Source organism: Enterococcus dispar ATCC 51266, from assembly GCF_000406945.1.
In the GTDB taxonomy this organism is placed as follows: domain Bacteria; phylum Bacillota; class Bacilli; order Lactobacillales; family Enterococcaceae; genus Enterococcus_C; species Enterococcus_C dispar.
On the sequence record NZ_KE136354.1, the window covers coordinates 2,230,764 to 2,288,434 of the forward strand.

The window sequence follows — 57,671 nt, forward strand, 5'->3', positions numbered from 1 at the left end:
GTTCAGCTCGCCAGCAATAAGATGGAATCTCAATAAATTGTTTTGTAATTTCTTGAGATTTTATCTTATTGTCGCAGCGCGCTAGTTTGTAAAGCTAGACATTAAAGAAAAGCTTTGCAAACTGTTTCAGCTCTAGCAATAAGTGAAAATTTTATATCCTTTACCTATAAAAAATCACCCTGACAAAACCAAGTCCTGTCAGGGTGAGGTTAATTATTCTTTATTTTCTTCGTCTACATCTAATTCAACAATTGTTTCTATCTCAGTTGTTTCAGTTGTATCATTTGCTTCGGTAGTTGCTGGCGTTACCTCAGTTTCTTCTACTTCTGCTTCTGCTTCGACAGCTGCCATTGTGACAACTTTCGCGTCGTCTTCTAGTTTCATCAACCGCACACCTAATGTTGCGCGCCCAGTTTGTGAGACAGAGGCTACATTGAAACGAATGATTACGCCTTTATTTGTAACCAACATAATATCTTCATTGCCATTAACTGTCGTTAAACCAGCTAATGGGCCGTTTTTAGCCGTGATATTCGCAGTCTTAATCCCTTTACCCCCACGACCTTTAACAGGGTATTCCAAGCCTGCTGTGCGTTTTCCGTAGCCGTTTTCGGTGATAACCAATACTTCTTTGTCTGGCGTAATTACAGAAACTCCAACTACATAGTCGTTTTCTCGTAAGCGTATGCCCCGGACACCTGAAGCAGTACGTCCCATATCCCGAACAGCTTCTTCTTTAAAGGTAACCGAATAACCATCGTGAGTCCCAATAATCATGGTATCATCCCCGCTTGTTTCCAAGACATCAACTAATTCATCGTTTTCTTTTAGATTAATGGCAATTAAACCGTTACTGCGAATATTGCTAAAAGCATCCACAGAAGTCCGTTTAACGACCCCTAAAAGCGTAGTGAAGAACAAATATTTATTATCGCTTTCGCCGCTGACAGCAATAATCGTTTGGATTTTTTCAGCAGAATCAATACCTAATAAGTTAATCACTGGAATCCCTTTTGCAGTACGGCCATACTCTGGAATTTCGTAACCTTTGGCTTTGTAAACTTTTCCGACATTGGTGAAAAATAGTAACGTATCATGAGTGGAACAAGAAACTAATGTTTTAACAAAGTCCTCATCATGGACGCCCATTCCTTGAACACCTCGGCCACCTCGGCGTTGCGCACGGAATTCGCTGTTAGCAAGGCGCTTGATGTAGCCATTATTGGTTAAGGTAATGACCACTTCTTCTTCTTCGATTAAATCTTCATCTTCCAAACTCAATACTTCACCAACTAAAAGTTCCGTCCGGCGCTTATCACCAAAGCGTTGGGTTAATTCCCCTAATTCCGTTTTGATAATTTCATTTACGCGTTCAGAACTTGCTAAAATCGCGGTTAAATCTGCAATGAGCGCCAATAGCTCTTGGTATTCTTTTTCGATTTTGTCGCGTTCCAAACCAGTTAGACGGCGTAAACGCATATCTAAAATTGCTTGGGCCTGGCGGTCTGACAATTCAAATTTCGTCATCAAAGTATTTTTGGCTTCATCGTCAGTATTAGAGCCGCGAATAATTGCGATAATTTCATCGATATGATCTAAGGCAATCCGCAAACCTTCTAAGATGTGAGCCCGAGCTTCCGCTTTGGCTTTATCAAAAGCGGTACGGCGGGTTACGACTTCTTGTTGGTGTTCAACATAATTTTCCAAAATTCGTTTTAAACTTAAAATTTTTGGAACGCCTTTTTCAATAGCCAACATGTTGAAACCAAAGGAAGATTGCAAGGCTGTTAACTTGTAAAGGTTATTCAAAATCACAGAAGCTGAGACATCGCGTCTGACATCAATTACAATTCGCATTCCTTCACGACTGGATTCATCCCGTAAATCAGTAATGCCTTCAATTCGTTTATCCCGATGTAATTCTGAAATACGTTCAATTAATTTGGCTTTATTCACCATGTAAGGCAATTCTGTTACCAAAATTCGTTCTTTGCCATTTGGCATTTCAGTTACTTCCACACGACCACGGACAGTAATTGAACCGCGTCCAGTTTCATAAGCGCGACGAATCCCGGATTTCCCCATTACCAAACCACCAGTTGGAAAGTCTGGTCCAGGAATAACTTCCATTAATTCATTAGTAGTCACTTCAGGATTTTCCATCAATAAATTAATCGCTGCTGTCACTTCACTTAAATTGTGGGGCGGAATATTTGTCGCCATCCCAACCGCAATCCCAGTCGTACCATTGACTAAAAGGTTAGGAAATCGAGCCGGTAAGACTTCTGGTTCCCGTTCAGTATCGTCATAGTTACTAATAAAATCAACAGTATCTTTATTGATATCCCGCAACATTTCTAAGGCTAATTTACTCATTCGGGCCTCTGTATACCGCATTGCCGCAGCGCCATCACCATCGACAGAGCCAAAGTTACCATGGCCGTCTACTAACATATAACGGTAACTAAAAGGTTGGGCCATCCGCACCATTGATTCATAGATAGCCGAGTCGCCATGGGGGTGATATTTCCCCATTACATCCCCAACGATTCTGGCTGATTTTTTATGAGGTTTGTCTGGTGTTACACCTAATTCATTCATCCCGTATAAAATCCGGCGGTGCACCGGTTTTAAGCCATCACGAACGTCTGGTAATGCCCGTGCGACGATAACACTCATCGCATAGTCGATAAAGGAATTTTTCATTTCACTACTCAAATTGACGTCATGAATATGGGCTTTATTATCTTCCAAGTGTTTCACTCCTAACTAAGATGTTTAAACAACGACAAAAACTTTGCTTTTAAAACCAAAGCAAATAATTTTATTTATTCTTTAAACTCATTCTGGCAAACACGACCCAAGTTTTAGGAAAAAGTGAAAAATTGGCGGCGAAAAGAAATTTAGCCAGAAAAATTTTCCGCATTTTCCTAAAGTTGACAGTCATGTACAATTTTTATTTAAATATCCAAGTTTTGGACATAGTGAGCATTTTCTTCAATAAATGCTCGGCGGGGTTCCACGCGATCACCCATTAACATTTCAAAAACTTGATCGGCTTCAATTGCATCGTCAATAGAAACCCGCAACATCAAACGATTATCCGGATCCATTGTCGTTTCCCATAATTGATGATCATCCATTTCCCCTAAACCTTTGTAGCGTTGAATCGTTGGTTTTGGTGTTTTTGGTAATTCATCCATAATTTGTTGCAAACGTTCATCCGCATCTTTACCTGGTTGCACGTAAGTAATATTTTTCCCTTGTTTGACTCCGTACAATGGTGGTTGTGCGATATAAACATATCCTGCTTCCACGATCGGACGCATATAACGGTAAAACAACGTTAATAGCAAAGTCCGGATGTGGGCGCCATCGACATCGGCATCGGTCATGATAACCAATTTATGATAGCGGGCTTTTGAGACATCAAAATCGCCGCCAAAACCAGTTCCCATCGCTGTAAAGAGGGAACGAATTTCTTCATTGGCTAAAATTTTATCCATCGATGCTTTTTCCACGTTCAAAATTTTACCCCGAATTGGCAAAATCGCTTGGAATTCCCGATTACGTCCTTGTTTTGCAGAACCGCCGGCAGAATCCCCTTCGACGATGAATAATTCGCAACGTTCAGGATCATTAGAAGAGCAGTCTGCTAGTTTACCTGGCAAATTACTGATTTCCAAAGCCCCTTTACGGCGAGTCATTTCCCGTGCCCGTTTGGCAGCTTGCCGCGCTCTTGAAGCTAACATCCCTTTGTCGACAATTTGCCGGCCAACATTGGGATTTTCCATCAAGAATTTCATAAAGTGTTCCGAGAATAAACGATCGACAATCGTTCGAACCTCTGAATTACCCAGTTTGGTTTTGGTTTGACCTTCAAACTGTGGATCCGGGTGTTTAATTGAAATTACCGCAGTTAAACCTTCCCGCACATCTTCACCGGAAAGATTGTCGTCGTTGTCTTTCATGATTTTTTGCTTGCGGGCATAGTCGTTAATCACCCGCGTCAATGCCGTTTTAAAGCCGGATTCATGGGTCCCGCCTTCATAGGTATGAATATTGTTGGCAAAACTTAAAATATTCATGTGATAACCATCGGTATATTGCAAGGAAACTTCCACCGCAATATCTTGTTGCTGATCTTCTAGATAAATGGGATCAGGGAACAAGACCGTTTTATTTTTGTCCAGATGTTCCACATAGCTCTTAATCCCACCTTCATAGTGGTATTCTTTTAAAACTGGTTTTTCTTCACGACGATCTTCAATTGAAATACGCAAACCGCGATTTAAAAAGGCCAATTCCCGCACGCGGGTTGCCAATTTATCAAAGTTAAAAGTTGTCGTTTCAGTAAAGATTTCTGAATCCGGCCAAAAGCGAACTTCTGTCCCGTGTTTATCTGTTTCATCAATAATGCTTAAATCATCCACAACAGCGCCACGTCGGTATTCTTGGAAGTAGACTTTGCCTTCTTTGTAAACTTTGACCATTAATTTAACAGAAAGAGCGTTCACAACGGAGGCACCGACACCGTGAAGACCCCCAGAAACTTTGTAGCCGCCACCGCCAAATTTACCGCCGGCATGCAAAATTGTAAAAACAGTTTCTAAAGCCGGACGTCCTGTTTTGGCTTGAATATCAACCGGAATACCCCGACCATCATCGGTAACGGTAATCGAGTTGTCTTCTTCAATAATGACTTGAATTTTAGTAGCAAAACCAGCTAAAGCTTCATCGATAGAATTATCAACAATTTCCCACACAAGGTGGTGTAAGCCTTCTGAACTGGTAGAGCCGATATACATTCCGGGACGTTTACGTACCGCTTCTAAGCCTTCTAAGACCTGAATCTGACTGGCGTCATATTCCTTGGCACGCTCAACTAAGCTTTTTTCTTCTTCTGTCATCTATGCGGATCCTCATTTCTTCAATAATCTATTTGGTAGTACTTAAATGACCTTTTTCAACGTAAAAAATAGTCGGTGAGACTGTCATTTTATTTTTGACATGATCCAGCGTCGTAGTGGTTAAAAACGTCTGTACCTTGCCTTCAATTGTTTCCAAAAGATGCAGCTGACGCGAATCATCTAACTCACTCATCACATCATCGAGTAAAAGTATCGGATATTCTCCCGTTTCTTCTTGCATCAAATCTATTTCAGCTAATTTGACACTTAATGCCGTCGTCCGTTGCTGCCCTTGTGAACCGTATGTCTGCACGTCAATCTCATTAATGGCAAAACTTAAATCGTCACGATGGGGACCTGCAAGGGTCGTTTGCCGCTGCAATTCCCGTGCCTGATTTTTTTCTAAGACGCTCAGAAAACGGGCTTTTACCACATCTAGACTATCTGCCAGGTCAAAATCAATCGTAGACACATAGCGTAAGGTCAAATTTTCTTTTTCGTGACTGATTTTTTGATGCAGCAAGTTGGCCCAATATTCCAAGCGTTTGACAAATTTTCCACGGGCTAACAATACTTTGCTGCCAAACTCTACTAGCTGATCATTTAATACACTTAAATAAAGCATATCAACTTTTTTTTGCTGCTTTAGGTATTGATTGCGTTGCTTTAAAACGTTTTGGTACTGGACGAGGTCGTATAAATAAATTGGATCGATCTGGCCGATTTCCATATCAAGGAATTTGCGCCGCAAAGACGGGCTTCCTTTAACTAAAGCCAAATCTTCCGGGGCAAACAAAATTACATTTAGTTGCCCAACATAACTGCTAAGTCTTTTTTGTTCAATGTGATTGATACGGGTCTTTCGGCCTTTTTTGGTTAACAAAAGCTCTAAAGGCACTTTGCTGTGCACTTTTTGGACTTCTCCTTTAACACTGGCAAAATCAGCCCCCCATTCAATCAGCTCTTGCTCATTATTGGTGCGATGGCTTCTCGTCATGGCTAAAACGTAAATGCTCTCTAAAATATTCGTCTTTCCCTGCGCATTTTCCCCGAGAAAAATGGTTAAATTTTGGGGAAATTGAAGGGCCAATTCCTCGTAATTGCGAAAATGCTGCAAAAAGAGATTATTCAGGCGCATTATCTTTTTCCTGTGCTTGCGCCATAAAAAAAGTCCCCTCATCGGGAATTTCTACCATCATCCCTGGATAAAGCTTACGGCCGCGGCGATTTTCAATCTCTCCATCCACTAAAACGATATTTTCAGCCAGGTACCATTTCGCCTGTCCGCCACTGGAAATCACATTGACTTCTTTTAGCACTTGGCCTAAGGTCATGTAGTCTCCTGTGATTGCAATTTTTGCTTTCATTTTCATCCCTCGTTTCTCCAGTCACAGTTAGGTTTATTATACCGTTTTTTAAGCAAGAAAACAAATTTTCCCTAGTTTTTTTCACTTCTAAGAAGTTTTAATCTTTTTAGATAATTTTTATCCGAAAAGTTAAAAAAGCCGTAAAAACGATTTTATGCCCTTTTAAGAAGATTTTATCATTTCTGAAAGTAATACAGTTGTTTTTCATTTTCTTGTAAATAAAAATGAAATATTTTTCCAAAAAAGCCATGTAAATACGATAAAAAATGGTAAAAGGAGGCAATATCACCTTTTTATTACTTAAAAAGAAAACTAGCGCCATAAAAGTTGCAGGAATCCACATACTTCTCAATAGTTCTACAAAAAAGATAGAATCCTTTCCCTACAAAAAACCGCAGCAACTCTATCACGAGCTGCTGCGGTTTCTCTTAATCCAATTTTTGACCATTCGTGGCAATAACATTCCGATACCAATCAAAAGATTTTTTCTCATAACGATTCAAGGTGCCATTTCCCTCGTCGTCTTTATCGACGTAAATAAAACCGTAACGCTTACTCATCTCACCAGTGGAGGCACTGACTAAATCAATACAGCCCCAAGGTGTATAGCCCATTAAATCCACGCCGTCTGCGACTGCTTCTCCCATGGCGATGATGTGTTGACGCAAGTAATCAATTCGGTAATCATCTGCCACATAGAAGTTTTCATCCACTTCATCATATGCCCCCAAGCCGTTTTCCACGATAAATAGTGGCTTTTGATAACGGTTATACAATTCATTTAAGGCAATTCGCAACCCTTTTGGATCAATTTGCCAACCCCAGTCGCTGGCAGCTAAGAAAGGATTTTTCACTCCGCCTAAAATATTGCCCTGCACTTTTTCAGCGGTTGTCGTTTCATTAATCGCCGTTGACATGTAATAGCTAAAACCGATGTAATCAACCGTGTTTTCCGCTATTAAAGCTAAATCATCGTCTTTTACTGCCAAAGGTTTTACCTGATATTTTTCCAACATCCGAGTAGTATAAGCAGGATATTGCCCACGGACTTGGACATCGGCACAAAAATAATTGAACTCTTGATTTTGAATCATGGTCGCCACTTGATTCACAGGATTGGCATCATAACTATAACTGGTTCCATAAATAATCATACAGCCAATTTGTAAATCTGCTTTTAAAGCATGGCCAATTTTAACCGCTTTGGCACTGGCGACAAATTGATGATGCCACGCTTGGAAAATATTTTGCCAATTTCCGCCACCATTACTTTTTACCATGCCCATGCTCAAGGCTGGTAATTCAAAAGGAGAATTAATTTCGTTAAAGGTCATCCAATACTTTACTTTTTTGTAGTAACGGTTTAAAACAACGTCTGCAAAGTGTTCATAAAAGTCAATCAACTGCCGATTTTGCCAGCCACCATAATTTTTGGCCAGATTTAAAGGCATTTCGTAGTGAGAAATCGTGACCACGGGTTCAATATCATATTTTAAACATTCGTCAATTAATTCATCATAAAAGTGTAAGCCTGCTTCATTGGGCGTACTTTCGTCCCCTTGCGGAAAAATGCGGGCCCAAGCGATGGAAAAACGGTAACATTTAAAGCCCATTTTGGCAAAAAGAGCAATATCTTCTTTAAAACGATGATAATGATCAATTCCGGTGTGATTGGGATAAATATATTTACTTTCGTCAATGCTCCAATCAAAATTTTCGCCGGCTAAAATCTGCCAACGTTGTTTGCCACCAGGCATGGCATCGGCCACGGATAATCCTTTTCCGTCTGCTAAATATGCTCCTTCTAATTGATTGGCAGCTGTTGCGCCACCCCATAAAAAGCCTTCTTTAAATACTGATTTTGTCATGATGTTCCTCCTATTATTGCTATTTTTATTTTACAATTGTTAAAAAGTCTTCACCGTGAATGACTTCTTTTTGATCCATATCTAAAATATCCATAAAATCAGTGGTATTGGTTACAACAATTGGTGTAATAGTCGAAAATCCCGCCGCTTCAATCGCTTCTATATCAAATTCCACTAATAAATCACCTTTTTTGACATGATCGCCTTGGCTTACTTTTACGGTATAACCTTGACCGTCTAATTCCACTGTATCCATGCCGATATGCATCAAAATTTCTGCACCTGTTGTAGTCGTAATTCCCACGGCATGACCGGTCGGAAATAGGGTAGTAACAACACCATCGGCTGGTGCATATAATTTTCCTTCTGAAGGTTTAATTGCGACTCCTTTTCCAAGAGCACCAGAAGAGAAAACTTGATCTTTTACTTGGGTCAACGGTAAAACTTCCCCTGATAAGGGGCTTGTAACCATAATTGTTTGCCCATTAGCTAATGCTTCAGCTTTGGGGGATGCTGGTGTAGAATCATCGTTTTCTGCCAATGCAGTATCTTCTGTCTGTTCATCAAACCGTAAAACAAACGTTAAAATAAAAGCGAGCACAAAGGCGATTGCCGTGCCAATCGCCGCCATTACTAAACCGGTGACAGCTTTTGTATCTTGCGGGATAAAACCTGGTAAACTCAACAAACTAATTAAGCCAAATACATAGTTGCGAACTTCAAAAAAGCCAATAAACGCACCGCCGACAGCACCACTAATACAAGCAGCAATAAATGGTTTTTTCAACGGTAAGTTCACACCATACACGGTAGGTTCGGTAATCCCAAAAAAGGAGGTAATCGTTGAAGAGAGTGCCAAACCTTTTAATTTTACATTTTTTGTCATAAAGAAAATGGCCAATGCCGCGCCACCTTGGGCTAGGACTGCAGGGAGTAACATTGGTGTCATCGTATCAAAACCAGCTTGGGTTAAATTGACCATCATAATTGGCACAAAGCCCCAATGCATCCCAAACATGACAAATACTTGCCACAAGCCACCCATAATTGCACCCGCTAAAACGGGACTCAAACCATAAATCGCATCATAGCCACCACCTAATACGTTCCCCAAAATCGTACCTAAAGGACCGATCGCGATAAATGTTAAAGGTGCCATGACCAAAAATACCGCCAGTGGCACTACAATGGTTTGTAAAAAGTTAGGGATAACTTTTTTAAAGAATTTTTCCACGTAGCTTTGTAAAAAGACCGCTAAAATAATCGGGAGCACAGAAGACGTATACGCGCTGGCCCCAATAATTACCGGTAAGCCTAGAAAATGTAACGTTTCTCCGGCTAATGCTGTGATAGAAGGATGAACGAGCGCCATCGCTAAAGCAGCCGCTAAAAATTCATTGGTGCGAAATTTTCTGGCTGCAGTAAAGGCTAACATGACAGGTAGATACGTGAACAAGCCATCAGCAATCGCCCATAACACTACATAAACACCAGAAGTATCTGTTACCCAATTTAGCGTTAAAGCTAAAGTTAAAAAGCCTTTTAATACCCCAGCTCCGGCCATTGCGCCTAAAAAGGGAGTAAAAATAGAGGAGATAATATCAATCAAACGATCAAAAATATTTCCCGTTTTTTCTTCGACAGCTTGGGTATTATCAAAATTGGCAATGCCATTTAACTCCCGATAAACATCCCCCACATGACTGCCAATCACCACTTGATATTGGCCACCTTTTTGTACGACTTGAATTACATCATCATCTTGGCTTAGTGCCTTGGTGTCGGCCACATCTTCATCTTTTAATTTAAAACGCAAACGCGTGGCACAATGCACCACACTATTCACATTTTCTTTCCCACCTACAGCTGCTAAAACCCGGCTAGCGATTTCTTTGTTGCTGCTCATAATTATCTCTCCTTGTCAGTTTAATTTGTCTAAATATGAAAAGCCAAATGGACGAGGTTAACTCTCAAACAATAAGATGGAATTTTAATTCATTATTCTTCAAATTTCAGCTTATTGCCGTAGAGCGTTCGTTCATAATGCTAGATACTAAGAAAAGTATATTGGTCTTATTCCTGGTGAAAATCTTATATCCCCCTTTATCTAAATAAAAAAAACCAGAATGAAAAAACACGATCCCAAAAAATAAAGCAATGGGTATCTTTGTCTTTTCAATCTGGGTTTTGCCTGCCGAACAGTAACAATCCGTTATTGATTGAATGTTTAGGTTTCCTCTGACACAACGCGCTGAATATGAATCGTCAAATAAATCATTTCGGATTCTCCCAGCGGTTTTTGATAGGTTTTCATTAAATAATCATTGATGCGCTGCACCGTTTGAAAAGCCTTAGGATATTTGGACTGGATTAAAGCAAAGAGAAATTCATCGGGCTCTTCTTTTAATTCATCTTGCAAATAACGTTGGGCAAAATACTGCAAATGAGTGACAATCCGCTGATAACTTAGAGAATCTTGCTGAAAAACCACGCCATAAAAACGACTAATAATTTGCAAAATATCTCGGACAATTTCTGTCGCCTGCATCGTCTGTTGCATCGAACCATCAGCATTTAACTGCTCGCTGTTGACAATATGAAAAGCAATAAATCCCGCTTCTGATTCGGGCAAGTCAATTTGTAATTTGTCTTTTATTAAAGCAATAGCATCTTTTGCAACCGCAAACTCCTTAGCATAGAATTTACGTGTTTCAAATAGAAGAGGATTGGGAATCTCGATGCCTTCTTTACTACGCTCTAACGCATAATGAATATGATCGGTTAGTGTCAGATAAATATTAGTAGATAGCTCTTGTTGCAATTTGGCTTCGGCTAGATCAACAATTTGTTTGACCACTTCAACTTCTTTAGGAGGTACATCGGTAAACAGTTGTTGAAATTGCCCAGCAGTCAGGGAATCTTTTAAAATAAATTCTTTTTCTATAACCGCACTATCAATTTCAGCGCCAACTTTTTTACCAAAAGCCAAGCCCCGCCCCATGTAGATAACTTCTTCACCAGCAGCGTTTTTTGACATAACAATATTGTTATTGAGGATTTTTTCAATGACCACAATTCCCACTCCCTGCTCAATATTTGCTTTCAGACAAATAAAAAAAACCTAGAATTTCCCCCTTGGTGCACATGTGGTAAATTCTGGTTTTGCCTGCCGAACAGTAACAATCCTTAGTCATAATCTAGCACAGTAAAAAACAATTTGCAAGCCTTTTCAAAGAAGAAAAGCAGAATAAACATGATTAGCTCTCAAGCGATAAGACGAAATCTTGATAAATTGTCCTTCAAATTTCTCAAGATTTTGGATTATTGACGTAGAGAGCTTGTTTATTATGCTAGACACCTAGAAAAGCAGAATGAACTCGTCCAACTCGCTAGTATAAGATAGAATTTTAATAAATTGCTTTTCAATTTTCTTGAAATTTTAGCTTAATGTCGCAGCGCGTTAGTTCGTGAAGCTGGAGCAGAAGAAAAGCTAAATGTAGTGGGTAGCTCTTTGAAAAAATCTCAGAAACTCGTCTTTCTTAACGTCGCCAAAAGTTTCTTCAACATAAAAAACTGCCAAATAAATTTTCCGCTACCGTAAAAATCTAATGTACCTTTTTACAGTAGTTTTCCATTTATTTGACAGTTGCAAATTAAATTAAAATGCCTAGTTGGTGCGCACTGGTGTGATCAATTGAATAAAGTTTGCTTGATCAGCGGTTGGTTCCAAGGTGAAAGGACGAATCGCTGAAATAAAGCGAACCGTAATACTCATATCACCAAAAGCCCGCAATGCTGCTTTCATATAATCTGGGTTAAAGGAAATTTCCAAAGGATCGCCGCTAACTTTTTCATAACTTAATGCTTCTTCTACTTTTCCGACTTCTGGGGAATTTCCGTAAAGCATGACAGCATCTTCTTTAATGGATAAACGGACAATATTGTTGCGTCCTTCATGTGAAAGTAAAGAGGCCCGCTCAATGGCCGCTAAGAAACTTGGCACCGTAAACTCAATTTCAGTATTGAATTGATGAGGAATTAGACGGTTCGTGTCTGGGTAATTTCCTTCTAACAAACGTGAGTAAAACAACATATTTTCTGTTTGGAACAACACTTGGTTTTCCATGATGCTAACCGCAATTTCTTCTTCATCATCAGCTAAAGAACGTGATAATTCAATTAAACTTTTGCCAGGAACAACGATATTAAAGTCCTCTGCTTCTTGTTCTAGCGGAATAATCCGTTGACTCAAACGATGTGAATCGGTTGCGACAGCCAATAACTGTTGATTTTCTAACACAAAATGCACCCCAGTCAAAATTGGGCGGCTTTCATGAGCAGAAACAGCAAAAACAGTTTCACTAATTAATTGATTGAGTGTTTGCGCTGATAATTTTAATTGGTCACGACTTTCTACAACTGGTAAATGCGGATAGTTATCAGCATCTAAACCATTGACCATGAAGTTGGCTTTGCCAGAAGTGATGGCAACTTGTTCGTTTTCCACAACTTCCATTGTGAAAGTATCTTCTGGTAGGCGACGAATAATTTCGCTGAAAAATCGAGCTTGTAAAACAATCGAACCTGCTGATTCGACAATCATTTGGGCTTTTTCATTGTCCACGGCTAAAAATGTTTCGATGGAAATATCGGCGTTACTCCCTGTTAAGGTTAAACCGCGTTCGGTTAAAACAATTTTTACCCCCGTTAAAATTGGGATAGTGGTTTTAGAAGAAATCGCCCGTTGGACAGTTTGTAATTCTTGCATAAAGGCAGAACGATTCATAGTGACTTTCATAAATGGCACTCCAATCTTTTTTGATGTGTAGCAATTTTTTATAATGTGGGCACTAAATTTAGGTAGCAGTTGCTGATTCGAAAAGTAAACGGAATTTTCGAGAGTAAAAATAATGGCAATTTAAAAGTTAGCTAAACTGGTAACTTTATCAAAATAGTCTTTTTTATTTTCAAGCGGCTTTGTACCTTAATCTTTAAAAATGACTCATGCTGATTATAGCATTTTTTATGAATTGAAAAGAAGGCGGATGCCTTTATATTTAAGAGTAAAAAGATAGTAGTAGTAGTAGGTCCTGTTGAATCAGTGGATAAGTATTCAAACCTAAGACACTACAAGAGTTTTCCACTGTGTATAACTTGTGGATAAAATTTGGAAAACTTGCGAATTTATCCACATCTCTATTTTAATAATAAATTTTTAATTTCCGAAATCTCAGTTTGAGTAGTCGGATCATTTTCTAATAATTGCTGAATTTTTTCATGAGCATGGATGACTGTTGTATGATCTTTACCGCCAAATTCGGCACCTATTTTTGGTAACGAATTATCCGTTAGTTCGCGGGATAAATACATCGCAATCTGCCGTGGTACAACGATACTTTTTACCCGTTTTTTCCCTTTTAAGTCTTTAAGGGAAATGTGATAATATTTTGCGACTTCTTCTTGAATCTGCAAAATTGAAATTTGCGCTACACCGCCATTACTCTTTAAAGATTTTAAGGCTTCAGCAGCTAAGCTAGTGCTGATTTCAGCGTTATTCATCGTTGCGTAAGCTTGTACGCGTAAAAGTGCGCCTTCTAGTTCGCGAATGTTGGAATCAATTTGGCCGGCAATATAACTTAAAGTATCATCTGGGATTTCCAAACGTTCTGCTTCAGCTTTTTTTCGTAAAATAGCAATCCGTGTTTCTAAATCCGGTGGTGTAATGTCAACCGACAATCCCCAAGCAAAGCGGGAAACCAGGCGTTCTGGTAAAGTTGGAATTTCACTTGGCAGACGATCGCTAGTTAAGACGATTTGTTTATTGTTTTTGTAAAGTTCTTCAAAAGTATAGAAAAACTCGTTTTGTGTTTCGACTTTATTTTCCAAAAATTGGATATCATCAACTAATAATAAATCGACGCTGCGGTATTCATGACGGAATTCTTCACTAGTGCGATTTTTAATCGAAGTAATAAAGTCGTTGGTAAAGTTTTCACTACTGACATATTTGATTTTGGCATTCGGGCGATATTTTAATAATTCATGACCAATGGCGTGCATCAAGTGAGTTTTCCCTAAACCGACACCACCATAAAAGAAAAGTGGGTTGTAAATCGAGCCGGGCTCTTCAGCAACAACTTGTGCAGCGGCATGAGCCATTTGGTTTCCTTGCCCAATGACAAAAGTATCAAAAGTATATTTGGGATTTAGCATAATGGAACGATTGACTTTTTCTTCAACTTTTTCTTCTTTTACTTGGGGCATTTCTTCTTGCACTTCATCTTCTGTGATAAAAGCCGGCATAATTTCCCGTCCGTAAAGACGATAGCTGTTTTCCAAAACCCGTGGTGCCAAGTTTTTCTCCCAATAGTCACGATGGACTTTTGTCGGTACTTTGATTAAAAGTTCATCATTTTGTAAAGAAAGGGGACTGGCACTTTCGGCCCAAACTTGAAAACTGGCGGGGCTGAGGTCGGTTTTTAAGCTGTTTAACACCTCTTGCCACAAGGCTTCGTATGATGACATGAGCTTCCTCCTTTATTATTCATTTTTTCAATCAATTAAACGGTATCCGTTTTAATTTGCGTATATTAATAGAGAAAAGATCGTAAAGATTTCCAACAAGCCGCAAAGCGCCTATTAAAAAGGAAAAGTGCGCCTCAAAGAACACCCAGTAATAAATTACGAGGAGATGGCAGCACTTTGTGAAATTTCACGAACTTCTTTTTGCCAGAAAATAGACAAAAATAGGTATTCTTAATTTATCACTTTTTAAAGAAGTTTTCCACAGGCAGATAGCAAAAAGCAAAAAAAAATTTATTTTCAGCAAGTTTTCCACAAATAAACAAGAAGATGAAAATGTGAATTAACAAGAGGGATAAAAATAATCCACAGGCAGGAAAAAAATGTGGATGAATTTGAGTTTTCCAAAAGTTTCCACAAGGTCTTTGGGATAAAAGGTCTTAATGTAACAAGCTTTTGTAACGACTATCCACAGAAAAATAAATGCTTGTGGAAAAGTTTTTAAGCTGTGTGAAAGTGTGGATAATTTTTTTCAAAACTTTAATTTAACTTTCAAAAATTTTTTGTGAATTCACAGCCATCAACAAGGCTTATAAAGAAATGTGGATAACTTTTTTATTGTTTTCACCTAATTTTGTAGTTGACAAAAAGCAATTGGAGTCGTTATACTATCAAAGTATGTCTGTAGTGATGGATATGAGAATTACCTCGGAGGTGGAAATAAATGAAAAGAACTTACCAACCAAACAAACGTAAACGTCAAAAAGTTCACGGTTTCCGTAAACGTATGAGCACTAAAAACGGCCGTCGCGTCTTAGCTAGCCGCCGTCTAAAAGGACGTAAAGTATTGTCAGCTTAAGCCACTGGTTGCCAGTGGTATTTTTTTTATGTTGGCTAATATGAAAATAAAGTAGTCGCTTCAACAACACGCAAAAAAATCTCATCATGGTAGAGGTTTTGAGCTGTGAAAATTGAAGCGGCTTTTTTTGTTTATTTTCTGGTTTTAAAACCCCTGTTTAGAAGAAATTTGAAAAGCAATTTATTAAAATTCTATCTTATTGCTAGCGAGCTGGGCGAGTTCATTCAGCTTTTCTTTTGGTAGGGCTTTTTTGGGGGTAAAGTTTAGGGAGAAATTATGGTATTATTGAAAGGTATGAGCAAATGATTTTAGAAGAAGTGAAGGAAACGTCATGAAAAAAGCCTATCGTGTCAAAAAAGAACGAGATTTTCAGCGAGTATTTGAACAAGGCAGCTCTTGTGCAAATCGCCGTTTTGTTGTCTATAAACTCCCCAAAGAACAAGAACATTTTCGAGTAGGAATTTCCGTGGGGAAAAAAGTCGGCAATGCCGTGATGCGCAATAGTGTGAAACGGAAAATCCGTGCCAGTTTATATGCTCTAAAAGATCAGATTGATCCGAATCTTGATTTTATAATCATCGCTCGACCAACTGTGAGTGAATTAGATAGTGAAGAATTGATGCAAAATTTGAAGCATGTACTAAAACTCGCAAAAATTATTTAAATAATCGTTAGAAGGGATCATGCCTCGTGAAAAAGAAACATGTCAAAAAAGCACTGCTTTTAAGCGGCATGCTGGCACTGGTAGTATTCTTGTCAGCCTGTGGTGCCACCGGAGAAGTAAGTGCCAACAGTACTGGAATTTGGGATCGTTACATTGTTTGGAACTTTGCCCGCGCCATTCGAGCATTATCATTTGGTAATGCCGGGATTGGGATTATCTTATTTACATTAATTGTGCGGATTATCTTAATGCCATTAATGCATTTCCAAACAAAAAGTATGCGTAAAACCCAAGAATTACAACCAAAAATCAAAGCGCTGCAAGCTGAATATTCTGCCAAAGATATGGAGACGCAGCAAAAATTAAAAGAAGAAACACAAAAGCTTTATGCCGAACATAATGTGAATCCTTATGCTGGTTGTTTACCATTATTGGTGCAAATGCCAATTTTGATGGCATTGTGGCAAGCGATTCAACGGGTTCCAGAATTATCCCAAGGGCATTTTTTATGGCTGAACTTAGGGGAAAAAGACCCCTATCTAATTTTACCAATCTTAGCCGCTGTCTTTACTTTTGCCAGCACGTATCTTTCAAGTATGAGCCAAGTGGAATCAAATGCGAGTCTAAAAATTATGAACTTTGCCATGCCATTAATGATTTTAATGATGGGGCTAGGACTTGCCAGTGGTTTGTCATTATACTGGGTGGTTTCCAATGCTTTCCAAGTTGTGCAAACATTATTGATCAATAATCCATTTAAAATCAGAAAAGAACGTGAAGAAGCACGCCGTCAAGAAAAAGCGCGAGAACGTGCTTTGGAACGGGCTATGAATCCAAATAAGAAAAAACGCAAAAAATAAAAGGGGGTTACCTTGATGCCGATTTATAAAGGAGCGACCAGTGAAGAAGCCATTACAACAGGTCTGACCGCATTAGGAATTTCTAAAGATGAAGCTGTTATTGAAGTGATAGAAGAGGCCAAAAAAGGCTTTTTGGGAATGGGTAAGAAAAATGCCCGCGTTTCAATTGAGCCTTCTGTTACAGAAGAAATCAGTGAAGCAGTAACAGAAACAGTCGAAGATGTCTTGGTTAATGAAGAGCAAACACCAGTGGTTGAATTAGATGTTTCCACAGCTACCATGGCAGAAGAGCCTGCTATTGGTGACGTTTTATCCGACTTAGACGACGAAGCGGCTTTAACACAACTAGCACTTTATCTAACGAATATCACCAACGAATTAAATGCGCCTGCCTTAGTCAAAACAGAACGTGAAAATGGTATGGTAATCTTCCATTTGGACACGAAAAAACAAGGAATTTTAATTGGTAAACACGGTAAAATGCTAAATGCATTACAATATTTAGCTCAAGTCTTTATTCACCGTGTCGCTAAAAATAAACTTTCGGTTGTGGTCAATGTTGGCGACTACCGCCAAAAACGGCAAGCGATTTTACAACGCTTGGCTGAACGCACTGCTGAAAAAGTTAAACGTACCGGCCGTCCAGTTTTCTTAGAACCAATGCCGGCTTTTGAACGCAAACAAATTCATTCAGCTTTAAGCCATGACGATAGTGTGAAAACGCATTCTGAAGGGGATGAACCTTACCGCTATTTAGTCGTTGAACCAAATAAAAAATATTATTAATAAGCTAAAAAATTTAAAAGCCGCAGGCATTTGCCTGGGGCTTTTTTTAATGAAAAATGGTAATGGTACTAAGGCACTTTAATATTTAAATAAAAAGATAATTTTTTGGAGGAATTACTTTTATCTATATTTCATTTCTTAGTTTTAAAATATGATAAAATACAGTTCTTTTTAGCAAGTTGGGGTGGCAATTTTTAGGCAGTTAAATGAGATAGGAGAGGCTAAAGCGGCTTCTTTTGAGTAGAAATAACTTTTTTGATGCTGTTTTTTATCTTGGATAAAAATAAAGAAAAAGCAGAAGAAATGCCTATCTTATGGGCTTTTCTCAGCATAAACTCACCTGCATTTCATTGACATCCCCCAAAAAACCAAGTATATTTTACTAGAAATCATTCTTATCGAAGTAAGATACGATGCCGTAGTCATTACTTTGGTCTTTAAAACGTCTGTTATGCCATTAACAGACGTTTTTTTGTGGTTTTTAAGAGCAAGAAAGTGATGAAAACTTGTTTTTGTCGATAAGATATTCCGAGTTGTCCTTTCAGGCTTAGACAGCAAAGGAAATTTGGTTGGCTGCAACGAATCTTGCTTAAAGCTTTTAAAGTCAATTAATTCTTTTTAGCTTGCAACTTTTTTTGCTCTCTTTTATACTAAAGGTGTATTCAATAACTCGTTAGAAGAAAAAGAGGGCTATTTGTGAGTGTAACAGGTATCTAATCAGCAATTTAAAAACAAGTAACGCCAGGTTTATTTGTGATGCTCTAGATGCCTATCTTTAATCGCAAGATTTTTAAGACGATAGGGAAACTATCGTCTTTTTTTGTACACTTTTACAGGTCAAAGCCAAAAGGTGTGCCCACCATTCTAACGAGTATTTTTTGTGTTTAGAAATGGGGTCTAGTCAAGAAAGGATACCCAAATGAAGAATGTACTAACTGAAACAGAATTTACTAAAATCCGCACTTTAATTAGTCAAACAGCTATTAGTGATAAAGGCAAAGCTGCTCTTTTAGCACGTAGGCCCGCAACGCAAATCAATACCGTCCGCAGTTGGTTAAAAGAAACTGAAGAAGCGATGACTATTTTGGCCTCGGGTCAACATATTCCTTTAATGGGGCTGGTACAAATCGGCCATTTAACGCAAAAAATTACCAAAGGCCAAATTTTAGAACCCAGTGAATTAACGGAGTACAGCGATTTTTTACGTTCATTTCAATTAATTCAAAAATTATTCCAAAAAAATGCCTATCAGGTGCCAACTCTTTTTGCCTATAGTCAGCAATTAGGCGATTTTTCTGAAATTACCAAGGAAATTACGGGAATGGTAAATGGTACCCGTTTAAATAGTGATAGTAGCCGACAATTACGGAAGGCCCGCAATCAAGTGCAAAAAATTGAAGGAGAAATTGAGGCTGCCCTTCAAAAATATCTGCGAAATGGTACCACGCAAAAATATTTGCAAGAACGTTTGATTTTGAAAAAAGGTGATCGCTACACATTACCCGTCAAAGCGGAATTTCAAAATAAAATTAACGGTACCATTATTGAGAAGTCCAATAAAGGCACGACTGTTTTTGTGGAACCAAGTAATGTTGCCCGCTTGAATGAAAAATTGATTTTAGCCCAAGCAGAAGAAGTAGCCGAAGTATATCAGCTTTTGGCCTATTTAACCGGTTTACTTGCGGCTGCTCAAGAAAAAATTGGCTACAGTTTGGAAACTGTGGTGGAATTGGATATCATTTTTGCTCGTGCCAAGTATTCCCGCAGTATTGATGGAGTGAAAATGGCGGTCAATGATGAAGAAATTTTACATTTGTCCAATGTGACCCACCCTTTATTAGGGGATAAAGCCGTGCCTCTTTCAGTTTCATTAGGCACAGATGCTAGAGGATTAATCATCACAGGTCCTAATGCGGGTGGAAAAACGGTGGTCTTAAAAACGTTGGCATTAACGTGTTTGTTAACAGCTTTTGGCGTGTTGGTGCATCATGATGGCACGAGCAATATCGCGATTTTTAACGAAATTTTAATTGATATCGGTGATCAACAAGATATGGAAAATGCGCTCAGTACCTTTTCTGGTCATATGCAAAATATTGCCAAAATTTTGCGCCATAGTAAACGCAATACGTTGGTTTTATTAGATGAAATTGGCAGCGGCACTGAACCTAATGAAGGTGCGGCACTCGGGATTGCGATTATGGAACAAATGTATCAAAACGGGGCGTTAGTCGTGGCCACGACGCATTATGGTGAAATTAAAGATTTTGCCTTAGCCCATGAAGATTTTAAAACAGCGGCGATGGCGTTTGATGCCCAGACTTTGACGCCGAAATATCAGTTATTAATGAATGAAGTCGGCAGTAGTAATGCCTTTTGGATCGCAGAAAAAATGCAGCTTCAAAAAGATGTCATTGATCGCAGCCGCCAATTATTAAAACAAAAAGATTATGCCGGTAAAAAACGAGCATTCAAAAAAGTTAGCCAAGTTCAAACCACTCGAGCGACATTACCACAATTTCAAAAAGGCGATCGTGTCTTTTCTTCTGCCACCAATAAGACCGCTTTATTTTATGAAGCAGAGGGAGAAGAAGGAATTGTGTACGCAGAAGATAAATTCTTTAAAGTGCCATTGCGCCGCTTGCGCTTAGAGATGGCTGCAGAAAAGTTATATCCTCTTGATTATGATGTTGAAAGTTTATTTCAGGATTTTCACGAAGAAAAATTTAAAAAAGACTTAGTGCGGGGTTCCAAAAAAGCCCATAAACAATTACGTAAAATGGAAAAAGCGCGACGGGATGCAGGACGGGACACAAGTAATTAACTTCAAGAACTAAGTTAGTTTTTAAAGGCAGACGATCTTTCGTAAAATGTACTAAAATTTTTAGTGCAGTCCTTAACACGCCTAAAATATAGGGTTCTTAGAATCAAATAATGGAATCAAATAAAATCACCTAAATTTCGTGAAGAAACTGAAATTTAGGTGATTTTTCTTTACAAAATTTTTAATGACCAGTGGAGGAACTTAGAATACACCAGAAACATAAGCCGTAATAAGAAGCGGTAATGAAAATAGGATGAAGTATAAGAAGAGATTATTCGTGTTATTCATGGCAATGTCTGTTTTTCTCGCCGTGTTGGCGCGCATACGGTCACCTGACACAAGTGTTCCGGACATGGCTAAACCTAAAAAGAAAGTAACCAGACCGATAATTTTGAGGTAACTATCTTTTTCAAAATAAATCAATCCTACAGATAGTAACAAACTTGTCGCTAACACGACGATAAATTTCTTCATTGTAATCTCTCCATTTTTTTGTGTTATAAGTGATTTTAAACGATATTAAATAACGCAATTAATTAATTTTTATCTAGTAAAATAATGATAGCACAAATTTGTTAAGAATTTACAATAACTATCAATAGAATAAAATGAAATAAGGATTTTTATACTCAAAAAAGGAGGTGGACAAAATTCTTGTCACACCTCCTTTACGCGATTAATTTTTGAACAGCAAGTTTCACTAGTAAAATGACTGTAAAAAGTAGAGGGAAAAATTAGCCCCCAACTGTTGATTGGATAAATTGCACCACAGTTCCGTAAGCAAAAATTTCCAAATAGGTTTTTCCGTCAACTTGGACATGGTCGTGATCAAAGTGGCAGTTGATGACAGCGTTGGCACCATAAGAAAAAGCTTTTCTCTTTAGCATCAGCATAATATCTTGTAAAGATTCATTAGGGTCGACATTTTCGTCAAATAAATCTGTTTCAAATTTTTCTGCAACGAAAATTACATCCCGCACGGCATAGCTGCGGTTCACGTTGCCGGTAGAAATAATAACTTCATGAATGCGCATGTCGTCTTCTTTTTGTTTGTCAAATGTCATATTGCTCACTCCTCTTAGGCTTCAGTGGGGAAATTCCAAATGTTACATTTTTCTGGCTTTTCACTATCAAAACCAACTTTATTGTTGCAAACAGCAAAAGCTGTAATTCACTGTAATATAATTTTACCGTGATAAGAACCTTTAAGTAAAGCTAAAACCTCTGGCAAATTCTGGCACGAAATCTTGCAAGATAGCGAATTTTATGCTAGTCTATGACCAGAATTTAAGGACTTGCAGTCAAAGTGCGATGTCTTTTGTAAATAATGGCAGACTTCTCAAAGTAGAAGTTTTTTTCCTATTTGCAAAAGATACAGCACTTTTTTTATTGCGATAAAACGTGACAAAGCCTTTTAAATCATAAATTAACTGATTTGCGTGGTTGATTTTGACGAGTCAATCATCATCAATTTTCATTGTCATGTGTTGCTAAAGTCTAAAAAGGAGTTTAATCAATGGCAAATATTACCCAAGAATTTGATACAATTGCTGCAATTTCCACCCCGCCTGGTGAAGGGGCGATTAGTATTGTCCGTTTAAGTGGGGATGATGCGGTGAAAATTGCAAATGAAGTTTATCGCAGCGGCAGTAAGCAGCTAGCTGATGTTGACAGCCATACGATTCATTACGGGCATATTTTTGATCCAGCTACTGAAAAAATGGTGGATGAAGTGATGGTTTCTGTCATGCGGGCACCAAAAACTTTTACCCGTGAAGATGTCATTGAAATTAATTGTCATGGCGGGATTGTCGTGGTCAATCAAATTCTACAATTATTGTTACGACAAGGTGCGCGTCTGGCTGAGCCTGGCGAGTTCACAAAGCGGGCATTTTTAAACGGTCGGGTGGATTTATCCCAAGCAGAAGCAGTGATGGATCTCATTCGGGCTAAAACAGATAAAGCGATGAATTTGGCGTTGAATCAATTGGACGGAAACTTATCCAGTCTCATTCGCTCATTGCGGCAAGAGATTTTGGAAACTTTGGCCCAAGTGGAAGTTAATATCGACTATCCTGAATACGATGACGTCGAAGAGTTAACGACGCGATTGTTATTAGAAAAAGCCAATCAAGTCCAAGGTCAAATTAACCAGTTACTTTTAACCGCACAACAAGGAAAAATTTTGCGGGAAGGCTTAAGTACAGCCATCATTGGTCGCCCGAATGTTGGTAAATCCAGTTTGTTAAATCATTTATTAGCAGAAGAAAAAGCGATTGTCACAGATGTTGCCGGTACGACACGTGATGTCATTGAAGAATACGTTAACGTAAGAGGCGTGCCCTTAAAATTAATTGATACTGCCGGTATTCGGGATACCGAAGATATCGTTGAAAAAATCGGAGTGGAACGCAGTCGTAAAGCGTTGCAAGAAGCCGATTTGATTTTACTGGTGTTAAATCAGAGTGAAGCTTTGACAGAAGCTGACTTGGAGTTGTTGGAAATTACCCAAGATACCAAACGGATTGTACTATTAAACAAAACCGATTTACCTACAAAATTGGAACTAGAAAAATTGCAAGCTGTGATAGGCGATGCGCCGATTTTTGCAGTTTCGGTCTTACAAAATGAAGGTTTGGATCAATTGGAACAGGCGATTGCGGATCTCTTTTTCGCCGGTCAAACGGGGGAAAAAGATGCTTCATATATTTCCAATACGCGTCATATTGCTTTACTAGAAAAAGCCAATCAAGCTTTGGGAGATGTGGTAACAGGAATTGAAGCTGGTATGCCGGTCGATTTAGTCCAAATCGACATGACCCGCTGTTGGGATTTCTTAGGTGAAATCGTCGGTGACAGCGTGCAAGATGAACTCATTACGCAGCTGTTCAGCCAATTCTGTTTAGGAAAATAATAACTTCCAAAATAAAATACGAAATAAAGTGAAAATTAATACATTAACTAAAACGAAATCGCGCTGTCATAGACTTGACAGTTCGGCAGAAAGAAAAACGAACAGAATGACACAAACCGCCATCCGGTTGGTTGTATCTTCCTGCTCACTGTCACAACAGTCTATTCAACAGCTAAACAAATCGTGCTAAATCAGCTAGAAAATTCGACAATATGTAATCAATTTTAAATGCCATAAAACGTCATTGAAAACTGATTAGCATATTGCTCATTTTCTAAGCAAGCTGTTTTAGCAACTAAATTAAGGATGTCAGTTCTACTGAACAAGGATCGTAATCTGTTAAGAAGATAGTAATTACACGATAGGAAACTGAATTGTAATAGTCATAAGTAGAATGATATACGGAGTGAAAATCAAACTAATTTTCGGAAGAAAATTAATACATTAATTAAAACGAGGAGCGGAATTATTTCATGGAATATCAAGCGGAAAGTTATGATGTAATTGTTGTTGGTGCCGGTCATGCCGGCAGTGAAGCGGCGCTTGCCAACGCACGCATGGGCAACAAAACACTGCTTTTGACGATTAATTTGGATATGGTGGCTTTTATGCCTTGTAATCCCTCTGTCGGAGGTCCTGCTAAAGGTGTTGTCGTACGAGAAATCGATGCACTGGGGGGCGAAATGGGGAAAAATATCGACAAAACTTACATTCAAATGCGGATGTTAAATACTGGTAAAGGTCCAGCAGTGCGGGCATTACGCGCACAAGCAGACAAACATGCTTATGCACAAGAGATGAAACACACGATTGAAAAAGAAGAAAATTTAACGTTGCGTCAAGGAATGGCGGAAAAATTAATCGTCGAAGATGGCGTTTGTAAAGGTGTTATCACAAATACTGGTGCCCATTACAGTGCCAAAGCTGTTATTATTACAGCCGGTACAGCTTTACGAGGGGAAATTATTATTGGGGAATTGAAATATTCTTCTGGTCCTAATAATTCTCAACCTTCTGTTGGGCTTGCCAATAGCTTAAAAGAACTAGGTTTTGAAATTGCGCGTTTTAAAACAGGAACACCGCCACGGGTAAAATCGGGTTCAATTGATTATGAACAAACTGAAATTCAACCAGGGGACAAAGAACCCAATCATTTTAGTTATTCCACCCCGGATAGTGCTTATAAACAAGATCAAGAACCATGTTGGCTGACTTATACAAGTCCGAAAACCCATGAAATTATTCGCGAGAATTTACATCGCGCCCCAATGTTTACCGGCATTGTTGAAGGTGTAGGGGCAAGATATTGTCCTTCAATTGAAGATAAAATTGTGCGTTTTGCCGATAAAGAACGCCATCAACTTTTCTTAGAACCAGAAGGCTTAAATACAGAAGAAGTCTACGTGCAAGGATTATCGACTTCAATGCCAGAAGATGTTCAAGTTGAAATGTTACGTTCGATTGCGGGTTTGCAAAATGTTGAAATGATGCGGACTGGATACGCTATTGAATACGATGTGGTCGTTCCCCATCAATTACGCCCAACTTTAGAAACAAAATTAATTGAAAATCTTTATACTGCCGGTCAAACAAACGGAACTTCTGGCTATGAAGAGGCTGCCGGTCAAGGTTTGATTGCCGGTATTAATGCCGGGTTAAAAGTTCAAGGAAAAGAACCGCTAATCTTAAAACGCAGTGACGGCTATATCGGCGTGATGATTGACGATTTAGTAACCAAAGGGACGCAAGAACCCTATCGTCTTTTAACCAGTCGAGCTGAATACCGTTTAATTTTACGCCATGATAATGCCGATTTACGCTTAACGGAAATGGGTCACGCAATTGGTTTGGTTAAAGAAGACCAATACCAAACCTATTTGGCTAAAAAAGCGGCAGTGGAAAATGAAATTGTCCGCCTAAAGAGTATCCGCATTAAACCAACAGCTGAAGTTCAAGACTTTTTGGCACAAAAAGGTGCGGCGCAATTAAAAGATGGTGTGTTGGCGAATGAATTTTTACGCCGTCCGGAAATTAGTTATGCTGAATTATTACAATTTATTCCTGCTGACGAGAATCTTTCCCCAAAAGAAATCGAACAAGTTGAAATTCAAATTAAATACGAAGGCTATATCAAAAAAGCCTTAGAAAAAGTTGAAAAATTAAAACGGATGGAAGCCAAAAAAATTCCAACCAATATTGACTATGACGCAATTAATGGCCTAGCAACTGAAGCCCGCCAAAAATTGACCAAGATTCAACCCGAAACCATTGCCCAAGCGAGTCGCATTAGTGGTGTGAATCCGGCCGATTTGAGTATTTTAATGGTTTACATTGAACAAGGAAGAATTGCAAAAGTAGCTCACGAATAATAGCATAAATAAAAGCCGTCTCATCTTGTGATGAAGCGGCTTTTATTTTTATGTGCATGGAAAAAATTTTTTTTCGCCCGAATGTTTCACATGAAACTTTTTGGATGCCGTTGCCATAGCAGAAGATTCTTAATGATTCTTACCATTATTCGGTCTGATCCCTATCGGAGTTTAACAATTTTTCGTTTAAAGTTGTCATTTTCTGGTTGGCTTCTTGAAACAGCGTGGGAATTTGATTTAATAATTGATTGCTAATAGCCAGCGAATCTTGGATCGCATTTTCAGTTAACGTAGTAGTGCTGCGGGCAAAGTTGGTAGAAAGGTCTTTGACAATTGCCTCTGTCTTCTCCAATACTTCTTCTGGTAGGGCTGCCGAAGCATAAGAAGAAAAAAGGGTACTGGTAGCCGTAATGGTGGCACTATACTGCAAGACCCAAGTAAATAAATACTGTAAATCAATTTCTGCGATGGAATTCTGGGCAATAGCGGTCAAAGTCGTCAAAATAGGCAAAGTGACCGATGGAGGCGATAATTGCTCTAAGGATAGATTTTTGACTGCCAATTGAAGATTTTGGGCTAAATCAAAACGGTAGCACAGATAAAGCAATTCGTGGATACTATTTGCTACAAAAGTCCCAGTTTTTTTATCCCCTTGAAAAATTTTGGTTTCCGGCAACTTATCTAATAGTAAAAGCCCTGTTTTTAAAGGAGAGGGCGCTACATAAAGCCGAAAATAATTTTGTTCGCTGGTGATAATACCATCGAGAAGCGATTTTTCTTTTGTTGTGGTTTTTAATTCAGCATTCAGATCCGTTTCCTTGATGCGACTTAATTTTTGGGAAACATCTTTTGTCACCATTCCTTTTAGCACCGATTGTTTATTGTCGGCTTGAAAGCCGCTTTCGGCAAAATAGTGGAGCATAAAAAAATCATTTTGATAAAAGCATTCATTTAAACTGGTAAATGAAATGGTTTGGCCGGCCTGTTGCGTGAGCCAAGTTCTTAATTTTTGTTGCAATTGTTCTTCTTTGGTGGGTTCTTTTTTAAAGAATGCCATCGCTATTCTCCTTAGTAAATATATTCTTAGTTCTATTTTAGTCGAAAAACAACTAACTTCACAAATAATTGACTAGGCGTTTTTTTTACAAGTGGTATAATGAGAGCAATCAAGATTGGGGCTTGAGGTTTTTTAACAGGAGGTGGGCAGGTTCGTTGGCGGATTATCAAATGGAAAAAACGTTAGGCAAATGTTTTCGGACAACTAAAGGCAGTTTTACTGGTAGCGTGCGCATTTTGGGCAGCTGGTATGATTATAAAGTTGTGGCTGGTTTGCCGGAAGTTGGGGATATGCTGGAAGTTGTCGCTTACACACCCAACGCATTATTGGTCCAAGTAAACAATACTTTATATGAAAGCGATGTGAATTACATTGGCAATTTTTAGTATTTTCTTTGTTATCGTAATTATTGGTCTACTTATTTTATTGTTATCGCAAATGGTTATTATCGTTGAACAAGGGGAAGTCAAAGTAGTAGAAAGTTTCGGGAAATATGTGAAAGCACTCGATCCTGGTCTGCATTTTTTAATTCCAATCTTGTACAACGTGAAGCAAAGAGTTTCGTTAAAACAAATCCCAATTCAAATTGATCCGCAAAGTGTTATCACAAAAGACAATGTTATCGTTGAAATTGACGAAGCCATTAAATATCACGTTACAGATGTGCGGGCTTTTGTGTATGACAACCAAAATGCGGTTGTTTCTATGATTCAAGATTGTCAGTCCAATTTACGGGGCATTATCGGTAAAATGGATTTAAATGAAGTTCTAAACGGTACCGAAGAAATCAATGTGGCGTTGTATGAAAGTGTGAAAGATATTACCGCAGGCTATGGTCTTTCCATTGATCGCATTAATATTGGAGAAATTTCTGTTTCCGATGAAATCGTCAATTCCATGAATAAGCTAATTACCGCTAGTCGGGATAAAGAATCATTGATTACAATTTCAGAAGGGAAAAAGCAATCGGTGATTTTAGATTCCGAGGCCAAAGCCTCTGAAATGGAAATCGATTCTGCAGCCCGGGCGAAACAAACTAAAATCGATGCCACCGCTAGAGCTGAACGTATTAAAATTGATGCTGAAGCAGAAGCGGATCGTATTCGAATTGTCACAGAAGCAGAGAAAAAACGGATTAGAGAAATCAATCAGGCCATTCAAGAAAGTCAAATTGACGAGAAAATGTTGTCTTATCTTGGGATTGAAGCCTTTAAACATGTGGTGGAAAACAACCACAATACAGTTATTTTACCAACTAATTTAACCGAAATCGGCAATATTCCCGCGATGAAACAAGTTTGGGATGCTACGGATAAAAATAAACAATAAAAAATGAATCTAAAAAAAGTGGGAATACCAAATTTTTGGTTTCTCACTTTTTTGCTAGATAAAGGGTTCTTATCTTTTTATAAGGAATAAATCCGAAATTTCAAGATTTTTTGTATCGCGCTTTTCTAGCGAACTCTCTCGGGCAATAAGTCAAAATCTTGAGAAATTGAAGAGCGTTTTATCCAGATTTCCTTTTATTACTTGAAAGCTGAAGAGATCGTTCCAATTTTCTTGAATTTCTTGCTTATTCATCCCGTAAATCAGGATGAAGTTGAATTATATTTTGCCCCCAATCAACAGTAGCAAGGTGATAAGGAAAATCACCTGTTACGGTGTAGCTCCCGGGAGCTGGGACATTGATTTTTTTCATCCGGGCATTGCCTTTGGCTAAATAGCCAGTGCCAAGTTTTAACATATCCCGTAAGCCGAGATTACTTTTGGTATGTTCTTTAACCGTGCCCAAATTTTGTGTAATGGCACCAAGACTAGGTGTCACCGTTTTCCATTTCATAAAACGAATCAAGTCTTCTTGGCGGGAGAAAACATCAAAAGAACGATCATCGTCAATTTGATAACTAATGTAGGCATCAATTTCGGCTAAAGATAACTTTTGCGGACCTAATAGGAATTTTTGCCCGTTTTTTAAAGCAGTAAAATCTTTTTCTGAAGTAATCGTTAACGTACCATCTGTATCAAGCCCAGCTTCTTTAATGGCCGCCAAACCTTCTTCTTTGGTTAAAATAAAATATTTCGTGACCGATTGCGAAAAAGCGGCAGAAAAATACTTTAAAAAATCATCAATAGAATTTTTGACATACAGTTCACCTAATGTAATGTTGTGAAGCCGAATTTCCGGTGCAATCCGCCATAACGTCCCTTTATTTTGTAAATCGTAAACAAAAAAGGATGAGAAAATACCATCATCAAAAATAAATAAAACTTTCATGTTTTTCCTCCTTGAAATATTGTGAAATAAACAGCTGACTGAAATAATGAAAAAAGCTACTTTTGTTGTATGAGAGCTGCCCCACGTTTGTTTAGCTTTTCTAGTGATCCAGCTTCACAAACGAACTCTCTACGGTAATAAGCCAAAATATGGAAAAATTTGAGAGACAATTTATCCATATTTCGTCTTATTGCTTGAGAGCTGCCCCCGTTCATTTAGCTTTTCTTTGATCTAGCACATGCAGCAACTCTTCGGGAAAAATTTAAAAATTAGTTTCTGGTAAAGAGCACCAGAACACGAATTTCTGAGATTTTTCCAAAGAGCTACCCACTGCATTTAGCTTTTCTACTTCAACTCTACCAATTTTTAAACTTTTTGACTAGCGGCGCAGGGCCGTTGCTTTTTTTTTGAAATGCGGGTATGATAACGGGGATTATAACAAGGTGGTGGTCATATGATACGATTTGTATCTTCTGTACGCACAATTAGCTGGCAGTTATTCTGATGTCGCAGTTGTGACTTTCTTCTGCGCTTCAGCGGTTTGGAGAAAGGAAAATCTTATGAAACTAGAACCTTATCAATATTTTGCCTTAGCAAAAGACATCGACGATTTGATTAATGTCTATCAATCCGTCAATGACAAACAAACAGTCAACGCCGTTCAGGCTTTAACAACAGAAAAAATTAATGAAACTTTGCCAGAAGAATCGACCCAAAAATCTGAATTGCTCCAGTTCATTTTGAATCCCCATTTGACAAAGGCTTCAGCGGAACGTTATTTAAATGAATTAAAAGAACACGTTACGCCTTTTGTCGCGCCGAGTGCCAAACAAGTAGAAAAAGTTTTTCGCAAGACTAAAAAATTACGTTTACCAGCTTTTGAAACCATGGATTTAAAAGAACATACCTATATTGGTTGGAACGATCCAGGCCAGCAGCAAAAATTTATTTTGTATTACGATGACAAAGGATTGCAGGGACTCAATGGCAATTTTTCTAGCAATATTTTGAAAAATGTTTGTTCCATTTGTCATAAAACCAGCGAAGTTGCCTTATTTTTAGCTACGACTAAAAAGGGTGGCGATGGTACTTATACCAAAAAGGGCAACTATATTTGTGTCGATAGCGATAAGTGCAATCATCAGCTATACGATAAAAACCAGTTATTCGATTTTGTCACAAAAGTAAAATAGCGGGTGCTGATTTTCATTGTCATATACGTAAAAAAAAGACAGCGGGATTTTCCTCGCTGTCTTTTTTTGTAGGTAAAGAGATTATATGACTTTTACAAGGAATAAAGCGACTGTAGCAAGATTTTATCTTATTATTCAAAAGCCAAATGAGTTCGTTTCGCTTTTCTTACCTTTTTCTGATTTTGCATGACGTCTAATTGAAGCATGGTATACTAACTAAAATACACTGGAGGAAAGTCAGATGGAACAGATTAATGGTAAAATTATTGGTCAAAATGAAGGTCCAACAGACATTTGGGTACGTTCTTCAAGTAGCATGAGGCTTGTGTTTATTGCAGTCATTGGAATTGGATTGAGTATAGGTTTTGTGATTTATCACCGTAAGAAATAATTTGGTAAGTACGGGATAGTTGGATATTAATTTTTGGAGATTTTGTTCAGCAGATGGAAATTATTGGGAGAAAATCACAAAAAATCCGAACAATTTCCTGGGCTAAGAGAAAAAAATTACCAAACCAGTAGAAAATTAGGTGAAAACCTGATAAAATAGCAAAATATTCAGATCATTATGAAAATAAAAAGGTTGGTTGGAATCGGTGAAGTACTACCATTGTACAGAGACAAAAGGGAAATTTTTTCGTTAAGAAATCGCGTAGTTCGTAAAAGTTTTTATCCGTTTTTAGCGATAAACTTTAGACTACGGTGCATTTTTTAGCAGGGGTTAAAAGGAGGAATCAAATGGATAAGGTACTCGTAAAAATTAACGACATGATTTGGGGTGCTCCCATGATTTTGTTAATTTTGGGAATTGGGCTAATTTTAACGGTTGGTTGCCGTTTTATTCAGTTGAAAAAATTACCGTTGGCGTTGAAATTCATGGTACAAGATGAAGAAGACGGCAAAGGGGATGTCTCGAGTTTTCAGGCACTGTGTACGGCCTTATCGGCGACAATTGGAACGGGAAATATTGTCGGCGTGGCAACCGCAATAGTCGCTGGTGGTCCCGGCGCGTTGTTTTGGCTAGAGTTAGCAGGACTTTTCGGCATGGCGACAAAATACGCTGAAGGTCTGCTGGCAGTCAAGTATCGCTCCTTTGATGCAGATGGTAAAGCATTGGGTGGCCCTTTTTACTACATTGAAAAAGGGTTAGGAAAAAAATGGCGCCCCCTTGGTAAAGCCTTTGCTTTATTTGGTATTTTAGCCGGCTTGTTAGGGATTGGAACCTTAACGCAAATTAACGGCATTACGTCGGCGGCGGAAACTTTTTTTGATCCCAATAAAAATCATACCTTACAATTATTTGGTAACCACTACTCTTGGGCCGTGATTGTTTCAGGATTGCTGGTGACGATTTGTGTGGCGGGGGTTTTAATTGGCGGTGTCAAACGAATTGCCAAAGTTTCTGAAATTATTGTGCCAGCCATGATTCTTTTATATGTCGGCTTATGTTTGTGGCTAATTGTTTTAAACGCAACGAAATTGCCTAGTGTGATCGGTTTAATTTTTCGCAGTGCTTTTGGTTTTGAAGCAGCGGCAGGCGGTGCATTGGGTGCCATGATGATTGCGATGCAAAAAGGAGTTGCCCGCGGTATTTTCTCCAATGAATCAGGTCTTGGCAGCGCGCCAATTGCTGCCGCAGCAGCCAGAACCAAAGAACCCGTGCGCCAAGGTTTAGTTTCGATGACCGGCACATTTATTGATACCATTATTGTATGCAATATGACGGGGATGGCCATTATATTAACAGACGCATGGAAAATCGGTAAAGATGGTGCTGCAGTAACCATCCATGCGTTTAGTGAAGCATTGCCGTTATCTGCGTCAATCGTTTCTTTTTTACTGATGACGTGTTTGGTATTTTTTGCCTTCACCACGATTTTGGGATGGAATTATTACGCAGAACGTTGCTTGGCTTATTTATTTAATACCAATAAATTTGCCAATCCTTTCAAAGTTGTTTACGTTGCAGCGGTTTTCATTGGACCTTATTTGACTGTTTCAGCTGTGTGGACCATAGCCGATATTTGCAACGGCTTAATGGCATTTCCTAATATTATCGCGCTGATTTTATTAAGTCCTGTCGTCGTCAAAGAAACCCGCAAATTCTTTGCAGTCAAAAAAGCGGCAGCCCCACTTTTGGCACCAGAGCTTTCTTTAGATGAAGATTAGCTAATTCGGCACTTTCTCATTTGGAGAAGGTGCTTTTTTTTTGCAGTTTTTTTACAGAATAGATGCTTTTTTAACACAAGAAGGGCAATGTTGCCTCAATTGGATAAAGCTTAAGCTAACAAAAATTCTTTGTTTTAAAATGATAGACAAAAAATTTCCGTTTCGTTTTATTTCCAGCATTTATGGAATTAAATCAAATGTTTTTGATACTGCAATGGCGCACAACCGACCGTTTTTTTGAAAACATGGTGAAAAGTTTTAACATTGGCAAAACCTGATTTCGCAGCAACTTCACTCATCGGTAACTGTTCTGTGGCCAATAAAAACTTCGCTTGTTCAATCCGATATTCTTTCAAGTATTGTGAAAAAGGCAGGCCTACTTTTTGTTTAAAAAAGCGGGAAAAATATGTTTCACTAAAGCCTACTTGTCGGGCAGCGGCTTCTAAAGTAATCGGGGAGTCAAAATTCGCTTCGACATATTCAAAAATTTGATCCAATAATTCTAATGTCTCACGACTCTTTAAATTTTCTTTTGCGGTACTTTGCTTCACGTTTTCTTTTGGTGCCAATTGATACAAGGCGTAAATAAATTGTGTCAAAAGCCCTGTCACACCGTATTGCCAACCCTCACTTTTTCCTTCATGGCAGTTAAAGATAGTACGTAACAAGTGATTGATATTTTTTTGCGCGGCAATGGGCCAGTCTTGGCTATAATTTGGTGCTTCATCAAAAAGTTGTAACAATGTTCGATCTGTTGTTACTAAATTATTTTGTTCATAAAAAAAGCGCAGATCAAATTGGAAAACGATCCGTTTGCTATCAGGAGAGGCTAGAAAAAAATGAGGTTCGCCACTGGGAAAGAAAAAAATCTCTCCTTCTGCCAGTTCAAAAATCTCCCCAAAAGCCCCCAGCTTAACTGTGCCGGTTAAACAATAAATAACCTCAATTTCCTTATGCCAGTGAGGATAAACAATTTCCCACCCATCATTAATAAAAGTTCGAAAGGGAAATGCACTATGTAATTCGGGTATTTCTAAATATAAACTCATCTTTTCACCTCATTTGAGTAGGATTGGTAAAAGTTATCGGCTGTTTTTCGTCCTAAATGCGTAAGCAATTTCGTATAACTTTACTTTAATGCTTGAGAGCTGAACGAGTTCCTTCAGCTTTTCTAGTGATCCAGCACAGGAAGCAACTCTTCGGGAAAAATTCAAAAATTAGTTTCTGGTAAAGAACACCAGAAAACGAATTTCTGAGATTTTTCCAAAGAGCTACCCGCTGCCTTTAGCTTTTCTTTTGATCCAGCTTCACAAACGAACTCTCTACGGTAATAAGCTGAAATTTGAAGAAATTTGAAAAACAATTTATTAAAATTCCATCTTATTACTTGAGAGTTACCCACGTTTGTTCAGCTTTTCTTTGATCCAGCTTCATGAACTAGCTCTCTACGGCAATAAGCCAAAATACAGAGAAATTTGAGGGACAATTTATCAATATTTTATCTTATTGCTTGAGAGCTGAACGAGTTCATTCAGCTTTTCTAGTGATCCAGCACAGGAAGCAACTCTTCGGGAAAAATTCAAAAATTAGTTTCTGGTAAAGAGCACCAGAAAACGAATTTCTGAGATTTTTCCAAAGAGCTACCCGCTGCCTTTAGCTTTTCTTTAGTATAGCGTATTTTTAAAAGAAAAAAAGATAAAATCCGGGAATTTTTGGCTAAGGATGTGGGAAGAATTTGAGTGGTTCTTTTTTTATAATAAAGAAAATAAAACGTTTTCAAATAAGGAGAAATAATTATGAGTTTAAAAGTGGGCATTATTGGATGTGGCGGAATTGCTACGGGTAAACATTTACCGGCTCTGGCTAAAATTAAGGAAGTTGAATTGGTGGCTTTTTGTGATGTCATCTTAGAACGGGCAGAAAAAAGTTGTGAAGAATATGGCAGTGAAGAAGCCAAAGTTTTTAGCGATTATCAAGAGATGTTAGCAGCGTGTGATTTGGATTTGGTGCATGTGTTAACGCCCAACAGTTCTCACGCAGAAATTTCGATTGCGGTAATGGAAGTGGGTTGTCACGTAATGTGTGAAAAACCAATGGCGAAAACTTCTGTGGAAGCGAAAAAAATGCTCGCTGCGGCTAAAAAGACAGGGAAAAAATTGACGATTGGCTATCAAAATCGGTTTCGTAAAGACTCCCAATATTTACATACTGTGTGTAGTGAAGGGGAATTAGGGGATATTTATTTTGGCAAAGCTCATGCGATTCGGCGGCGGGCAGTGCCAACGTGGGGTGTTTTTTTAGATGAAGAAGCGCAAGGGGGCGGCCCATTAATTGATATTGGAACCCATGCTTTGGATTTGACGCTTTGGATGATGAATAACTACAAGCCAAAATTTGTCGTAGGGACTGCCTATCGTAAATTAGCGGAGATGGAAAATGCTGCCAATGCTTGGGGTTCCTGGGATCCAAAAGAATACAAAGTAGAAGACAGTGCCTTTGGTTTTATTACGATGGAAAATGGCGCCACGATTTTCTTAGAAGCGAGTTGGGCGTTGAATTCTTTAGATGTCAAAGAAGCCAAAACGACTTTATGCGGAACCAAAGCTGGCGCAGATATGAATGACGGCTTAACGATTAATGGGGAAGACCATAGCACGTTATATGAGAAAAAAATTGAATTAGAACCAGGCGGCGTCGATTTTTACGATGGTGCTTCTGATGATCCTGCTTATAACGAAGCAAGAGCGTGGATCGATGCGATTTTAAATGACACAGAACCGCTTGTAAAACCAGAGCAGGCTTTGGTCGTCACAGAAATTTTAGAAGCGATGTATCAATCTTCAGCGTCAGGGGAGCCGGTTTATTTTGAACAATAATTAAAAATGAACAATTTTTCTGACAGGAAAAGATTAACCAGTAAACGAGCATAGAAAGGATGAAAAAAATGAAATTAGGCGTTTTTACACCATTATTTAATAATCTAAATTTTGATGAAATGATTGAAAAAGTAGCCAGTTATGGTTTGGAAACTGTAGAGATTGGCACGGGAGGATCTCCTGGTAATGCCCATTTGGATATTGATAAATTATTAGCCTCTGGAGATAGTCGCAAAGAATACTTGGCGAAATTAGCCGATAAAGGTTTGACGATTTCGGCTTTAAGTTGTCATCATAATCCGATTTCACCGGTGAAATCAGTGGCCCAAGAAGCAGACGAACTATTACAAAAGACGATTAAATTAGCCCAATTAATGAATGTTCCCGTCGTAAATGGTTTTTCCGGCGTGAGTGGCGGCAATGAAACAGATACCCAAGTCAACTGGCCTGTTTTGCCGTGGCCAACAGAATATAGTGATAATTATAATTATCAATGGGAACAAAAATTGATTCCTTATTGGCAAGAAATTAACACTGTAGCCGAAAGTGCCGGAGTTAAAATCGGGATTGAATTACATGGTGGTTTTTTAGCCCATACACCTTATACGATGTTGCGTTTACGTGAAGCTACCGGCAAAGCGATTGGCTGTAATTTGGACCCAAGTCATTTGTGGTGGCAAGGAATTGATCCAGTCGCAGCAGTGAAAATTTTAGGCGAAGCCGGGGCAATTCATCACTTCCACGCCAAAGATACTTATTTGGATCAAGACAATATTAATATGTATGGACTGACTGATATGCAGCCTTATGGCAATGTGAAAACACGTTCATGGAATTTCCGTTCCGTAGGTTGTGGTCACGATTTAAAAGTTTGGTCTGATATTATTTCGGCGTTGCGGTTATACGGTTACGATTATGTTTTAAGTATTGAGCATGAAGATCCTTTGATGTCCATTGATGAAGGGTTACAGCGGGCAGTGACGAATTTGCGTTCTGTCATGATTCATGACACGCCAACCGATATGTGGTGGGCGTAAGTTTTTAAAAGATAAGGGAATTTATGAGTTTTAAAAGAAAGTGAGTAAAAAAATGAAACCATTACAATTTGCGATTATTGGTTATGGCGGCATGGGTTCTTATCATGCCAAAACAATTATGCAAAAGTCCAGTGAAGTTGTGGCTGTAAAAGGGGTTTATGATATTAAATCTGAACGCCAGGATGTCGCGCAAGCCGATGGATTTTTGGCGTATGAAAGTTTGCCAGAACTTTTAGAAGATGAAACAACGGATGCCATTTTAATTGCAACACCCAATGATAGTCATAAAGAATTAGCAATTGCAGCTTTAAAAGCAGGCAAACACGTGGTTTGTGAAAAACCAGTTGCTATGAATACAGCAGAATTAGATGAAATTTTAGCCGAAGCTAAAAAGTGTGAGCGAACGTTTATGGTGCATCAAAATCGACGCTGGGATCCAGACTTTTTAATGATTCGCCAAATGTATCAAGAAAAGACGCTAGGTGATTTATTCCAAATTGAATCGCGCGTCCAAGGAGCCAATGGGATTCCCGGTGACTGGCGTCATTTGCAAAAGCATGGTGGCGGCATGTTACTGGATTGGGGCGTTCATTTATTTGACCAACTGCTTTTTTTAATTGATAGTCCACTGCAAACGATTCAGACTGACTTGAGCTATATTTTAGGAGATGAAGTAGATGATGGTTTTCACAGCTATCTAACTTTTGAAAATGGCGTTAAAGTGATAATTGAAGTGGGCACCACCAACTATATTCCGTTACCGCGTTGGTATGTCAAAGGCATGGAAGGCACGGCGCTGATTTCAGATTGGGATTTAAATGGCAAAATGGTCAAAGCCACCCATGAAAAAACGGCAGCACCAAAACCCATTCAAGCTGGTGTGGGATTAACCAAAACAATGGCCCCTCCCCGCGAAGATGCAACCGAAGTTTTATCTCTACCAGCAGTTGAAACACCTTATCCAAGTTTTTACGCCAACTTTTATGATGTGGTAGTAAATGGCGGCGAGCCGATTGTCAAAAATAGTGAAGTCCGCCGTGTTTTAGCATTACTGGAAACCATTTTAGCTAAAGGAAATAATTAAAAAGTGAGGCGGATCAAAAGCAGTTATTTCTTAAATAAGCTTTTGATGGGCGATGCTTGTTCGTAAAAAGTGCTGTGACAAAATTCTTGTCACAGCACTTTTTTCTGCAAATTTATTAAACAAAAAAATTAGGATACTGGTCTTTTAAAAAATCTGACCAGTGAGCCGAATCTGTTTGCTTTAAGGCATCAATGAATTGGTCCGCAATTAGTTTGCGGTTATAATTGCTAGAAAAATTCCGTTTACTTAAATAGGCTAAGTCTTCATCATGAAAATAGTAATTTACTTTAATGTTGGGATAGCCCTCTTCATTTAAAATTGTCGCAATCCGATTAGAAAACGTTAGTAGATGATCAAATTGCAGATGTTTTAAACGATACAATTCGTGCAGATTAATAGTGGCGATAATTTCTGTGTCAAAATGATAACTTAATTGCTGTGAGAAAAAATCGCTTTTTTCCTGAGCGGAATTGGTTACTACGACAATTTTTTTGCGATTGCGTCCAGCCACTTTGTTTTTAAGCACATGTTCGCGGAAAATCAAGGTCAAGGTTGCCAGTTGATAGGTTCCCAAATAGAATTCTTCTGCCAATTCGTGAACATAAAAATATTCTACCAGTTGGTATAAAAAAGGGAATTCATTTTTCACGTCATCTAATTTATTATCGTAAAAATCATAAGACAGTTGATTACGTAAGATACATTTATAAAGATAATGACTGATTTCATATTGTAAAACCATCCGGGAGTAAAAATGCGTTAAAATCCGTTCTTCAATATAAGAAATCAAACGACTACTGAGATTTGTCAGATGGTCGTCTTTTTTATAAAGAGAAGTTCCTTGGTTATCCAAACTGGCTAATAAACAACTAAAATAGAAATTTTCTGCTTCGCTAGAAAACACGGACCAAACTTTAACCGGCAAAGGAGATTGAAATGTTTTTTTTATTTCAGATTTGTCATTTTTAACTCTTTTTTTTGCCAATAGATAGTATAAATAAAGAAATTTGGTTGAAGTATAGTTTAATTGTATGTTATTGTTTGCCAACAAATCTTCAAGTGTGTCACAAGTATTGGTTTGCCATAAAAATTTGGTCTCTTCAAATAAAAGCCGTTGCAAAGGATTGTTAGCCCGACGATTGGTAATTGTGCCTTATTCGTCAATTTCAATAATTTCCATTAAGTATTCGCAAGCCCATGTTCGTAAAGCCCATTCATTACCGGTAATGGTGACTCCTTTACCAGGAAGCGAGGTAAGTGTGAGCTTTTTTTGCGCTAAGATCGTTAGAAAAGTACCACGATCTTTCTTTTTAGTAGATTGGCTCACAGCCAGTTCATCATACATTTGCGATAAATTAACGGTTTGTTGCAGTACACAAAGACAAACTAAATAATTAAGACGCTCTGTTGCGGTTGTAGAAAAATCGGTTAAATTCAAATTTTGAATCATGGTAATCAAATCACGGTAACGCATATTACTGATGATTTTAGCTTCAGTGATGACAAACTGTTTGGAAGGTTTGAAATACTGATTGAGTGTTTGGATGGACCGTCGAATAGTGGCGACTGATTTTTTTGTTTTTAATGCCAAAGCATCCAAAGTAGTTTGGCCTTTTTCTTGTAAACGATTGGCCAAATATAAATCAAAACTGTTAACGACCATGGATAAATCCTCTCTTTAGCTGGAATGATAGCCCTATTATACCATGGTTACTTCTTGCAAAATCTACAAAGCAGAAGATGACCTTGTTTGGTAATCGGTTACATTTTAGACTAAGAGTGTAGAAAGAAATGGAGGAGAAATGATGAAAGAGAATATAAAAAAGGGCATTCAAAAATTTGGTCGCTCTCTCTTATTACCAATTGCGGTAATGGCACCGATTGGGATGGTAATGGGGTTAACCAATGCTTTATCGCAAAGTTATATGATTGAACAAGTCGCATTCTTAGGCAATCCGGTCGTCCAATCTATTATCGGCAGTTTAAAAACAATTTCCAGCATCGTTTTTGAAAATATCCCGTTATTGTTTGCTATGGGGGTAGCTTACGGGATGGCTAAACTAGATAAAGGGATTGCCGTTTTTTCATCTGTATTAGGTTATATCACCTTATTAGTTGTGGTAAATGTTTATTTAACGTTAACCAATGCCTTAGTAGATGCAGAAACGATGGCTTCTGTGGGGCAAGGTATGGTGTTAGGAATTCAAACGTTGAAATTAGATGCCGCTGGTGGGATTATCGCGGGATTAATTGCAGCAAAATGTACCGATAAATTTTACAAAACACAGTTACCACTGGCTTTTGCTTTTTTCGGGGGTAAAAAATTTGTACCAATCGCAACTTTCTTCTTTATGATTCCAGTTGGTTTTGTTGTTCCAATGGTTTGGGGCTTGTTTACGAAATTATTGATTTTTATTTCACCAGTCTTTATGAATGAAACATTTGGGGTTGGTGTTTACTGGTTTGCTCATCGGGCATTGATTCCATTTGGTTTGCATCACGTTTTAGCTTCTATTGTCCGCTTTACTGAAGCCGGTGGTGTTTATATGATTGATGGTCAACAATATATCGGTATTTTAAATGCAGCGAATAAAGTTTTATTTGATTTAGGACCAGATAATCCAGCTTGGAAATTAGCACCGGGACTATTCAAATACTTAGCCACAGGGCAAATGCTGACGACGTTATTCCGTGTACCGGCGATTGGTTTGGCGATGTATCATACCGCTTTTGCCGATAATAAAAAATCGCAAAAGGGGCTATTTTAACCGTTGTTTTAACAGCTTTCTTAGGAAATATCACAGAACCTTTGGAATTTTCATTCTTGTTTATTGCACCGCAATTATTCGTTGTTTATGCCATTTTATGTGGGGTGATGGCGATTCCATTGAATTTCTTGAATATCGGTATTGGTTATATTCGGGGTACGATTTTTGATTTTGGTATTTTTGGTTTGATGTACGAAAACACCAATTGGCTCAATTTAATTTTATTAGGAGCAGTAAATTTTGTTGTCTTTTACTTCGTCTTTAAATACGCGATTAAGAAATTTAATTTAGAAACATTAGGGCGTGAAAAAGGGCTGAAAAACAATAGTTTATTGGCTGAAAGAAATTTAATGAAATTGCTGATATCGTAATTCCGGCATTAGGTGGCTGCGGCAATATTAAAAATGTCGACAACTGTGTCTCCCGCTTGCGCATTGATTTGAAAGATCAGTCAGTGGTAGATGTGGAGCGCTTAAAAGATTCTGGCACTTCTGGTGTATTCTTCCCGCAAGAAAATCATATTCATGTCGTCTTTGGCCCTTATGTCGAATTTGTGCGTAATGCAGTCGACGATGCAATGAAAAAAGGGTAGGTGAAAAAGATGGGGGCATTATACGATTCAAAAAGTAAAACGTTAGATGATAAAGGAATCAAAAATCTTTTAAGCCCAGACGCCAAATACCAAGCTTGGTTGACAGTTGAAGCTGCTTTAGCCAAAGCACAAGGAGAATTAGGCGTCATTCCGGTAGCAGCAGCAACGCATATTAATGAAAAAGCACAAATCGAAAATTTAGATTTTGTCAAAATGGAAGAAATCTACCGTAAAGTAGGTCACGGCTTTGTTCCGTTTCTGAAAGTTTTTGTAGCGGCCTGTGATGAAGAAAGTGGTAAATACATTCACTTTGGCGCAACAACGCAAAACATTCAACAGACTTCTCAAAATTTGATTGCCAAACAAATACATCAAAAGTTTAAACAGTTTATGTTGGAAATTATGGAAAATTTAGCCAACTTAGCCAAGGACAACGCCGAAACAATCATGGCAGGACGCACGCATGGTAAACACGCAATTCCCATTACTTACGGTTATAAAGCAGCCGTCTGGTTGTCCGAACTAATGACATCTTATGAACGATTAGAAGAAGTAGAAAAGAGAATTTTTACGACTATGATGGGCGGGGCTATCGGTGCTTTTAACGCTGCTGGTGAAAAAGGGATAGCTGTCCAAACACGAGTGGCAAAAATTTTACAAATGCCTGCAATGGCGATTCCTTCCCGTAATATCAATGCGCCAAAGATTGAATACATTAATGTATTGGCGCTTTTAGCTAATAATCTACACAAAATTGCTGAAGAAGTTTTTCAAACTTCAATTGAAGAGTTCGGCGAAGTTTCAGAAGGGTTTACCAAAGGGACGATTGGTTCTTCCACGATGCCTCATAAAATAAATCCTAAATTATCAAAAGGAATTATTGCCAATGCCCAAAAACTTTATTCGCTGACTTCTGTGGGGTATTATTCCGCAGCTCGTCCCTTTGAAGCAGACAGCACTACCAATATGCTGTTTGATGGTATCTTTACTGAAGCATTGGAACTAATGACCGAAATTTTAATGCGAGGCGAAGAGTTGACGCGGACTTTGGAAATTCATCGTGAGCGGATGTATCAAAATGCTAATATCAATCATGGACTAGACAATAGTGAATTCATTATGATGAAATTGGCAGCAGAAATTGGCAAAGATCAAGCCCATGAGCTTGTTTATGAATTAGCAATCGAAACAGAATTAAGTCAAAAAAATTATGCCGATGTTTTATTGCATAATGAAAAAATTCAACAGGTATTCCAAAAAAAGGAAATTGAAGAACTGCTAAAGCCAGAAAACTACATTGGCTTATCCGTGCAATTGGCTTATGACACCGCTGAAGCAGCCTATGAATTAGTTGCAAAAGCACAAAAACAAGGAGATGAAGTTCATGTTTAATTTTTTCAAGAAAAAAAACTCCGTAACAGCTCCCATGAGGGGAACATTGTTACCTTTGAGTCAAGTGAGCGATCCTGTGTTTGCCAGTAAAGCCATGGGAGACGGATTTGCAGTGGAGCCAACTGACGGGGGAGTCTATTCACCAGTAAGTGGAAAAGTGACAAGTATTTTTCCCACTAAACATGCCTTTGGTTTGGTAGATGAAAAAGGACACGAGATTTTAGTTCATATTGGGATTGACACGGTAAGTTTACAAGGCGAAGGATTTGAAGTCTTTGTTTCAGAAGATGATGCAGTGAACACGGCCACGAAACTAGCAGCGGTAGACTTATCTGTCTTAAAAGCACAACAAAAACCTGCGACGACCATGGTTATTTTCACCAATCAACCAGAATTGGAAATAAATATCGTCAAAAGTAATGTCACCGCACAAGCCGAAGTTTTAGCCTATTAATTCTACTTAAAAATACTCAACAAAAAAAGCTTCTAAAAGCTCGCGCAATTTGCGAGCTTTTAGAAGCTTTTTTTATAGTGGGCTTACTTTTGCAAATTTTCAATCAAAATTTTAGCCACAGCTTTAACAGAAAATGGATTTTGTCCGGTAATGAGTTGGCCATCTTGAATGGCAAATTCACTGTAGGCCCGTTTCTTTTGGAAATGGGCACCCCGTTCTTTAGCCACGTGTTCGTTTAAGAAGGGCACGACTCCTTTTTTACCGGCTAAAATTTCTTCACTCGTGGTAAAACCGGTAATATTTTTATCTTTAATTAAGTAGTTGCCGTCATCATCTTGTAAGTTTAAAAGCCCCGCTACTCCATGACAAACTGAAGTCACATAGCCGCCTTGTTTGTAAATATCTAAAGAAAGTTTATGCAAGGTATCGTTATTGGGAAAGTCCCACATTACTCCGTGACCACCAGTGAAGTAAATGGCGTCATAATCTTTGGGATCAACTGCTTCAACAGGTAAAGAATCAGCTAAAGCCCGCTTTTTAAAATCATCTGTGTTGTAAAACTCCATGATTTCTTCGTTGGTGTATTTCATACTCCGGGGATCAATTGGAACATAGCCGCCATTTGGACTAACGTAGTCATACTCAATCCCATGTTTTTGCAATTCTGCGGCAAATTCTGTCGCTTCTCCCAGCCATAGTCCGGTGGCATCGTCTGTTTCACCATAATGCGTTGTGTTGGTTAATACGATCAGTACTTTCATTTTGCTACCTCCTGAATAATTTGTGTGACATGATTTAAGAGTGTCTTTAACTTATCAATTTCCGTTGTATCGTGAGATAAGTAGTAATAATTTTTTGTACCTTCTTGGCGGTAATCTACTAACTTGGCTTGTTTTAAAATTTTCAAATGATGGGAAACGGCCGGGCGGGATAAGTTGGTGGCTTCTGTTAAATCAGGAACGCGCAATCCATTACAGGCCTTTTCGGCTAATAATGCCACAATAATTGCTTGCCGTTTTTCGTCCCCCAATGCAATTAAAAAATCACTGCTGGCAGTAAATTCATTTTTTAAGTGGGATAAATCATGAGCCATAATAAAATCTCCTTCGTCGATAATTTTAAACCATTAAAACAAAAAAGCTATCTAAAGTCAATTATTTTAAACGGTGGAACTTTTTATAATTCAGAATACAAATAAATTTACAGAATTTTTTAAATCCCTAAATACACGATTAAAAACCAACCTGCCCCCATTGCGAAAAACGTCCATTTGCGTTAAAGTAGAGAAAGCGTGAAACAAAAATTTGTTTCACAAAAAAGAAAGGAAAAGGCAATGTTACCAGAAGAATTTCAGCAACAGTTGGCTCAAAAAGGCATTGAACTTAGCCCACTCCAAATGCAACAGTTTGAAACGTATTATGAACTGTTAGTGGAGTGGAATGAGAAAATGAATTTGACCGCTATCACAGAGAAAAAAGAAGTTTATTTAAAGCATTTTTACGATTCGATTTTGCTTGGCATTGCAGTAGAGTTAAAATCGGAGGCGGCCATTTGTGATGTTGGCGCAGGAGCGGGTTTTCCAAGCATTCCTTTGAAGATTGCTTTTCCTGGTTTAAAGGTAGCTATCGTAGATTCGCTTAATAAACGGATTACCTTTTTAAATCATTTGGCGCAAAGTTTAAATTTGGCGGATGTTCATTTTTATCACGATCGCGCTGAAACTTTTGGGCAAAGCCCTGAATTTCGTGGTCAATTTGACTATGTAACGGCAAGAGCAGTTGCCCGCTTAAATGTTTTAGCAGAATTATGCCTGCCTTTAGTCAAAAAAGACGGCTTTTTCTTTGCTTTAAAAGCAGCTAAGTCCGACGAAGAATTAGCAGAAGCTAAAACAGCAATTGCAACACTTGGGGGAAAATTCATTGAAGATAAAGAATTGTCCTTACCAAATGGCGATGCGCGACATATTTTAGTCATTCAAAAGAAAAAAGAAACACCTAAAAAATATCCTCGCAAGCCAGGTACGCCCAACAAACAACCGTTAAAATAGCACGGGAGTTTCGCAAAATTACTTTAATTGCTTTATCAGAAATAAAATTTATCATTTAACGGTGAATAGGCCGTTACAACTTTTATGTTATCTAGTTTCTTGAGCTAGAAAAGTCGAGAATAAGTAAAAAAATGAAAAAGTCTTAGAGCGACTTTCTAATTTTCCCAAATTATTCCTCATTTTCTATCAAGCTCACTCAACTTTTATGTTGTCTAGTTTCTACGGCTGAAAAAGTCGAGAATAAGTAGAAAAATGAAAAAGTCTTGGAGCGACTTTCTAATTTTTCCGACTTATTCCTCCTTTTTCAAACGAGCCGTTACAACTTTTATGTTATCTAGTTTCTTGAGCTGAAAAAATCGATACAAGTAAAAATAGCTAACTGACAAAAAAGCGTCAGTGATCTATTTTGAGCTTGTCTCTCCTTTTTCAAACGAGCTCACTCAACTTTTATTAAAGGAGATAAGAGGATGGCACGAATTATTTCGGTGGCAAATCAAAAAGGTGGCGTCGGTAAGACGACCACAACAGTCAATTTAGGAGCTTGTTTGGCTTTTATCGGCAAAAAAGTCTTGTTGGTCGATATCGATGCTCAAGGTAATGCCACAAGTGGCATGGGTATTCGTAAGCCAGATGTAGCCAAAGATATTTACGATGTATTAGTCAATGAAGAACCCATTAAAGAAGCAATTTTACCTAGTTCACGGGAAAATATGGACATTGTGCCGGCGACAATTCAGTTGGCTGGAGCTGAAATTGAATTGACTTCCATGATGGCCAGAGAATCACGTTTGAAATCAGCGTTAGAAGAAATTAAAGACGATTATGATTTTATTTTCATCGATTGTCCACCATCATTGGGTCATTTGACGATTAATGCGTTTACTGCTAGTGACTCGATTTTAATTCCGGTACAGTGTGAATACTATGCGTTAGAAGGTTTGAGTCAGTTATTAAATACAGTACGTTTGGTGCAAAAGCATTTCAATCCCGGCCTTGAAATTGAAGGGGTATTATTGACAATGTATGATGCCAGAACGAATCTTGGCGCTGAAGTGGTGGAAGAAGTGCGCCGCTATTTCCAAGAGAAAGTTTATGATACAATTATTCCTCGGAATGTACGGCTTTCAGAAGCACCAAGCCATGGCTTATCAATTATTGATTACGATCCAAGTTCAAAAGGTGCCGAAGTTTATCAGGCACTAGCAAAGGAAGTGTTGTCTCGTGAAAAATAAAGGTAAAGGTTTAGGTCGGGGCATCGATGCTTTGTTTCAAGATTTGCAAGATTTAGAAGAAGTCGATGTAAAAACCGAAGAGGTCGTTGATATTCCGTTAAGTGAATTGCGACCAAATCCTTATCAACCGCGTAAGACTTTTGACGAAGCTTCCTTGCAGGAATTAGCCGCTTCAATTGAACGTTCTGGCGTATTTCAACCGATTATCGTGCGCAAATCAGCAGTAAAAGGATATGAAATTATTGCTGGGGAGCGCCGTTTTAGAGCGTCAAAATTAGCGCAACGGGAAACAATTCCAGCGATTATCCGTGACTTTGATGAAGAATCGATGATGCAAGTGGCAGTGTTAGAAAACTTGCAGCGGGAAGATTTGAATCCGTTAGAAGAAGCCGAAGCCTACGAGATGCTAATGAAAAACTTGAAATTAACCCAAGCCGAAGTCGCTGAACGCTTAGGCAAAAGTCGCCCGTATATCGCCAATTATTTGCGTCTGTTGACATTACCAAAACTGGTTAAAGAAATGGTGCAAGACGACCGTCTCTCCATGGGACAAGCGCGGACGTTACTGGGGTTAAAAGATAAAAGTCAAATTTTGAAATTAGCCAATCGCTGTGTCAAAGAAAATTTGACTGTGCGCCAGTTGGAACAACTCGTCAATACACTAAATGAGAAAAAAGTAGAAAAGAAAACGCCACCGCGGGTTGTTAAGGAAAAACCTTATTATTTGCGGGAAGGCGAAGACCGGCTAATGGATAAATTTGGGACTAACGTCGAAATTTTAGAAAAAGACGGCAAAGGAAAAATTGAGATTGAATATTTATCCCAAAACGATTTAACGCGTATTTTGGATATTTTAGATATACATTTTGACGAAGCATAGTTTCGTCTAAAAATTTTTGTTAAAACGAGGAGGATTTAAATGTACGATTTAGGTGACATCGTGGAAATGAAAAAACCCCATGCTTGCCAAGCGAACCGTTGGAAAATTATTCGCATGGGCGCTGACATTAAAATTAAATGTACCAATTGTGGCCACATCGTCATGATGACCCGCCGCGATTTTGAGAAAAAAATGAAGAAGATACTGGAAAAAGCACCAGAAAAATAGTTTCATTCCCACTTAATAGTGAGTGAAAGCTTATGGGCTAGAAAAGTCGAGAATAAGTAAAAAAATGAAAAAGCCAAAGAACAGCTTTCTAATTTTTCCAACTTATTCCTCCTTTTCTGAGCAAGCTCAATCAACTTTATATGGAATCTAGTTTCTTGAGCTAAAAAAATCGATACAAGTAAAAATAGCTAACTGACAAAAAACGTCAGTGATCTATTTTGAGCTTGTCTCTCATTTTTTGACCGAGCTCAATCAACTTTATAATTAAAAAAAGAAAGAGTGAAGAAAAAATGGCTTTAACTGCCGGAATCGTTGGTTTGCCGAACGTAGGGAAATCGACTTTATTTAATGCAATCACAAAAGCAGGTGCAGAGGCTGCAAACTATCCTTTTGCAACAATTGACCCGAATGTAGGGATGGTAGAAGTACCAGATTGGCGCTTGCAACGTTTAACAGAGCTTGTGCATCCGAAAAAAACTGTTCCAACAACCTTTGAATTTACCGATATTGCCGGTATTGTAAAAGGCGCTAGTAAAGGGGAAGGTTTAGGAAATAAATTCTTAAGCCACATTCGTCAAGTGGATGCCATTTGTCATGTCGTTCGTTGTTTTGAGGATGACAATATTACCCATGTTGAAGGGCGTGTCGATCCGTTAGAAGATATTGATACGATCAACTTGGAACTTGTTTTAGCAGACTTAGAGTCGATTAATAAACGCTATACACGGGTAGCAAAAGTTGCCAAAACCAAAGACAAAGACGCTGTTGCAGAATTAGCGGTGTTAGATAAAATCAAACCTGTTTTAGAAGAAGGACAATCTGCCCGTACGATTGAATTTTCTGACGACGAACAAAAAATCGTGAAAAGTTTATTCTTATTAACAACAAAACCTATTTTATATGTTGCCAACGTTTCAGAAGATGACGTGGCCAATGCAGATGACAACCACTATGTCCAAGAAGTGCGCAATTTTGCAGCTACTGAAAATGCTGAAGTTATCGTTGTTTGTGCTCGTGCGGAAGAAGAAATTGCCGAATTAGATGACGAAGACAAGGCAGAATTTTTGGAAGCTTTGGGAATTGAAGAATCTGGCTTGGATCAATTAATTCGCGCTGCTTATGATTTATTAGGACTAGCGACTTACTTTACTGCCGGTGAACAAGAAGTGCGCGCCTGGACTTTCCGCAAAGGGATTAAAGCCCCCCAAGCAGCCGGTATTATTCATACTGACTTTGAACGCGGCTTTATTCGAGCAGAAACAGTTTCTTTTGAAGATTTAAATAAATACGGCAATATGCACGCCGCCAAAGAAGCAGGACGTGTCCGTTTAGAAGGCAAAGATTACGTGGTACAAGACGGCGATGTCATGTTATTCCGTTTTAACGTCTAAAAAAACGGTGTCATCTTGGCTGCAATATGTTAAAATGCCCTTTGTAAAAGAAGTACAGGAGGAAGTCATTCATGGATGCAGAAGCATTACGCGCAATGGTTGCAGAAAACCGCGCATTAGAACCGCAATTAACCAAACGTAACCAACAATACATTTTTGATTTGAAAAAGTCTTTAGAAGCAGCAAACCTATCCGAAGCCGAAATGGCCACTGCTTTAAATGAAATTCTGCCGATTTTAGTCAAAGAACAAAAAGGTGGGAAAACAGCGCGCCAACTCTTTGGCACTGTTTCAGAACGTACCGAAGCGATTTTAGCCAAACCAGAACCTAAAAAAGAAACCCGTCCTGTTTTAATGTGGGCCGATAACGTCATGTTTATCTTTGGTTTGTTTGCAGTAATGTTAGGTTTAATGCGTTTATTTACTAAAGATACAGGACAACAAACTTACGGTTTATTAACGTTGATTATTGCCTCATTATTTGGGGGCTATGCTTTTTACTTAATGTACAAGTATATTTATCAATACGAACGTCCAGGTGCTGATAAGAGTAAACGGCCCAAATTATGGAAGACAATGCTTATTTTAGTACCTGTTTTCTTCTTATGGATTTTAGTCTTTACCGTGAGTGCAATGTTACCATTTAACATTGTCTTGGATCCATTTATCCAATTAGTTTTAGGGGCTGCAGTTTTTGCATTGCGTTGGTATTTGAAGAAAAAATACAACATCGAAGGTTCCCTAACGATTCCCAAAAATTAATTAGTAGCGAAAAACTGACTGAATTTATTTCGGTCAGTTTTTTTTTTAGGTAAAGGGATTCAATGATTTTTACAAGGGATAAAACCGATATATCAAAGTTATTACTGTAAAGGGGAAGGAGTCCGTTTAACTTTTCGTGTGTAAAATTGACATAGTCTAATTGTGTGAATGACCGAGTAACTCATTTTTATAAATCACGGATCGGATTTTTCCGAACATTGGATAATGGCGCCACTGCTGAATTTTCAGAATATTACGTAAACAGTTAGAGCTGTTGACTTGTCGTATTTTTTCTGTTAGTTTCATAGATAAAAATAAAACTGAGGAGTGGTATTAACAATGTCTAACTGGGAAACGAAATTCGCTAAAAAAGGTCTAACTTTCGATGATGTCTTATTAATTCCAGGCGAAAGTCACGTCCTACCAAATGAAGTAGATATGCATGTCCAATTAGCGAAAAATATCCGTTTAAATATTCCAATCATCTCTGCCAGCATGGATACTGTTACAGACAGTAAAATGGCCATTGCCATGGCACGTCAAGGTGGCTTAGGGGTAGTTCATAAAAATATGAGTATCGCGATGCAAGCTGATGAAGTACGTAAAGTAAAACGTTCGGAATCTGGCGTTATTATCGATCCATTTTTCTTAACTCCGGATCATTTAGTTAAAGATGCTGAACATTTAATGTCAAAATACCGTATTAGTGGTGTACCGATTGTCGAAACAATGGAAAACCGCAAATTAGTTGGTATTATTACCAATCGCGACATGCGTTTTGTGACAGATTACAGCATTAAAATTGATGATGTTATGACCAAAGATGATTTGGTTACCGCCCCAGTTGGTACTAAATTAGCAGACGCTGAAAATATCCTCCAAAAACATAAAATCGAAAAATTACCAATCGTTGATGAAGACGGTCGTTTAAGCGGCTTAATCACAATTAAAGATATTGAAAAAGTAATTGAATTTCCCAATGCCGCTAAAGACGAACATGGTCGCTTGTTAGTTGCCGCAGCGGTTGGTGTAACCAGTGATACTTTTGAACGGGCGCAAGCATTACTTGATGCCGGTGCTGATGCTATTATTATTGATACCGCCCATGGTCATAGTGCTGGTGTGTTACGCAAAATTGCTGAAATTCGTGCGAAATTCCCCGAAGCTACTTTGATTGCTGGTAATGTTGCCACAGCTGAAGGTACAAAAGCTTTATATGATGCTGGTGTGGATGTTGTAAAAGTTGGGATTGGCCCAGGTTCAATTTGTACGACTCGTGTCGTAGCTGGTGTGGGCGTGCCTCAATTAACCGCGATTTATGATGCCGCTTCTGTTGCACGTCAATATGGTAAAGCCATTATCGCTGACGGTGGGATTAAATATTCTGGTGATATCGTCAAAGCTTTAGCAGCTGGCGGACATGCGGTAATGTTAGGCTCAATGTTAGCTGGTACAGATGAATCTCCTGGTGAATTTGAAATCTATCAAGGTCGTCGCTTCAAAACTTACCGTGGTATGGGCTCGCTTGGTGCGATGGAAAAAGGTTCGAGCGATCGTTATTTCCAAAGTGGTGTCAATGAAGCCAATAAACTTGTGCCAGAAGGAATCGAAGGCCGTGTAGCTTATAAAGGCAGCGTATCAGATATTATCTTCCAAATGATCGGCGGTTTAAAATCTGGGATGGGATATGTTGGTGCTGCTGACTTGAAACAATTACGCGATGATGCACAATTTGTTCAAATGAGTGGTAATGGCTTGAAAGAATCACATCCTCATGATGTTCAAATTACTAAAGAAGCACCAAACTATTCGGTTGAATCTTAAACACAGCCTTAGAGCCAGGTGTTGTCTCTAATGTATTAAAAACAAAAAAGGCGAGTATCCCAAACTGATGGATGCTCGTCTTTTTAGTTTAATTAAAGGAATTATAGGATTTTCATAAAGAATAAGGTGCTAAAGCAAGATTTTTTTGTTTAGCACCTTTTTCCTAGCGGCATCAAGTCAAAATTATACGAAATTTGCGAAACAATTGCGTATAAATTCTGCTTTAATGCCAAAGAAATAGGTTTAGCACCCAGTTTTTATGACGAACTTGTGTTGGAAAACAATCATTCCTCAAGCTTTTAAGGCGTTACGACGACTCAAGTTCAAAATGCTAACCGAAAGGGGACGAACGATAATTAATTGTAATGGCAAGGCCATGATGAAATTAAAAATCCAAGTATGTAAATAAGTTCCCCAGTTTAAATATTGCCAACCCATTTCCATGACAATTCCAAACATTGACATAAAACTAACCATACCTAAAATCATACATATACTAATTGAAATACCTACTTGCCAACCTTTTTCTTTATTAGTTGGTAAACTTAAGGCAATTTTTTTTGCGGGTTTTCCCACTACAAAAAGATCGAGTAAAAGAGCAACTAAAAAAGCAAAGGGGAAACCACTAATAACGGCAATAACTGATAACTCTCCATGTAGTGCAATATTATAAATCGACATCCCCAATACCATTAAGCCACACATACAGCCGGTGAATAACCAGCTTTCTTTTTTATTTTTTGGCATTCTAAAATTCCTTTCTTTCGCATGCTTGAAAACAATTATGCGTTTTTCTTTGTGTTGTTTTGGGCAACGTCAACCATGGTATCAAGTCTAAAAATTCTTCGTAAGTTATTTTTTGCAAGTTTAGAATTTCTTAATAATTAGGACAAAAAAAGCGTCTCCGCCAAAGGAGACGCAAAGAAATTATAAATTTTTGGCAAGGCGATAATCGTCTGCACCAAAGTAGACATACATTGGTTTTTGCTGCTTTTTCAACAAGGTATCGACTGATACAAATTCAAATCCTTGTTGCCGCATATTGTCGATTACACCAGGTAAGGCAGCTACTGTTGCTGGTTGAATATCGTGCATTAAAACAATCGCATTTTCGGTTAAAGTCGCTTTAATACGTCCTTGAATCATGCCCGCATTTTTGGATTTCCAGTCTTCTGAGTCCACATCCCAGTTAATAATCGGTTTGCCGGCAACCCGGGCAACGTGTTCATTTGCGGCACCATAAGGTGGACGCAAATTTCGTGGTAAGATACCGCAGGCTTCAAAAATAGCCTTATCAGTATCACGAATTTCTTTTTTCAACGCTGCATCTGATAATCCTGTCAGCACAGGGTGACTATAAGAATGACTCGCTACTTCATGGCCTTCAGCTACTACACGTTTTACAATATCTTGGTTATCACTTACGTTTTTACCTAACATGAAAAAGGTAGCACTGGCTTTTTTATTTTTTAAAATATCTAAAATCTTTGGTGTTGTGGCAGGATTTGGACCATCGTCAAAAGTCAATGCTACATATTTTTTCTTGGGATCAAGTTGCGGAAAGGCATCTTTAATTTTTTCCGGATTGACAAAATCTGTATTAACGTAAGCAGCAATATCTTTATAGTCTAAAGTAACTTTATCAACGCCCGTTTTATTTTGCGCCAATGTAATCGTTAATTCATCTGGCGTAAAGTCAATTTTATTTTGATAATTAATCCGGGGTAAATCTAAAATACTGTCTATCACGGCTTTTTTATCTTTTACTTCATTGAAAATCTTTTGTTGAATAACTTGCTGAATTCCTAAAAGATCGCCTTCTTCTGGAATCAAGTCTTTCACTGTGACCGCTTTGCCAGTTTTATGCGTAATATAAGCGGGCTGATTTGTTAGCAATTTGCCCTTGGTAAAACTTTTTTTATCTTTTTGCCATACATAAGGTTCAGCCACTAATTCATAAGTATCCAACTGATCACTGACCGGATTGACCTCTAATTTGGCTACAATCAACCCTTTTTTATCTTTTAAGCTGTCTTTGGCTTTACTAGTAAGGGCAGTTAATTCCTTTTTGCTAGCTGCGGCGGAAAAAACCTGGTCATTTTTTGGAATATAGGTGACAGTCACCAAATCCGTTGTTTTTTTCTCCGATTTTTCACTAGCAATCCCACTTTGATTGCGTTCTTCTTGTATTTCTTGTAAAAGCGCCGTTGTTTTTTCTTCAAAAACTTTTTGGGCGGCGGCTTCTGCTTGCTTCATCTGATAAAAGGTATAGGCAAAAAAACCAAATAATGCCACTAGTAAAATGCTAAGCAACGTGAAGATGTTTTTGCCCAGATTATTTTTAGGTTCTTGTGAGTGTCGACTGCTACGTGTGCTGTTATTGTCTTCCATTTTTACTAACTCCCTAAATTGTCTATAATTGCTTTCACTGTACCATTATTGGCATAGGCATTCAACTCAAAAAGTTTGACAGCAGCCTTACATTATCGTCATTTCTATTAAAACGCATCTTTTTTTAATACGCGTTTTGTTTTAACCGGGATAAAAAATGACTGGAAAGTTCAGTAACGATATTGTAACGGTTAGTCTGCCGTACACAAATTTTAAATAAAAAAGCAGACAGTTTCTTTTGAAAAAAACTGTTTGCTTTTTTTAGATAAACCGATTATATCTTCTGCATAAGAGATAGGGGCGATGCACCAAGGCAGTTGGTGTCTGGCAAGGTGAATGAACTCTCGAGGGCAATAAACTGCAATTTCAAAAAATTTGAAGCGCAATTTATTAAAATTCCATCTTATTGCGCAAGAGTTAAGCACATTCCTTTTGCTTTTCCTATTTAATCTTTGGCAATTTTTTGCAAACCGCCCATGTAAGGGACTAAGACTTCTGGAATCGTAACAGTGCCATCTGCGTTTTGATAGTTTTCCAAAATAGCAGCAACAGTCCGACCAACGGCTAAACCAGAACCATTTAGTGTGTGGGCATAGTGTAGTTTTCCATCTGCATCCCGGTAGCGAATCATGGCGCGACGAGCTTGGAAATCTTCACAGTTTGAACATGAGCTGATTTCGCGATAAGTGTTTTGGGCGGGAATCCAAACTTCTAAGTCATAAGTTTTAGCAGCTGAAAAGCCCATATCGCCAGTTGATAAGGCAACGACACGATAAGGCAAACCTAATTTTTGTAAAATTTCTTCCGCATTGTTGGTCATTTTTTCTAATTCTTCATAAGAATGCTCCGCGTCGGAGAATTTTACCATTTCAACTTTATTAAATTGATGTAGGCGAATTAAACCACGCGTATCTCGCCCGGCACTACCGGCTTCAGAACGAAAAGAGGGGCTTAGCGCCGTGAAATAAATCGGTAAGTCCGCACCATCTAAAATTTCACCGTTGTAGTAGTTAGTCAGCGGTACTTCCGCCGTTGGAATTAAGGTTAAATCCGTATCAGCTAATTGGAAGACGTCTTCTTTAAATTTAGGAAATTGGCCGGTACCAAACATGGCGTTGCTGTTCACAATGTAAGGAGGAATCATTTCCGTATAACCGTGTTCATATACGTGTAAATCCAACATAAAATTATACAAAGCCCGCTCTAAGCGTGCACCTAAGCCGCGATAGTAAACAAAACGGCTGCCAGAAACTTTTGCGCCCCGTTCAAAATCTAAAATTTCTAGATTTTCTGCAACTTCCCAGTGGGCTTTTGGTTCAAAAGCAAAATCACGGGGTGTGCCAAAACGGCGAACTTCCACATTATCATCTTCATCTTTGCCAATTGGCACTGAATCATTTGGCAAGTTTGGTAAAGTAGTCGCAATCATTTTTAACTCTTCATCAATGGCAGCGATTTTGGCGTCGTACTCTTTAATGTCGGCTCCAACAGTTTTCATAGCGGCAATTTTTTCTTTGGCATTTTCTTTATTGCGTTTTAATTGGGCAATTTCGGCAGAAACATCATTGCGTTGTTTTTTCAATTCTTCTGATTTTACTAAAAGTGTGCGGCGTTCTTCATCCAACTTGACGAATTCTTCTAAAACGTCAGCGGGCACACCTCTTGTGGCTAATTTTTCTTTGACCATTGTCATGTTTTGGCGAATCATTTTAATATCTAACATCGTTTTCCCTCGCTTTATGATTTAATCTAAAAAGATTTTTTCCACTTGTAACACAGCTACCAATACTTTTTGTAAATAAAAAAAACTATCCCATCCCAAAATGCTTGGGACGAAATAGTTTGTTCGCGGTACCACCCAAGTTCAGCCTGCGCTGCCCTTGTCGACTGGTATCGACAGTCAGTCGCGCTTATTTGTCATAAGCGTACGTTAACAAAAACTGGATTCAATGGCTTGGCCTGCTGATTTTCACCACCATCAGCTCTCTTTGAAGTTACACCATTTACTAGGTTTTCTCGTTTTTTCTATCAGATTAGCTTTAGCATACTCAACTTTTCAAATTTCGTCAACCGCCATCTTAATTGCTTGAGGTCAAAAAAGTAATGCGAAGTATTCCCAACTTAGTATTGGCCATTCAAATAATCTTCAGCTTTGCGCGCGCTGGGGGAGACATTACTTTTGACCGGTAAGTGAATGATAAAAGAAGTCCAGTCAGGATTACTTTTAGCGTAAATATAGCCGCCATGAAGTGCAACAATACTTTGCGTAATAGCCAGACCCAAGCCCGTCCCTCCAGTCGCTTGGTTACGGGATTCTTCGACGCGGTAAAAACGATCAAACAAAGAATCCAAGGCTTGTTTTGGAATCATAGCTCCATTGTTTTTTACAATAATCACTGCTTCTGTCCCGATTTGATCGACTTCCACAATAATTTTTGTCGCACCTTTTCCGTATTTAAAGGCGTTGGTAAATAAGTTGTTGAAGATGCGCACAATTTTTTCAGTGTCTCCGTCCATAATTAATTGTTCTTTTGGAGAAGAGACTTCAATCGTAATATTTTTCTTTTTGGCTTCTAATTCAAAATCAGCGGCTAATTGCTCCACTAATTGAATCATATCAAAAGAAGTCAGATTGATAGGTACGCTGGGTTGCCGCACTTTTGTATATTCAAATAAGTCATCTACTAAAGACTTCATTTGCTTGGCTTTTACAAAAGCTGTGTGAGTGTATTTTAACAAATCCTCTTCTGATTGATATTGTCCGTCTTCTATTAACCCCAGGTAACCAATAATCGATGTGAGAGGAGTGCGGATATCATGACTGACATTGGTAATGAGCTCATCTTTTGATTGCTCGATTTTTCGTTCATCTTCAATGGCCGCAACCGTACTATCTACCAAGCCGTTGATGCTGGAAACAACGCGACTTAAATCACCACTTAATTCAAAAGGAATACGGTGATCATAATTACCATTGGCAATATAGTGCAACTCACTGATAATATGTCGCAATTGCATTTGCCGATAGCGGCGAATCAAACGCCAATATAAAACACCCGCATCAATTAACAAAAACAGCGGCAAGATAAAGTTGCGCCCGTTCCAGAAGAAATCAGAATCCAAACGGCGGGCAAAAATGTTTTTTGAATCCCAAATTGCATTCTCTAAAGAAGGGGAGTTACGTACAAAGGAAGTCAGCACGACTAAAAGAGCGACATTAATTAAGATTAACAAGATAATAGTTACAATGCCTTCTGCTAATAGCTCACTGATCTCTTTAGAGGTTAAGGTAATTCTTTTTCTTTTTTCAACCTGACGTTTTCTCGTTTTATTTTGCATCGATCTTATAGCCAACACCCCAAACTGTTTGGATGACTTTTTCTCCACCAGTGGCTTCTTCGATTTTATCTCGCAAGTGACTCACGTGAACCATCACAGTTTTGGCAGAAACCACACTTTCTTGTTTCCAAACCCGTTCAAAAATTTCATCAGCACTAAAAACTCGATTTGGATGAGAGGCTAATAAATACAAAATTCCAAATTCTAAAGCAGTTAATTGGATTTCTTTACCATCAATAGTCTTTACTTCATGGGAGTCTTTGTTAATGATTAAAGAGTTTACTTCTAAAATATCCGGTTGGTCGGGGGTGACTTGCATTTTCGTCCGGCGTAAAAGTGATTTCACTCGCGCCATTACTTCTAGTGGATTAAAAGGTTTTGTAACATAATCATCAGCTCCGGCTACCAATCCTTTAATTTTATCCATATCTGTTGTTTTGGCAGTCAACATGATAATTGGAATTTGAGATTCCTTGCGTAACTCTTTCACCACTTGCATGCCGTCTTTTTCTGGCATCATGATATCCAAAATCATCAACTCAATATCCGGATTGGTTCGAATTTTGGAAAGAGCTTCTTTTCCATCATAAGCTTTCACCGCTTCATAGCCTTCATTGTGAATATAAATGCTCAATAACTCGACAATCTCTTTGTCATCATCAGCAACTAAAATTTTCATCATAAAAAATCCTCCTGTATTAAAAGTAATTTGTTCTTTCTATAGAAGAAAAAGTTTGT

At 38.4% G+C, this 57,671-nt stretch carries 49 protein-coding genes and 1 pseudogene; 27 read left to right on the forward strand and 23 right to left on the reverse strand.

Annotated features, from left to right (window positions below):
* Nucleotides 1-213: 213 nt before the first annotated feature.
* From gyrA to dnaA, 9 genes are all read right to left on the reverse strand, one after another.
* Complete coding sequence (gene gyrA, locus RK01_RS10515) at nucleotides 214-2,706, reverse strand: DNA gyrase subunit A (protein ID WP_229084941.1); 2,493 nt, start codon at nucleotides 2,704-2,706, stop codon at nucleotides 214-216.
* 254 nt (nucleotides 2,707-2,960) lie between these two features.
* Nucleotides 2,961-4,910, reverse strand: coding sequence for a DNA topoisomerase (ATP-hydrolyzing) subunit B (gene gyrB / locus RK01_RS10520; RefSeq protein WP_016173269.1), 1,950 nt, complete (start codon nucleotides 4,908-4,910; stop codon nucleotides 2,961-2,963).
* Nucleotides 4,911-4,938: 28 nt separating this feature from the next.
* Nucleotides 4,939-6,048, reverse strand: coding sequence for a DNA replication/repair protein RecF (gene recF, locus RK01_RS10525; RefSeq protein ID WP_016173270.1), 1,110 nt, complete (start codon nucleotides 6,046-6,048; stop codon nucleotides 4,939-4,941).
* Complete coding sequence (gene yaaA / locus RK01_RS10530; RefSeq protein ID WP_034864852.1) at nucleotides 6,035-6,277, reverse strand: S4 domain-containing protein YaaA; 243 nt, start codon at nucleotides 6,275-6,277, stop codon at nucleotides 6,035-6,037. The genes recF and yaaA overlap by 14 nt, the downstream gene beginning before the upstream one ends.
* A gap of 428 nt (nucleotides 6,278-6,705) precedes the next feature.
* Nucleotides 6,706-8,145 (reverse strand): glycoside hydrolase family 1 protein, encoded by a 1,440-nt coding sequence (locus RK01_RS10540; RefSeq protein ID WP_016173272.1) that lies wholly within the window; start codon nucleotides 8,143-8,145, stop codon nucleotides 6,706-6,708.
* 25 nt (nucleotides 8,146-8,170) lie between these two features.
* Complete coding sequence (locus RK01_RS10545; RefSeq protein ID WP_016173273.1) at nucleotides 8,171-10,051, reverse strand: beta-glucoside-specific PTS transporter subunit IIABC; 1,881 nt, start codon at nucleotides 10,049-10,051, stop codon at nucleotides 8,171-8,173.
* Nucleotides 10,052-10,372: 321 nt separating this feature from the next.
* Entirely contained in the window at nucleotides 10,373-11,218 is an 846-nt protein-coding gene (licT, locus tag RK01_RS10550) for a BglG family transcription antiterminator LicT (protein WP_016173274.1), read from the reverse strand.
* Between the two features lie 594 nt (nucleotides 11,219-11,812).
* On the reverse strand, nucleotides 11,813-12,943 hold the full coding sequence (gene dnaN / locus RK01_RS10555; RefSeq protein WP_016173275.1) for a DNA polymerase III subunit beta: 1,131 nt from the start codon (nucleotides 12,941-12,943) through the stop codon (nucleotides 11,813-11,815).
* A gap of 398 nt (nucleotides 12,944-13,341) precedes the next feature.
* Complete coding sequence (gene dnaA / locus RK01_RS10560; RefSeq protein ID WP_016173276.1) at nucleotides 13,342-14,670, reverse strand: chromosomal replication initiator protein DnaA; 1,329 nt, start codon at nucleotides 14,668-14,670, stop codon at nucleotides 13,342-13,344.
* A 721-nt stretch (nucleotides 14,671-15,391) separates the two neighbouring features.
* On the opposite strand from dnaA, the gene rpmH reads away from it, so the two are divergent.
* The 5 genes from rpmH (at nucleotide 15,392) to RK01_RS10585 (ending at nucleotide 20,660) form a co-directional block, all read left to right on the forward strand.
* Nucleotides 15,392-15,526: a 50S ribosomal protein L34 gene (gene rpmH / locus RK01_RS10565; protein WP_010766794.1), complete on the forward strand. Its 135-nt coding sequence runs from the start codon at nucleotides 15,392-15,394 to the stop codon at nucleotides 15,524-15,526.
* Between the two features lie 331 nt (nucleotides 15,527-15,857).
* Complete coding sequence (rnpA, locus tag RK01_RS10570; protein ID WP_016173277.1) at nucleotides 15,858-16,190, forward strand: ribonuclease P protein component; 333 nt, start codon at nucleotides 15,858-15,860, stop codon at nucleotides 16,188-16,190.
* A gap of 68 nt (nucleotides 16,191-16,258) precedes the next feature.
* Complete coding sequence (locus tag RK01_RS10575; protein WP_051113728.1) at nucleotides 16,259-17,050, forward strand: YidC/Oxa1 family membrane protein insertase; 792 nt, start codon at nucleotides 16,259-16,261, stop codon at nucleotides 17,048-17,050.
* 15 nt (nucleotides 17,051-17,065) lie between these two features.
* Complete coding sequence (gene jag / locus RK01_RS10580) at nucleotides 17,066-17,836, forward strand: RNA-binding cell elongation regulator Jag/EloR (RefSeq protein WP_016173279.1); 771 nt, start codon at nucleotides 17,066-17,068, stop codon at nucleotides 17,834-17,836.
* Between the two features lie 919 nt (nucleotides 17,837-18,755).
* Nucleotides 18,756-20,660 (forward strand): endonuclease MutS2, encoded by a 1,905-nt coding sequence (locus RK01_RS10585; RefSeq protein WP_016173280.1) that lies wholly within the window; start codon nucleotides 18,756-18,758, stop codon nucleotides 20,658-20,660.
* A 201-nt stretch (nucleotides 20,661-20,861) separates the two neighbouring features.
* Here the strand turns inward: RK01_RS10585 and RK01_RS10590 are convergent, their stop codons facing one another.
* Both RK01_RS10590 and RK01_RS10595 read right to left on the reverse strand, forming a co-directional pair.
* Nucleotides 20,862-21,134, reverse strand: coding sequence for a DUF5316 family protein (locus tag RK01_RS10590; RefSeq protein WP_016173281.1), 273 nt, complete (start codon nucleotides 21,132-21,134; stop codon nucleotides 20,862-20,864).
* Between the two features lie 260 nt (nucleotides 21,135-21,394).
* A complete protein-coding gene (locus RK01_RS10595; protein ID WP_016173282.1) occupies nucleotides 21,395-21,724 on the reverse strand; it encodes a heavy metal-binding domain-containing protein in 330 nt (109 codons plus the stop codon).
* Nucleotides 21,725-22,176: 452 nt separating this feature from the next.
* Here RK01_RS10595 and mnmE point away from each other — a divergent pair, with 452 nt between their 5' ends.
* Nucleotides 22,177-23,574: a tRNA uridine-5-carboxymethylaminomethyl(34) synthesis GTPase MnmE gene (gene mnmE / locus RK01_RS10600; protein ID WP_016173283.1), complete on the forward strand. Its 1,398-nt coding sequence runs from the start codon at nucleotides 22,177-22,179 to the stop codon at nucleotides 23,572-23,574.
* A gap of 473 nt (nucleotides 23,575-24,047) precedes the next feature.
* The gene (gene mnmG, locus RK01_RS10605; protein WP_016173284.1) at nucleotides 24,048-25,943 is read left to right on the forward strand and encodes a tRNA uridine-5-carboxymethylaminomethyl(34) synthesis enzyme MnmG; all 1,896 of its coding nucleotides are present in this window, start codon (nucleotides 24,048-24,050) and stop codon (nucleotides 25,941-25,943) included.
* A 145-nt stretch (nucleotides 25,944-26,088) separates the two neighbouring features.
* Here mnmG and RK01_RS10610 read toward each other — a convergent pair whose 3' ends face one another.
* Nucleotides 26,089-27,000 (reverse strand): hypothetical protein, encoded by a 912-nt coding sequence (locus RK01_RS10610; RefSeq protein WP_016173285.1) that lies wholly within the window; start codon nucleotides 26,998-27,000, stop codon nucleotides 26,089-26,091.
* 170 nt (nucleotides 27,001-27,170) lie between these two features.
* On the opposite strand from RK01_RS10610, the gene RK01_RS10615 reads away from it, so the two are divergent.
* Together RK01_RS10615 and RK01_RS10620 are read left to right on the forward strand one after the other, a co-directional pair.
* A complete protein-coding gene (locus tag RK01_RS10615) occupies nucleotides 27,171-27,386 on the forward strand; it encodes a hypothetical protein (protein WP_016173286.1) in 216 nt (71 codons plus the stop codon).
* A 52-nt stretch (nucleotides 27,387-27,438) separates the two neighbouring features.
* Nucleotides 27,439-28,329 carry an SPFH domain-containing protein gene (locus RK01_RS10620; protein ID WP_229084937.1) on the forward strand — a complete coding sequence of 297 codons (891 nt, stop codon included), beginning with the start codon at nucleotides 27,439-27,441 and terminating at the stop codon, nucleotides 28,327-28,329.
* A gap of 244 nt (nucleotides 28,330-28,573) precedes the next feature.
* Here the strand turns inward: RK01_RS10620 and RK01_RS10625 are convergent, their stop codons facing one another.
* Nucleotides 28,574-29,275: a hypothetical protein gene (locus tag RK01_RS10625; protein ID WP_016173288.1), complete on the reverse strand. Its 702-nt coding sequence runs from the start codon at nucleotides 29,273-29,275 to the stop codon at nucleotides 28,574-28,576.
* A 560-nt stretch (nucleotides 29,276-29,835) separates the two neighbouring features.
* Between RK01_RS10625 and RK01_RS10630 the strand changes: the two genes are divergently transcribed.
* The 3 genes from RK01_RS10630 to RK01_RS10635 all read left to right on the forward strand — a co-directional run bounded on the left by RK01_RS10630 (nucleotide 29,836) and on the right by RK01_RS10635 (nucleotide 32,637).
* On the forward strand, nucleotides 29,836-30,468 hold the full coding sequence (locus tag RK01_RS10630) for a FusB/FusC family EF-G-binding protein (protein ID WP_016173289.1): 633 nt from the start codon (nucleotides 29,836-29,838) through the stop codon (nucleotides 30,466-30,468).
* 241 nt (nucleotides 30,469-30,709) lie between these two features.
* Nucleotides 30,710-30,859 carry a hypothetical protein gene (locus RK01_RS13780; protein ID WP_016173290.1) on the forward strand — a complete coding sequence of 50 codons (150 nt, stop codon included), beginning with the start codon at nucleotides 30,710-30,712 and terminating at the stop codon, nucleotides 30,857-30,859.
* Between the two features lie 347 nt (nucleotides 30,860-31,206).
* The gene (locus RK01_RS10635; protein WP_016173291.1) at nucleotides 31,207-32,637 is read left to right on the forward strand and encodes an alanine/glycine:cation symporter family protein; all 1,431 of its coding nucleotides are present in this window, start codon (nucleotides 31,207-31,209) and stop codon (nucleotides 32,635-32,637) included.
* 188 nt (nucleotides 32,638-32,825) lie between these two features.
* Here the strand turns inward: RK01_RS10635 and RK01_RS10640 are convergent, their stop codons facing one another.
* Complete coding sequence (locus RK01_RS10640) at nucleotides 32,826-33,686, reverse strand: AraC family transcriptional regulator (protein WP_016173292.1); 861 nt, start codon at nucleotides 33,684-33,686, stop codon at nucleotides 32,826-32,828.
* Nucleotides 33,687-34,433: 747 nt separating this feature from the next.
* Here RK01_RS10640 and RK01_RS10645 point away from each other — a divergent pair.
* The 3 genes from RK01_RS10645 (at nucleotide 34,434) to RK01_RS10655 (ending at nucleotide 37,634) form a co-directional block, all read left to right on the forward strand.
* Nucleotides 34,434-35,513: a Gfo/Idh/MocA family protein gene (locus RK01_RS10645; RefSeq protein WP_016173293.1), complete on the forward strand. Its 1,080-nt coding sequence runs from the start codon at nucleotides 34,434-34,436 to the stop codon at nucleotides 35,511-35,513.
* A gap of 68 nt (nucleotides 35,514-35,581) precedes the next feature.
* Nucleotides 35,582-36,550, forward strand: coding sequence for a sugar phosphate isomerase/epimerase family protein (locus tag RK01_RS10650; protein WP_016173294.1), 969 nt, complete (start codon nucleotides 35,582-35,584; stop codon nucleotides 36,548-36,550).
* 52 nt (nucleotides 36,551-36,602) lie between these two features.
* A complete protein-coding gene (locus tag RK01_RS10655) occupies nucleotides 36,603-37,634 on the forward strand; it encodes a Gfo/Idh/MocA family protein (RefSeq protein ID WP_016173295.1) in 1,032 nt (343 codons plus the stop codon).
* Nucleotides 37,635-37,749: 115 nt separating this feature from the next.
* Here RK01_RS10655 and RK01_RS10660 read toward each other — a convergent pair whose 3' ends face one another.
* A complete protein-coding gene (locus RK01_RS10660; protein WP_016173296.1) occupies nucleotides 37,750-38,754 on the reverse strand; it encodes a BglG family transcription antiterminator in 1,005 nt (334 codons plus the stop codon).
* Nucleotides 38,755-38,787: 33 nt separating this feature from the next.
* Nucleotides 38,788-39,297, reverse strand: coding sequence for a helix-turn-helix domain-containing protein (locus RK01_RS10665; RefSeq protein WP_016173297.1), 510 nt, complete (start codon nucleotides 39,295-39,297; stop codon nucleotides 38,788-38,790).
* 229 nt (nucleotides 39,298-39,526) lie between these two features.
* On the opposite strand from RK01_RS10665, the pseudogene RK01_RS10670 reads away from it, so the two are divergent.
* From RK01_RS10670 to RK01_RS10685, 5 genes and pseudogenes are all read left to right on the forward strand, one after another.
* A pseudogene (locus RK01_RS10670) lies at nucleotides 39,527-40,446 on the forward strand (PTS transporter subunit EIIC); the annotation flags it as partial.
* A 12-nt stretch (nucleotides 40,447-40,458) separates the two neighbouring features.
* Nucleotides 40,459-40,773: a hypothetical protein gene (locus RK01_RS10675; RefSeq protein ID WP_016173299.1), complete on the forward strand. Its 315-nt coding sequence runs from the start codon at nucleotides 40,459-40,461 to the stop codon at nucleotides 40,771-40,773.
* Nucleotides 40,774-40,799: 26 nt separating this feature from the next.
* Nucleotides 40,800-40,994 carry a PTS sugar transporter subunit IIB gene (locus tag RK01_RS13555; protein ID WP_244874981.1) on the forward strand — a complete coding sequence of 65 codons (195 nt, stop codon included), beginning with the start codon at nucleotides 40,800-40,802 and terminating at the stop codon, nucleotides 40,992-40,994.
* A 9-nt stretch (nucleotides 40,995-41,003) separates the two neighbouring features.
* Nucleotides 41,004-42,386 carry a class-II fumarase/aspartase family protein gene (locus tag RK01_RS10680; protein WP_016173300.1) on the forward strand — a complete coding sequence of 461 codons (1,383 nt, stop codon included), beginning with the start codon at nucleotides 41,004-41,006 and terminating at the stop codon, nucleotides 42,384-42,386.
* On the forward strand, nucleotides 42,379-42,840 hold the full coding sequence (locus RK01_RS10685) for a PTS sugar transporter subunit IIA (RefSeq protein ID WP_016173301.1): 462 nt from the start codon (nucleotides 42,379-42,381) through the stop codon (nucleotides 42,838-42,840). Before RK01_RS10680 ends, RK01_RS10685 begins: the two co-directional genes overlap by 8 nt.
* An 83-nt stretch (nucleotides 42,841-42,923) precedes the next feature.
* Here RK01_RS10685 and RK01_RS10690 read toward each other — a convergent pair whose 3' ends face one another.
* Together RK01_RS10690 and RK01_RS10695 are read right to left on the reverse strand one after the other, a co-directional pair.
* Nucleotides 42,924-43,601, reverse strand: coding sequence for a type 1 glutamine amidotransferase domain-containing protein (locus RK01_RS10690; protein WP_016173302.1), 678 nt, complete (start codon nucleotides 43,599-43,601; stop codon nucleotides 42,924-42,926).
* Complete coding sequence (locus RK01_RS10695; RefSeq protein WP_016173303.1) at nucleotides 43,598-43,933, reverse strand: ArsR/SmtB family transcription factor; 336 nt, start codon at nucleotides 43,931-43,933, stop codon at nucleotides 43,598-43,600. The genes RK01_RS10690 and RK01_RS10695 overlap by 4 nt, the downstream gene beginning before the upstream one ends.
* 240 nt (nucleotides 43,934-44,173) lie before the next feature.
* Between RK01_RS10695 and rsmG the strand changes: the two genes are divergently transcribed.
* The 7 genes from rsmG (at nucleotide 44,174) to guaB (ending at nucleotide 51,203) form a co-directional block, all read left to right on the forward strand.
* The gene (gene rsmG, locus RK01_RS10700) at nucleotides 44,174-44,887 is read left to right on the forward strand and encodes a 16S rRNA (guanine(527)-N(7))-methyltransferase RsmG (protein ID WP_016173304.1); all 714 of its coding nucleotides are present in this window, start codon (nucleotides 44,174-44,176) and stop codon (nucleotides 44,885-44,887) included.
* A 467-nt stretch (nucleotides 44,888-45,354) separates the two neighbouring features.
* Nucleotides 45,355-46,119: a ParA family protein gene (locus tag RK01_RS10705; protein ID WP_016173305.1), complete on the forward strand. Its 765-nt coding sequence runs from the start codon at nucleotides 45,355-45,357 to the stop codon at nucleotides 46,117-46,119.
* The gene (locus RK01_RS10710; RefSeq protein ID WP_016173306.1) at nucleotides 46,109-46,999 is read left to right on the forward strand and encodes a ParB/RepB/Spo0J family partition protein; all 891 of its coding nucleotides are present in this window, start codon (nucleotides 46,109-46,111) and stop codon (nucleotides 46,997-46,999) included. Before RK01_RS10705 ends, RK01_RS10710 begins: the two co-directional genes overlap by 11 nt.
* Before the next feature lie 39 nt (nucleotides 47,000-47,038).
* Nucleotides 47,039-47,227: a DUF951 domain-containing protein gene (locus tag RK01_RS10715; RefSeq protein ID WP_016173307.1), complete on the forward strand. Its 189-nt coding sequence runs from the start codon at nucleotides 47,039-47,041 to the stop codon at nucleotides 47,225-47,227.
* 290 nt (nucleotides 47,228-47,517) lie between these two features.
* Nucleotides 47,518-48,618 (forward strand): redox-regulated ATPase YchF, encoded by a 1,101-nt coding sequence (ychF, locus tag RK01_RS10720; RefSeq protein WP_016173308.1) that lies wholly within the window; start codon nucleotides 47,518-47,520, stop codon nucleotides 48,616-48,618.
* A gap of 71 nt (nucleotides 48,619-48,689) precedes the next feature.
* Entirely contained in the window at nucleotides 48,690-49,379 is a 690-nt protein-coding gene (locus tag RK01_RS10725) for a DUF1129 domain-containing protein (protein WP_016173309.1), read from the forward strand.
* A 339-nt stretch (nucleotides 49,380-49,718) separates the two neighbouring features.
* Complete coding sequence (guaB, locus tag RK01_RS10730; protein ID WP_016173310.1) at nucleotides 49,719-51,203, forward strand: IMP dehydrogenase; 1,485 nt, start codon at nucleotides 49,719-49,721, stop codon at nucleotides 51,201-51,203.
* 291 nt (nucleotides 51,204-51,494) lie between these two features.
* On the opposite strand, the gene RK01_RS10735 is transcribed toward guaB, so the two are convergent.
* From RK01_RS10735 to croR, 5 genes are all read right to left on the reverse strand, one after another.
* Complete coding sequence (locus RK01_RS10735; RefSeq protein ID WP_016173311.1) at nucleotides 51,495-51,950, reverse strand: DUF2798 domain-containing protein; 456 nt, start codon at nucleotides 51,948-51,950, stop codon at nucleotides 51,495-51,497.
* Nucleotides 51,951-52,130: 180 nt separating this feature from the next.
* The gene (locus RK01_RS10740; protein ID WP_016173312.1) at nucleotides 52,131-53,594 is read right to left on the reverse strand and encodes a polysaccharide deacetylase family protein; all 1,464 of its coding nucleotides are present in this window, start codon (nucleotides 53,592-53,594) and stop codon (nucleotides 52,131-52,133) included.
* A gap of 445 nt (nucleotides 53,595-54,039) precedes the next feature.
* Nucleotides 54,040-55,317, reverse strand: coding sequence for a serine--tRNA ligase (gene serS, locus RK01_RS10745; RefSeq protein WP_016173313.1), 1,278 nt, complete (start codon nucleotides 55,315-55,317; stop codon nucleotides 54,040-54,042).
* Nucleotides 55,318-55,715: 398 nt separating this feature from the next.
* Nucleotides 55,716-56,933, reverse strand: a complete 1,218-nt coding sequence (locus tag RK01_RS10750; protein ID WP_034864735.1) for a sensor histidine kinase — start codon at nucleotides 56,931-56,933, stop codon at nucleotides 55,716-55,718.
* On the reverse strand, nucleotides 56,923-57,612 hold the full coding sequence (gene croR / locus RK01_RS10755; RefSeq protein WP_034864850.1) for a response regulator transcription factor CroR: 690 nt from the start codon (nucleotides 57,610-57,612) through the stop codon (nucleotides 56,923-56,925). The genes RK01_RS10750 and croR overlap by 11 nt, the downstream gene beginning before the upstream one ends.
* Nucleotides 57,613-57,671: the final 59 nt, after the last annotated feature.

Excerpts from the sequence above, each read along its gene's own strand:
- dnaA (WP_016173276.1), bottom strand. The coding sequence starts at position 14,670 with ATGTCATCATACGAAGCCTTGTGGCAAGAGGTGTTAAACAGCTTAAAA.
- recF (WP_016173270.1), bottom strand. The coding sequence starts at position 6,048 with ATGCGCCTGAATAATCTCTTTTTGCAGCATTTTCGCAATTACGAGGAA.
- RK01_RS10630 (WP_016173289.1), top strand. The coding sequence starts at position 29,836 with ATGAAACTAGAACCTTATCAATATTTTGCCTTAGCAAAAGACATCGAC.
- yaaA (WP_034864852.1), bottom strand. The coding sequence starts at position 6,277 with ATGAAAGCAAAAATTGCAATCACAGGAGACTACATGACCTTAGGCCAA.
- RK01_RS10590 (WP_016173281.1), bottom strand. The coding sequence starts at position 21,134 with ATGAAGAAATTTATCGTCGTGTTAGCGACAAGTTTGTTACTATCTGTA.
- RK01_RS10645 (WP_016173293.1), top strand. The coding sequence starts at position 34,434 with ATGAGTTTAAAAGTGGGCATTATTGGATGTGGCGGAATTGCTACGGGT.
- RK01_RS10665 (WP_016173297.1), bottom strand. The coding sequence starts at position 39,297 with ATGGTCGTTAACAGTTTTGATTTATATTTGGCCAATCGTTTACAAGAA.
- RK01_RS10585 (WP_016173280.1), top strand. The coding sequence starts at position 18,756 with ATGAAGAATGTACTAACTGAAACAGAATTTACTAAAATCCGCACTTTA.
- RK01_RS10620 (WP_229084937.1), top strand. The coding sequence starts at position 27,439 with ATGGTTATTATCGTTGAACAAGGGGAAGTCAAAGTAGTAGAAAGTTTC.
- RK01_RS10615 (WP_016173286.1), top strand. The coding sequence starts at position 27,171 with ATGGAAAAAACGTTAGGCAAATGTTTTCGGACAACTAAAGGCAGTTTT.
- RK01_RS10680 (WP_016173300.1), top strand. The coding sequence starts at position 41,004 with ATGGGGGCATTATACGATTCAAAAAGTAAAACGTTAGATGATAAAGGA.
- rsmG (WP_016173304.1), top strand. The coding sequence starts at position 44,174 with ATGTTACCAGAAGAATTTCAGCAACAGTTGGCTCAAAAAGGCATTGAA.
- guaB (WP_016173310.1), top strand. The coding sequence starts at position 49,719 with ATGTCTAACTGGGAAACGAAATTCGCTAAAAAAGGTCTAACTTTCGAT.
- rnpA (WP_016173277.1), top strand. The coding sequence starts at position 15,858 with ATGAAAAAAGCCTATCGTGTCAAAAAAGAACGAGATTTTCAGCGAGTA.
- RK01_RS10655 (WP_016173295.1), top strand. The coding sequence starts at position 36,603 with ATGAAACCATTACAATTTGCGATTATTGGTTATGGCGGCATGGGTTCT.
- RK01_RS10685 (WP_016173301.1), top strand. The coding sequence starts at position 42,379 with ATGTTTAATTTTTTCAAGAAAAAAAACTCCGTAACAGCTCCCATGAGG.
- RK01_RS10610 (WP_016173285.1), bottom strand. The coding sequence starts at position 27,000 with ATGGCATTCTTTAAAAAAGAACCCACCAAAGAAGAACAATTGCAACAA.
- RK01_RS10715 (WP_016173307.1), top strand. The coding sequence starts at position 47,039 with ATGTACGATTTAGGTGACATCGTGGAAATGAAAAAACCCCATGCTTGC.
- ychF (WP_016173308.1), top strand. The coding sequence starts at position 47,518 with ATGGCTTTAACTGCCGGAATCGTTGGTTTGCCGAACGTAGGGAAATCG.
- RK01_RS10650 (WP_016173294.1), top strand. The coding sequence starts at position 35,582 with ATGAAATTAGGCGTTTTTACACCATTATTTAATAATCTAAATTTTGAT.
- RK01_RS10595 (WP_016173282.1), bottom strand. The coding sequence starts at position 21,724 with ATGACATTTGACAAACAAAAAGAAGACGACATGCGCATTCATGAAGTT.
- RK01_RS13780 (WP_016173290.1), top strand. The coding sequence starts at position 30,710 with ATGGAACAGATTAATGGTAAAATTATTGGTCAAAATGAAGGTCCAACA.
- serS (WP_016173313.1), bottom strand. The coding sequence starts at position 55,317 with ATGTTAGATATTAAAATGATTCGCCAAAACATGACAATGGTCAAAGAA.
- dnaN (WP_016173275.1), bottom strand. The coding sequence starts at position 12,943 with ATGAAAGTCACTATGAATCGTTCTGCCTTTATGCAAGAATTACAAACT.
- RK01_RS10735 (WP_016173311.1), bottom strand. The coding sequence starts at position 51,950 with ATGCCAAAAAATAAAAAAGAAAGCTGGTTATTCACCGGCTGTATGTGT.
- RK01_RS10750 (WP_034864735.1), bottom strand. The coding sequence starts at position 56,933 with ATGCAAAATAAAACGAGAAAACGTCAGGTTGAAAAAAGAAAAAGAATT.
- croR (WP_034864850.1), bottom strand. The coding sequence starts at position 57,612 with ATGAAAATTTTAGTTGCTGATGATGACAAAGAGATTGTCGAGTTATTG.
- RK01_RS10635 (WP_016173291.1), top strand. The coding sequence starts at position 31,207 with ATGGATAAGGTACTCGTAAAAATTAACGACATGATTTGGGGTGCTCCC.
- RK01_RS10545 (WP_016173273.1), bottom strand. The coding sequence starts at position 10,051 with ATGAGCAGCAACAAAGAAATCGCTAGCCGGGTTTTAGCAGCTGTAGGT.
- gyrB (WP_016173269.1), bottom strand. The coding sequence starts at position 4,910 with ATGACAGAAGAAGAAAAAAGCTTAGTTGAGCGTGCCAAGGAATATGAC.
- mnmE (WP_016173283.1), top strand. The coding sequence starts at position 22,177 with ATGGCAAATATTACCCAAGAATTTGATACAATTGCTGCAATTTCCACC.
- RK01_RS10690 (WP_016173302.1), bottom strand. The coding sequence starts at position 43,601 with ATGAAAGTACTGATCGTATTAACCAACACAACGCATTATGGTGAAACA.
- RK01_RS10575 (WP_051113728.1), top strand. The coding sequence starts at position 16,259 with ATGCTGGCACTGGTAGTATTCTTGTCAGCCTGTGGTGCCACCGGAGAA.
- mnmG (WP_016173284.1), top strand. The coding sequence starts at position 24,048 with ATGGAATATCAAGCGGAAAGTTATGATGTAATTGTTGTTGGTGCCGGT.
- gyrA (WP_229084941.1), bottom strand. The coding sequence starts at position 2,706 with ATGAAAAATTCCTTTATCGACTATGCGATGAGTGTTATCGTCGCACGG.
- jag (WP_016173279.1), top strand. The coding sequence starts at position 17,066 with ATGCCGATTTATAAAGGAGCGACCAGTGAAGAAGCCATTACAACAGGT.
- RK01_RS10695 (WP_016173303.1), bottom strand. The coding sequence starts at position 43,933 with ATGGCTCATGATTTATCCCACTTAAAAAATGAATTTACTGCCAGCAGT.
- RK01_RS10740 (WP_016173312.1), bottom strand. The coding sequence starts at position 53,594 with ATGGAAGACAATAACAGCACACGTAGCAGTCGACACTCACAAGAACCT.
- rpmH (WP_010766794.1), top strand. The coding sequence starts at position 15,392 with ATGAAAAGAACTTACCAACCAAACAAACGTAAACGTCAAAAAGTTCAC.
- RK01_RS10640 (WP_016173292.1), bottom strand. The coding sequence starts at position 33,686 with ATGAGTTTATATTTAGAAATACCCGAATTACATAGTGCATTTCCCTTT.
- RK01_RS10725 (WP_016173309.1), top strand. The coding sequence starts at position 48,690 with ATGGATGCAGAAGCATTACGCGCAATGGTTGCAGAAAACCGCGCATTA.
- RK01_RS10625 (WP_016173288.1), bottom strand. The coding sequence starts at position 29,275 with ATGAAAGTTTTATTTATTTTTGATGATGGTATTTTCTCATCCTTTTTT.
- RK01_RS10540 (WP_016173272.1), bottom strand. The coding sequence starts at position 8,145 with ATGACAAAATCAGTATTTAAAGAAGGCTTTTTATGGGGTGGCGCAACA.
- RK01_RS10705 (WP_016173305.1), top strand. The coding sequence starts at position 45,355 with ATGGCACGAATTATTTCGGTGGCAAATCAAAAAGGTGGCGTCGGTAAG.